Annotated in this window: 72 protein-coding genes, 2 tRNA genes and 1 pseudogene (1 of these 75 cut by a window edge); 48 read left to right on the top strand and 27 right to left on the bottom strand. The window is 61.0% G+C overall.

Annotated elements, in window-relative coordinates:
• Positions 1-211, bottom strand: partial view of a polysaccharide lyase family 7 protein gene (locus VA602_RS04035; protein WP_323452548.1) — the start only. Its footprint begins 464 nt before the window's first position; the window shows 211 of its 675 coding nt (coding positions 1-211); its start codon is at positions 209-211; the stop codon falls past the left edge of the window.
• A 238-nt stretch (positions 212-449) separates the two neighbouring features.
• Between VA602_RS04035 and VA602_RS04030 the strand changes: the two genes are divergently transcribed.
• Positions 450-644 (top strand): hypothetical protein, encoded by a 195-nt coding sequence (locus tag VA602_RS04030; RefSeq protein ID WP_054892098.1) that lies wholly within the window; start codon positions 450-452, stop codon positions 642-644.
• A 1-nt stretch (position 645) separates the two neighbouring features.
• Here VA602_RS04030 and VA602_RS04025 read toward each other — a convergent pair whose 3' ends face one another.
• From VA602_RS04025 to VA602_RS04015, 3 genes are all read right to left on the bottom strand, one after another.
• Positions 646-1,059: a DoxX family protein gene (locus tag VA602_RS04025; protein WP_054892097.1), complete on the bottom strand. Its 414-nt coding sequence runs from the start codon at positions 1,057-1,059 to the stop codon at positions 646-648.
• A gap of 104 nt (positions 1,060-1,163) precedes the next feature.
• Positions 1,164-1,248: transfer RNA gene (locus tag VA602_RS04020), tRNA-Leu, on the bottom strand.
• 106 nt (positions 1,249-1,354) lie between these two features.
• The gene (locus tag VA602_RS04015) at positions 1,355-1,567 is read right to left on the bottom strand and encodes a hypothetical protein (RefSeq protein ID WP_054892096.1); all 213 of its coding nucleotides are present in this window, start codon (positions 1,565-1,567) and stop codon (positions 1,355-1,357) included.
• Positions 1,568-1,703: 136 nt separating this feature from the next.
• On the opposite strand from VA602_RS04015, the gene VA602_RS04010 reads away from it, so the two are divergent.
• From VA602_RS04010 to VA602_RS04000, 3 genes are read left to right on the top strand one after another with little or no spacing between them, the layout of a single operon-like run.
• Complete coding sequence (locus tag VA602_RS04010) at positions 1,704-2,852, top strand: two-component system sensor histidine kinase NtrB (protein WP_323452547.1); 1,149 nt, start codon at positions 1,704-1,706, stop codon at positions 2,850-2,852.
• 22 nt (positions 2,853-2,874) lie between these two features.
• On the top strand, positions 2,875-4,320 hold the full coding sequence (locus tag VA602_RS04005) for an ATPase domain-containing protein (RefSeq protein ID WP_323452546.1): 1,446 nt from the start codon (positions 2,875-2,877) through the stop codon (positions 4,318-4,320).
• Between the two features lie 12 nt (positions 4,321-4,332).
• A complete protein-coding gene (locus VA602_RS04000; protein WP_323452545.1) occupies positions 4,333-4,692 on the top strand; it encodes a response regulator in 360 nt (119 codons plus the stop codon).
• A gap of 71 nt (positions 4,693-4,763) precedes the next feature.
• Here VA602_RS04000 and csrA read toward each other — a convergent pair whose 3' ends face one another.
• The 7 genes from csrA to VA602_RS03965 form a co-directional block, all read right to left on the bottom strand.
• Positions 4,764-4,961, bottom strand: coding sequence for a carbon storage regulator CsrA (csrA, locus tag VA602_RS03995; RefSeq protein ID WP_054892092.1), 198 nt, complete (start codon positions 4,959-4,961; stop codon positions 4,764-4,766).
• 264 nt (positions 4,962-5,225) lie between these two features.
• On the bottom strand, positions 5,226-6,239 hold the full coding sequence (locus tag VA602_RS03990) for a DNA topoisomerase IB (RefSeq protein WP_323452544.1): 1,014 nt from the start codon (positions 6,237-6,239) through the stop codon (positions 5,226-5,228).
• A 54-nt stretch (positions 6,240-6,293) separates the two neighbouring features.
• Entirely contained in the window at positions 6,294-7,385 is a 1,092-nt protein-coding gene (gene modC / locus VA602_RS03985) for a molybdenum ABC transporter ATP-binding protein (protein WP_323452543.1), read from the bottom strand.
• 1 nt (position 7,386) lies between these two features.
• A complete protein-coding gene (gene modB, locus VA602_RS03980) occupies positions 7,387-8,067 on the bottom strand; it encodes a molybdate ABC transporter permease subunit (protein ID WP_063545336.1) in 681 nt (226 codons plus the stop codon).
• A complete protein-coding gene (gene modA / locus VA602_RS03975) occupies positions 8,067-8,825 on the bottom strand; it encodes a molybdate ABC transporter substrate-binding protein (protein ID WP_323452542.1) in 759 nt (252 codons plus the stop codon). Before modA ends, modB begins: the two co-directional genes overlap by 1 nt.
• Before the next feature lie 170 nt (positions 8,826-8,995).
• Complete coding sequence (locus VA602_RS03970) at positions 8,996-9,166, bottom strand: hypothetical protein (RefSeq protein ID WP_172964765.1); 171 nt, start codon at positions 9,164-9,166, stop codon at positions 8,996-8,998.
• Positions 9,167-9,174: 8 nt separating this feature from the next.
• Positions 9,175-9,477 carry a DUF1883 domain-containing protein gene (locus VA602_RS03965; protein WP_153774856.1) on the bottom strand — a complete coding sequence of 101 codons (303 nt, stop codon included), beginning with the start codon at positions 9,475-9,477 and terminating at the stop codon, positions 9,175-9,177.
• 163 nt (positions 9,478-9,640) lie between these two features.
• Between VA602_RS03965 and VA602_RS03960 the strand changes: the two genes are divergently transcribed.
• From VA602_RS03960 to VA602_RS03905, 12 genes are all read left to right on the top strand, one after another.
• On the top strand, positions 9,641-10,000 hold the full coding sequence (locus VA602_RS03960; protein ID WP_197891257.1) for a hypothetical protein: 360 nt from the start codon (positions 9,641-9,643) through the stop codon (positions 9,998-10,000).
• A gap of 145 nt (positions 10,001-10,145) precedes the next feature.
• The gene (locus VA602_RS03955; protein WP_153774855.1) at positions 10,146-10,796 is read left to right on the top strand and encodes a c-type cytochrome; all 651 of its coding nucleotides are present in this window, start codon (positions 10,146-10,148) and stop codon (positions 10,794-10,796) included.
• Entirely contained in the window at positions 10,793-11,707 is a 915-nt protein-coding gene (locus VA602_RS03950) for a c-type cytochrome (RefSeq protein WP_323452541.1), read from the top strand. Before VA602_RS03955 ends, VA602_RS03950 begins: the two co-directional genes overlap by 4 nt.
• Before the next feature lie 95 nt (positions 11,708-11,802).
• Entirely contained in the window at positions 11,803-13,164 is a 1,362-nt protein-coding gene (locus tag VA602_RS03945) for a UDP-glucose dehydrogenase family protein (protein ID WP_323452540.1), read from the top strand.
• Between the two features lie 48 nt (positions 13,165-13,212).
• The gene (gene galU, locus VA602_RS03940; protein WP_063545331.1) at positions 13,213-14,052 is read left to right on the top strand and encodes a UTP--glucose-1-phosphate uridylyltransferase GalU; all 840 of its coding nucleotides are present in this window, start codon (positions 13,213-13,215) and stop codon (positions 14,050-14,052) included.
• A 102-nt stretch (positions 14,053-14,154) separates the two neighbouring features.
• Entirely contained in the window at positions 14,155-15,510 is a 1,356-nt protein-coding gene (gorA, locus tag VA602_RS03935) for a glutathione-disulfide reductase (protein ID WP_153774852.1), read from the top strand.
• A 215-nt stretch (positions 15,511-15,725) separates the two neighbouring features.
• On the top strand, positions 15,726-16,250 hold the full coding sequence (locus VA602_RS03930; RefSeq protein WP_323452539.1) for a fimbrial protein: 525 nt from the start codon (positions 15,726-15,728) through the stop codon (positions 16,248-16,250).
• A 58-nt stretch (positions 16,251-16,308) separates the two neighbouring features.
• Positions 16,309-17,052, top strand: a complete 744-nt coding sequence (locus VA602_RS03925; RefSeq protein WP_063545329.1) for a fimbrial biogenesis chaperone — start codon at positions 16,309-16,311, stop codon at positions 17,050-17,052.
• A 4-nt stretch (positions 17,053-17,056) separates the two neighbouring features.
• Positions 17,057-19,513: a fimbria/pilus outer membrane usher protein gene (locus VA602_RS03920; RefSeq protein ID WP_323452538.1), complete on the top strand. Its 2,457-nt coding sequence runs from the start codon at positions 17,057-17,059 to the stop codon at positions 19,511-19,513.
• A gap of 152 nt (positions 19,514-19,665) precedes the next feature.
• A complete protein-coding gene (gene ahpC / locus VA602_RS03915) occupies positions 19,666-20,229 on the top strand; it encodes an alkyl hydroperoxide reductase subunit C (RefSeq protein WP_004375926.1) in 564 nt (187 codons plus the stop codon).
• Positions 20,230-20,354: 125 nt separating this feature from the next.
• Positions 20,355-21,917 carry an alkyl hydroperoxide reductase subunit F gene (gene ahpF / locus VA602_RS03910; protein ID WP_054892077.1) on the top strand — a complete coding sequence of 521 codons (1,563 nt, stop codon included), beginning with the start codon at positions 20,355-20,357 and terminating at the stop codon, positions 21,915-21,917.
• 168 nt (positions 21,918-22,085) lie between these two features.
• On the top strand, positions 22,086-22,277 hold the full coding sequence (locus tag VA602_RS03905; protein ID WP_054892076.1) for a hypothetical protein: 192 nt from the start codon (positions 22,086-22,088) through the stop codon (positions 22,275-22,277).
• Position 22,278: 1 nt separating this feature from the next.
• Here the strand turns inward: VA602_RS03905 and VA602_RS03900 are convergent, their stop codons facing one another.
• From VA602_RS03900 to nhaR, 3 genes are all read right to left on the bottom strand, one after another.
• The gene (locus VA602_RS03900; protein WP_323452537.1) at positions 22,279-22,926 is read right to left on the bottom strand and encodes a YceH family protein; all 648 of its coding nucleotides are present in this window, start codon (positions 22,924-22,926) and stop codon (positions 22,279-22,281) included.
• A gap of 66 nt (positions 22,927-22,992) precedes the next feature.
• A complete protein-coding gene (sstT, locus tag VA602_RS03895; RefSeq protein ID WP_323452536.1) occupies positions 22,993-24,204 on the bottom strand; it encodes a serine/threonine transporter SstT in 1,212 nt (403 codons plus the stop codon).
• A 132-nt stretch (positions 24,205-24,336) separates the two neighbouring features.
• Complete coding sequence (gene nhaR / locus VA602_RS03890; RefSeq protein ID WP_323452535.1) at positions 24,337-25,230, bottom strand: transcriptional activator NhaR; 894 nt, start codon at positions 25,228-25,230, stop codon at positions 24,337-24,339.
• A gap of 137 nt (positions 25,231-25,367) precedes the next feature.
• Between nhaR and VA602_RS03885 the strand changes: the two genes are divergently transcribed.
• Positions 25,368-25,607, top strand: coding sequence for a hypothetical protein (locus VA602_RS03885; RefSeq protein ID WP_065862494.1), 240 nt, complete (start codon positions 25,368-25,370; stop codon positions 25,605-25,607).
• Between the two features lie 15 nt (positions 25,608-25,622).
• Positions 25,623-26,375: a TerC family protein gene (locus tag VA602_RS03880; protein WP_054892071.1), complete on the top strand. Its 753-nt coding sequence runs from the start codon at positions 25,623-25,625 to the stop codon at positions 26,373-26,375.
• Between the two features lie 62 nt (positions 26,376-26,437).
• On the opposite strand, the gene VA602_RS03875 is transcribed toward VA602_RS03880, so the two are convergent.
• On the bottom strand, positions 26,438-26,617 hold the full coding sequence (locus VA602_RS03875) for a hypothetical protein (RefSeq protein ID WP_323452534.1): 180 nt from the start codon (positions 26,615-26,617) through the stop codon (positions 26,438-26,440).
• Positions 26,618-26,776: 159 nt separating this feature from the next.
• Here VA602_RS03875 and VA602_RS03870 point away from each other — a divergent pair, with 159 nt between their 5' ends.
• On the top strand, positions 26,777-27,514 hold the full coding sequence (locus VA602_RS03870) for a peptidase C39 family protein (protein WP_323452588.1): 738 nt from the start codon (positions 26,777-26,779) through the stop codon (positions 27,512-27,514).
• 100 nt (positions 27,515-27,614) lie between these two features.
• On the opposite strand, the gene VA602_RS03865 is transcribed toward VA602_RS03870, so the two are convergent.
• Positions 27,615-28,898, bottom strand: a complete 1,284-nt coding sequence (locus tag VA602_RS03865; RefSeq protein ID WP_054892068.1) for an NAD(P)/FAD-dependent oxidoreductase — start codon at positions 28,896-28,898, stop codon at positions 27,615-27,617.
• A gap of 203 nt (positions 28,899-29,101) precedes the next feature.
• Between VA602_RS03865 and VA602_RS03860 the strand changes: the two genes are divergently transcribed.
• A tRNA-Val gene (locus VA602_RS03860) sits at positions 29,102-29,178 on the top strand.
• A 132-nt stretch (positions 29,179-29,310) separates the two neighbouring features.
• Here VA602_RS03860 and VA602_RS03855 read toward each other — a convergent pair.
• The 7 genes and pseudogenes from VA602_RS03855 to VA602_RS03825 all read right to left on the bottom strand — a co-directional run bounded on the left by VA602_RS03855 (position 29,311) and on the right by VA602_RS03825 (position 33,415).
• On the bottom strand, positions 29,311-30,447 hold the full coding sequence (locus tag VA602_RS03855) for a tyrosine-type recombinase/integrase (RefSeq protein ID WP_323452533.1): 1,137 nt from the start codon (positions 30,445-30,447) through the stop codon (positions 29,311-29,313).
• 1 nt (position 30,448) lies between these two features.
• Positions 30,449-30,679 (bottom strand): hypothetical protein, encoded by a 231-nt coding sequence (locus VA602_RS03850; RefSeq protein WP_323452532.1) that lies wholly within the window; start codon positions 30,677-30,679, stop codon positions 30,449-30,451.
• A 9-nt stretch (positions 30,680-30,688) separates the two neighbouring features.
• Positions 30,689-31,467: pseudogene (locus tag VA602_RS03845) on the bottom strand (hypothetical protein).
• Positions 31,464-31,607, bottom strand: coding sequence for a hypothetical protein (locus VA602_RS03840; protein WP_323452531.1), 144 nt, complete (start codon positions 31,605-31,607; stop codon positions 31,464-31,466). The pseudogene VA602_RS03845 and the gene VA602_RS03840 overlap by 4 nt, the downstream one beginning before the upstream one ends.
• Positions 31,604-31,999: a carbon storage regulator gene (locus VA602_RS03835; RefSeq protein ID WP_281868630.1), complete on the bottom strand. Its 396-nt coding sequence runs from the start codon at positions 31,997-31,999 to the stop codon at positions 31,604-31,606. Before VA602_RS03835 ends, VA602_RS03840 begins: the two co-directional genes overlap by 4 nt.
• A gap of 88 nt (positions 32,000-32,087) precedes the next feature.
• Positions 32,088-32,477, bottom strand: a complete 390-nt coding sequence (locus VA602_RS03830) for a response regulator transcription factor (protein WP_323452530.1) — start codon at positions 32,475-32,477, stop codon at positions 32,088-32,090.
• Positions 32,478-32,635: 158 nt separating this feature from the next.
• On the bottom strand, positions 32,636-33,415 hold the full coding sequence (locus tag VA602_RS03825) for an XRE family transcriptional regulator (RefSeq protein ID WP_323452529.1): 780 nt from the start codon (positions 33,413-33,415) through the stop codon (positions 32,636-32,638).
• A gap of 87 nt (positions 33,416-33,502) precedes the next feature.
• Between VA602_RS03825 and VA602_RS03820 the strand changes: the two genes are divergently transcribed.
• From VA602_RS03820 to VA602_RS03720, 21 genes are all read left to right on the top strand, one after another.
• Positions 33,503-33,808 carry a transcriptional regulator gene (locus tag VA602_RS03820; RefSeq protein ID WP_323452587.1) on the top strand — a complete coding sequence of 102 codons (306 nt, stop codon included), beginning with the start codon at positions 33,503-33,505 and terminating at the stop codon, positions 33,806-33,808.
• 450 nt (positions 33,809-34,258) lie between these two features.
• Positions 34,259-34,576, top strand: a complete 318-nt coding sequence (locus VA602_RS03815; RefSeq protein ID WP_323452528.1) for a hypothetical protein — start codon at positions 34,259-34,261, stop codon at positions 34,574-34,576.
• The gene (locus VA602_RS03810) at positions 34,573-34,842 is read left to right on the top strand and encodes a hypothetical protein (protein WP_323452527.1); all 270 of its coding nucleotides are present in this window, start codon (positions 34,573-34,575) and stop codon (positions 34,840-34,842) included. The genes VA602_RS03815 and VA602_RS03810 overlap by 4 nt, the downstream gene beginning before the upstream one ends.
• Positions 34,839-35,123 carry a hypothetical protein gene (locus VA602_RS03805; RefSeq protein ID WP_323452526.1) on the top strand — a complete coding sequence of 95 codons (285 nt, stop codon included), beginning with the start codon at positions 34,839-34,841 and terminating at the stop codon, positions 35,121-35,123. Before VA602_RS03810 ends, VA602_RS03805 begins: the two co-directional genes overlap by 4 nt.
• On the top strand, positions 35,120-35,416 hold the full coding sequence (locus VA602_RS03800; protein WP_323452525.1) for a hypothetical protein: 297 nt from the start codon (positions 35,120-35,122) through the stop codon (positions 35,414-35,416). The genes VA602_RS03805 and VA602_RS03800 overlap by 4 nt, the downstream gene beginning before the upstream one ends.
• Positions 35,413-36,156, top strand: coding sequence for a phage antirepressor (locus VA602_RS03795; protein WP_323452524.1), 744 nt, complete (start codon positions 35,413-35,415; stop codon positions 36,154-36,156). Before VA602_RS03800 ends, VA602_RS03795 begins: the two co-directional genes overlap by 4 nt.
• Entirely contained in the window at positions 36,153-36,716 is a 564-nt protein-coding gene (locus VA602_RS03790) for a hypothetical protein (RefSeq protein ID WP_323452523.1), read from the top strand. The genes VA602_RS03795 and VA602_RS03790 overlap by 4 nt, the downstream gene beginning before the upstream one ends.
• The gene (locus tag VA602_RS03785; protein ID WP_323452522.1) at positions 36,713-36,943 is read left to right on the top strand and encodes a hypothetical protein; all 231 of its coding nucleotides are present in this window, start codon (positions 36,713-36,715) and stop codon (positions 36,941-36,943) included. Before VA602_RS03790 ends, VA602_RS03785 begins: the two co-directional genes overlap by 4 nt.
• Positions 36,940-37,692: a helix-turn-helix domain-containing protein gene (locus tag VA602_RS03780; protein WP_323452521.1), complete on the top strand. Its 753-nt coding sequence runs from the start codon at positions 36,940-36,942 to the stop codon at positions 37,690-37,692. Before VA602_RS03785 ends, VA602_RS03780 begins: the two co-directional genes overlap by 4 nt.
• On the top strand, positions 37,679-38,497 hold the full coding sequence (locus tag VA602_RS03775) for an ATP-binding protein (RefSeq protein ID WP_323452520.1): 819 nt from the start codon (positions 37,679-37,681) through the stop codon (positions 38,495-38,497). The genes VA602_RS03780 and VA602_RS03775 overlap by 14 nt, the downstream gene beginning before the upstream one ends.
• A complete protein-coding gene (locus VA602_RS03770; protein ID WP_323452519.1) occupies positions 38,494-39,915 on the top strand; it encodes a replicative DNA helicase in 1,422 nt (473 codons plus the stop codon). The genes VA602_RS03775 and VA602_RS03770 overlap by 4 nt, the downstream gene beginning before the upstream one ends.
• On the top strand, positions 39,902-40,399 hold the full coding sequence (locus VA602_RS03765; RefSeq protein WP_323452518.1) for a hypothetical protein: 498 nt from the start codon (positions 39,902-39,904) through the stop codon (positions 40,397-40,399). The genes VA602_RS03770 and VA602_RS03765 overlap by 14 nt, the downstream gene beginning before the upstream one ends.
• Positions 40,396-40,683 carry a hypothetical protein gene (locus tag VA602_RS03760; protein WP_323452517.1) on the top strand — a complete coding sequence of 96 codons (288 nt, stop codon included), beginning with the start codon at positions 40,396-40,398 and terminating at the stop codon, positions 40,681-40,683. Before VA602_RS03765 ends, VA602_RS03760 begins: the two co-directional genes overlap by 4 nt.
• Complete coding sequence (locus tag VA602_RS03755; protein ID WP_323452516.1) at positions 40,680-41,066, top strand: antiterminator Q family protein; 387 nt, start codon at positions 40,680-40,682, stop codon at positions 41,064-41,066. The genes VA602_RS03760 and VA602_RS03755 overlap by 4 nt, the downstream gene beginning before the upstream one ends.
• A gap of 426 nt (positions 41,067-41,492) precedes the next feature.
• The gene (locus tag VA602_RS03750) at positions 41,493-41,657 is read left to right on the top strand and encodes a hypothetical protein (RefSeq protein ID WP_323452515.1); all 165 of its coding nucleotides are present in this window, start codon (positions 41,493-41,495) and stop codon (positions 41,655-41,657) included.
• Between the two features lie 46 nt (positions 41,658-41,703).
• The gene (locus tag VA602_RS03745) at positions 41,704-42,024 is read left to right on the top strand and encodes a hypothetical protein (RefSeq protein ID WP_323452514.1); all 321 of its coding nucleotides are present in this window, start codon (positions 41,704-41,706) and stop codon (positions 42,022-42,024) included.
• A 21-nt stretch (positions 42,025-42,045) separates the two neighbouring features.
• Positions 42,046-42,216, top strand: a complete 171-nt coding sequence (locus VA602_RS03740) for a hypothetical protein (RefSeq protein ID WP_323452513.1) — start codon at positions 42,046-42,048, stop codon at positions 42,214-42,216.
• 97 nt (positions 42,217-42,313) lie between these two features.
• Positions 42,314-42,637, top strand: a complete 324-nt coding sequence (locus tag VA602_RS03735; RefSeq protein ID WP_323452512.1) for a peptidase M48, Ste24p — start codon at positions 42,314-42,316, stop codon at positions 42,635-42,637.
• A 1-nt stretch (position 42,638) separates the two neighbouring features.
• Entirely contained in the window at positions 42,639-42,902 is a 264-nt protein-coding gene (locus tag VA602_RS03730) for a hypothetical protein (protein WP_323452511.1), read from the top strand.
• Positions 42,903-42,950: 48 nt separating this feature from the next.
• Complete coding sequence (locus VA602_RS03725) at positions 42,951-43,142, top strand: hypothetical protein (RefSeq protein WP_323452510.1); 192 nt, start codon at positions 42,951-42,953, stop codon at positions 43,140-43,142.
• Complete coding sequence (locus VA602_RS03720; protein WP_323452509.1) at positions 43,139-43,393, top strand: hypothetical protein; 255 nt, start codon at positions 43,139-43,141, stop codon at positions 43,391-43,393. The genes VA602_RS03725 and VA602_RS03720 overlap by 4 nt, the downstream gene beginning before the upstream one ends.
• 29 nt (positions 43,394-43,422) lie before the next feature.
• On the opposite strand, the gene VA602_RS03715 is transcribed toward VA602_RS03720, so the two are convergent.
• The 3 genes from VA602_RS03715 to VA602_RS03705 all read right to left on the bottom strand — a co-directional run bounded on the left by VA602_RS03715 (position 43,423) and on the right by VA602_RS03705 (position 44,518).
• Complete coding sequence (locus VA602_RS03715) at positions 43,423-43,623, bottom strand: thioredoxin domain-containing protein (RefSeq protein ID WP_323452508.1); 201 nt, start codon at positions 43,621-43,623, stop codon at positions 43,423-43,425.
• Positions 43,624-43,760: 137 nt separating this feature from the next.
• Complete coding sequence (locus tag VA602_RS03710) at positions 43,761-44,225, bottom strand: hypothetical protein (RefSeq protein ID WP_323452507.1); 465 nt, start codon at positions 44,223-44,225, stop codon at positions 43,761-43,763.
• Positions 44,226-44,278: 53 nt separating this feature from the next.
• A complete protein-coding gene (locus VA602_RS03705; RefSeq protein WP_323452506.1) occupies positions 44,279-44,518 on the bottom strand; it encodes a hypothetical protein in 240 nt (79 codons plus the stop codon).
• A gap of 73 nt (positions 44,519-44,591) precedes the next feature.
• Between VA602_RS03705 and VA602_RS03700 the strand changes: the two genes are divergently transcribed.
• The 7 genes from VA602_RS03700 to VA602_RS03670 all read left to right on the top strand — a co-directional run bounded on the left by VA602_RS03700 (position 44,592) and on the right by VA602_RS03670 (position 50,667).
• The gene (locus VA602_RS03700; protein WP_323452505.1) at positions 44,592-45,200 is read left to right on the top strand and encodes a putative metallopeptidase; all 609 of its coding nucleotides are present in this window, start codon (positions 44,592-44,594) and stop codon (positions 45,198-45,200) included.
• 31 nt (positions 45,201-45,231) lie between these two features.
• Positions 45,232-45,693 (top strand): DUF2280 domain-containing protein, encoded by a 462-nt coding sequence (locus VA602_RS03695; protein ID WP_323452504.1) that lies wholly within the window; start codon positions 45,232-45,234, stop codon positions 45,691-45,693.
• Positions 45,680-46,978, top strand: coding sequence for a terminase large subunit domain-containing protein (locus tag VA602_RS03690; protein WP_323452503.1), 1,299 nt, complete (start codon positions 45,680-45,682; stop codon positions 46,976-46,978). Before VA602_RS03695 ends, VA602_RS03690 begins: the two co-directional genes overlap by 14 nt.
• Before the next feature lie 2 nt (positions 46,979-46,980).
• The gene (locus tag VA602_RS03685; protein WP_323452502.1) at positions 46,981-48,387 is read left to right on the top strand and encodes a DUF4055 domain-containing protein; all 1,407 of its coding nucleotides are present in this window, start codon (positions 46,981-46,983) and stop codon (positions 48,385-48,387) included.
• Complete coding sequence (locus VA602_RS03680) at positions 48,387-49,484, top strand: hypothetical protein (RefSeq protein WP_323452501.1); 1,098 nt, start codon at positions 48,387-48,389, stop codon at positions 49,482-49,484. The genes VA602_RS03685 and VA602_RS03680 overlap by 1 nt, the downstream gene beginning before the upstream one ends.
• Before the next feature lie 37 nt (positions 49,485-49,521).
• Complete coding sequence (locus tag VA602_RS03675; RefSeq protein WP_323452500.1) at positions 49,522-49,800, top strand: hypothetical protein; 279 nt, start codon at positions 49,522-49,524, stop codon at positions 49,798-49,800.
• 120 nt (positions 49,801-49,920) lie between these two features.
• Positions 49,921-50,667, top strand: coding sequence for a DUF6651 domain-containing protein (locus VA602_RS03670; RefSeq protein ID WP_323452499.1), 747 nt, complete (start codon positions 49,921-49,923; stop codon positions 50,665-50,667).
• A 97-nt stretch (positions 50,668-50,764) separates the two neighbouring features.
• Here the strand turns inward: VA602_RS03670 and VA602_RS03665 are convergent.
• On the bottom strand, positions 50,765-51,127 hold a 363-nt coding region (locus VA602_RS03665), incomplete at its 5' end, for a transposase (protein ID WP_323452498.1).

The raw sequence follows: 51,127 nt of genomic DNA, 5'->3' as shown, positions 1-51,127 counted from the left end.
CTTCCTTCCACTCGCAGCGGGTGCGGTGGGTGCTCTTGCTCGAAGCGCCGCGGGTCGGAGCGCTCATGCGGATCGAGCCGTCGCTGAGGCGGGCGATTACCTGGGTGAGGGTGGCCAGGGCCTGGGCCCCGGTCAGTTCCAGCGCCACCGGATTGCTGGGTGACTTGGGTACGGGCGTGGTGATGATGAGGTTTTCCATGTTCACGGCCATTGCTGTTCTCCTTGCAAAAAAGTCAGGTCCTACACCTAGTGCGAACCTGGGCGAGCGGCGCAAGTTTCAGCGAATCCATGAGCAGGCAAAAAAAAGCCCGCCATGGCGGCGGGCAAGACGTTCTGAAGGGAGCAGCGCAAGATTACGGCTTGCGCAGTTAAGCGAGCGTTAACCCGGTTCAATGATTGACCGCGACTTCCGATAAGCCTATACAGGCCCCCCTACACGGAGCTGCGCGATGCACGAAGAAGACGATCTCCCCGAACCTGAGCACGATCACTTGCTCGATCACGAATTTCTCTACGAGGACTTCGACCCTGAGGCCGATGCCCAGGGCGCCGAGGATGAGATCGAGGAAGACGAGGCGCTACAGGATGATCTCGATGATGACGAGCAAGACCATCCCGCCTGGCATGACCACCCCGACGACTGAGTCAGCGCCGGTCCAGCGAGAAGCGTCCGGCGCCTGTCACAGCCAATAGCAGCAGCCCGCCGATGATGCTCATGTTCTTGAAGAACTGGGTCATGTTGGCTGCGCGCGCAGGCTCGACCATGTTCCAGAACGGGTGGCCGATCAGCGCCGTGCCGAGCACGAACAGGGCGAACAGCAAAGCCAGTGGTCGGGTGTAGAAACCGAGTATCAGGAGGATGGCTACGAAGAACTCCATGATCACTGCGACCGCCGCCGCGACCGTCGGGGCTGGGGCGCCCAGGGATCCGAGATAGCCCACGGTGCCTTCGAAGCCGGTGAGTTTGCTCCAGCCAGAGAGGACGAAGAGGATCATCAAGAGGATGCGCGCCAGAAGGATGATGGCATCGCGTTGACCGTCGAAGAGGGTGTAGCGCATGTCTATGCTCCGGTGGACAGTGTCAGAATCCACTCTAGCAGGTGCGCAAGCCTTTGCTGCACGAACGAAAAAGGCGCCTGTTCAGGCGCCTTTGACGAGGAATATGGTGCGAGTGGTGGGACTCGAACCCACAAGGCTTGCGCCGACAGATTTTAAGTCTGCTGTGTATACCAATTCCACCACACTCGCACACTTGACCGGGTCACCGGGACCGGCACGCTTCAATGCTGAAGGGCCATACAATCAAGCGCGCTTTATAACCCATCGTTATAGGTGAGTCAACCGCGCTGCCCGTTCAGGGGCGAATCAGCTGGGCGATTTCGCGCATGTCGTCAGCGCTGTGGCGAAGGTCTTGCACCTGTTCCCCCATGGCGGTGGCATCGTCCTGATGCACCGAGTGGCGCAGAAAACGGGTGTGGCCATCGAGTGCCTGGCACAGGTGGTCGATCTGCCGGGCGGTGTGGCGCAGGTCGTCCTGCAGGCCCAGCAGACGGAAATTGATGGCCATATAGGTTCCATGACAGGTGGAGGGCTGGGGTACTATAGGGTAATCCCCGGCTTGCTGTCATTGCGCCATATATCGGACACTGATGCCGTGCACTAAGCTCTTCTACAGTTCCTCTTGTCGTGCTCGTGGAGCCCGCATGGTTTCGACCGATCGTCCTGCCCCGCCGCTCATGACCGCCAATCGCTACGAACAGCTGGTGCAGGCGGTGGTGGATTACGCCATCTACATGCTCGATCCGACCGGTCACGTCGTGTCCTGGAATCCAGGGGCAGAGCGGATCAAGGGCTACCGTGCCGACGAGGTGATCGGTCGGCATTTCTCGTTGTTCTTCACGCCACAGGATTGCGCCGAAGGTCGCCCGGCACGCCTGCTGCGCCAGGCGCTGGAACAGGGCGTGGCGCAGGACGAAGGTTGGCGAGTGCGCAAGGACGGTACGCAGTTCTGGGCCCTGGCGGCGCTGGATGTGGTGCGCGATGAGCATGGCGAGATCATCGGCCTGGCCAAGGTGACGCGCGATATCACGGATCGGCGGGAGTCGGCGTTGCAGCTCGACGCGATGCGGGCGCAACTGTTCCAGGCGCAGAAGCTCGAGGCCCTGGGGCAACTGACCGGTGGCCTGGCCCATGACTTCAACAACCTGCTGACCATCATCCTCAGCTCGGCGCGACTGGCGCGCGCCAGTGGCGACCCGCAGCGGATAGAGCGCCTGCTCGAACACATCCTCGACGCCGGGCAGCGTGGCGCGCAATTGACAGGCCAGTTGCTCAGCTTCGCTCGCCACCGGCAACTGAACATCAGCACCATCTCCCCTGACGAGTTGGTTGCGTCCACTCGTAGCCTGGTGGAGCACGCCTTGCCTGACGGCATCGACCTCATCGCGCAGGTGGCGCCAGAGGTGCCGACGATCGAGGTGGATGCCGGGCAGTTGCAGATGGTCTTGCTCAACCTGCTGTTCAATGCCCGTGATGCCATCAGTGGCGAGGGGACGATCGGCCTGGACGTGACAGTCGTTGAACTGGCGGGTGAGGTAGAGGCGCTGCACGGGCGCTTCCTGCGTTTCGATGTGCAGGACAGCGGCCACGGGATCGATGCGCAGGTGCTGCCGCGAATCTTCGAACCTTTTTTCACCACCAAGGCTTTTGGTAAGGGAACCGGGCTGGGGTTGAGTCAGGTCTATGGTTTTGCCAAGCAGAGCAATGGTGCGATCTGCGTAGCAAGTTCGGTCGGTGAGGGCACGCGCATGAGCCTTTACCTGCCGGTTTCATCGAAAGTGCCCGAACCCTGAGACACGAGGTGGACAGTACGTCATGGTAGAAACACTCAAGCGACTGGCGACCGGTATCGAGGGCCTGGATGCGCTGCTCAAGGGCGGCCTGGTAGCCGGATCCTCGTACATCGTCCAGGGGCCGCCCGGGGCGGGCAAGACCATCCTCGCCAACCAGTTGGCCTGCGGCCATGTGCGTGACGGCGGGCGGGTACTGGTGGCGACACTGCTCAGCGAGTCCCATGAGCGCCTGTTCAAGTACCTCTCGACCCTGGAGTTCTTCGATCAGACGCTGGTGGGCGACCAGATTCAGTTCGTCAGTGCCTTCGATACGTTGCAGGACGAAGGGCTGGAAGCGGTGGTGCGTCTGTTGCGCCAGGAGATCGCCAGGCAGCAGGCCAGCTTATTGATCGTCGATGGCCTGCTCAATGCTCGGGCGCGGGCCGAAACCAGTCTCGATACCAAGAAATTCGTCGCTGAACTGCAAGGGCACGCGGCATTTGCCGGCTGCACGGTGTTGCTGTTGACCAGCGCTCGCCTCGATGAGGGCAGCCCGGAGCACACCATGGTCGATGGCGTCATCGAGTTGGGTGAACAGCTCGAGGGCAGCCGCGCAGTGCGTCATATACAGTTGCGCAAAACCCGAGGCAGCGGCGCACTGTCGGGGGTTCATGAATGCCTGATCAACGAGGCAGGGCTGCAGGTCTATCCGCGCCTGGAGGCGTTGTACAGCCACCCGAGCAACCTGGGTTCTGACACCTTGGTGCGTATCACCACGGGTGTGAAAGCGTTGGACGGGATGCTCGATGGTGGTCTGGCCGAAGGGTCGGTGAGCCTGCTCATGGGGCCGTCGGGAGCGGGCAAGTCATCCCTTGGGCTAGGCTTTCTTGCAGCGGCCACGCCTGAGGCGCCGGCGCTGCATTTTGGTTTCTACGAGCCGCCTGCTCGCCTGAGGTTGAAGGCTGCCTCGCTGGGCTACGACTTTGCCGAAATGGAACGCCAGGGGGCCTTGCAGCTCAGCTGGCAACCGACCACCGAGGGCTTGCTCGATCAGGTTGGCGCACGCTTGCTCGCGCAGGTGCAGGCGTTGGGGGCGAGGCGTGTGGTGATTGACAGCCTGGGCGCCTTCGCTCGACTCGCTTTCGATCAGGCGCGGCTCAACGGTTTCTTCCGAGCCCTGACCGGCGAGCTGCGCGCACGGGGTGTCAGTGTGATGCTGACCTGGGAGATGCGCGACCTGTTCGGCTCGGAAATCACGTCACCGGCACCGGACCTGTCGAGCATCGTCGACAACCTGTTCCTGATGCGTTTCGTCGAACTGGAGTCGCAGCTGCGGCGTGTGTTGTCGATTCTCAAGGTCCGTGACAGCCACTATGATCCGGCACTCCACGAGCTGGCTATCGGCGCCGATGGCATTACCCTGCGCAACGCATTCGCGGCGGCCAGCGGTGTGCTGTCGGGCACGGCCGTACCCCAGGGGGACCGCTGACGGTACCTGGCAATGAACAGCATCTTGATCGTCGATGACGAATACTTGATCGCCGACATCCTCGGATTCGCCCTGGAGGATGAGGGTTTTCTGGTAGAAAAGGCCAGCAATGGGCGCAAGGCGCTCGAGGCCCTGAGGGAGAAGCGGGTGGACCTGGTGATCACCGACTACATGATGCCGGCGCTCAATGGCGAGGAGCTGGTCAGGGCGATTCGCAATGAGCTGCAGCTGCCCGATCTGCCGGTCATTCTCATGAGCGGCGCGCAGGCCTACGAGGGGCACAGGCTGCCGGAACTGTTCAGCGCGGTGTTCGACAAACCGTTCGACATGGACCGCATGATCGCCAAGGTCCGCGAACTGTTGAGTCCCTGAGCCGCAGGCGGGATCCCGCGGGGACGTGCCGTGCGATCAAGCGCGTCCGTGCGGCTTGAGGCGAAGGGTGGTCAGTATTGGTCGTCGGCTTTCTCCGGAGCGGGGTTGCCGGCCTGGATGCGCTTGAAAATCTCTTCACGATGGACCTGGACATCCTTGGGCGCATCGATGCCGATCCTCACTTGCATCCCCTTGACGCCCAGAATGGTGACTTTGATGTCATCGTTGATGACGATGCTTTCGCCAACCTTGCGGGTGAGTATCAGCATGTAGTTCTCCTTGGTGATGTAGAAATCCGTGGGGCTATGTGCCGCAGCGGTGGGAGCCTGTCCCTCTTCCTTCTCATTAAAGACGCTTTCGGAAGATATTAATTCCTGAGCGAACAAAATCTGTTGGCGGTCTTCAGTTGCAGGTGCCGACATCAACCGGGTCAGATCAATCGGCGAAGGTGCTCGGTGGCAAGGATAGGGGGCCGGAGCGAATATGGGAAATTTCTCTGCTTTATGTTGTAAATAGCTCTGGTCAATGAAACTTCACAGCGCTTCGAGTGCCTGCAGAAAACGCAACAGGGCCACCTCTTCCTGCTCCAGGCCTTTGCGTGCCCGCACTCGCGGAAGTTCGGCAAGGCGGCCCAGGTGGAAGTGCTCGAGCAGCGCTGGATGGATGTAGCAGCGTCGGCACACCGCCGGCGTGTTGCCCAGGCGCGTTGCAACCTCGCGGACGATGGCCGCGACCTGGCGCCTGGCCTCGGCCTCAGGCTGCCAGGCCAGCGGACGCAGCAGGCTCAGGGCCAGGGCGCTGCCGCCCCAGGTGCGGTAGTCCTTGGCGGTGAAGTCGGCACCGGTCAGTTGTTGGAGGAACAGGTTGATGTCACTGGAGCCGATGCGATGGCGCTGGCCGTCCTCGTCCAGGTACTGGAAGAGTTCCTGGCCAGGCAGCTCCATGCAGCGCTTGAGCAATTGCGCCAGGCGCCGGTCGCGCACGGTGATGCTGTGCTCGACGCCGCGCTTGCCGCGAAACTGGAAGCGAATGGTGCTGCCCCTGACCTCGACATGTCGGTTGCGCAGGGTGGTCAGTCCGTAGGACTGGTTGTCGCGCAGGTATTGACGGTTGCCGATGCGGATCAGCGTGTTGTCGAGCAGGCTGACCACCAGTGCCATGACCTTTTCCCGGTCCATCCCGGGGCGTGCCAGGTGCTGGTCCAGGTGCTGGCGCAGCCCTGGCAACGCTTGCGCGAAGGCCAGCATGCGCCCGTACTTGTGCTCGTCGCGTAACGTGCGCCACTCGCTGTGGTAGCGGTACTGCTTGCGCCCACGGGCATCGCGACCGGTGGCTTGTAGGTGGCCTTGTGGGTCGAGGCAGATCCACACATCGGTATAGGCGGGCGGGATGACCAGCGCCGCGATACGCGCCAGCGTCTCCGTGTCGCGCACGCGCTCGCCATCAGGGCTGAGGTAGATGAAGCGCCCACGCCAAAGGCGTCGGCTCAGGCCGGGCTGGGTGTCGTCGACATAGTGCAGGGTGCGGGGCAGGGTGATCTCGGGCATGGCGCAGTCCATCGACCAGTTGTCATCTGTGGACAACGACAGTGCCTGAGTTGCTCAGGCCAACAGCGCCACCGACTTGATCTGCGCCCACAGCATCTGGCCCGGCTGCAGCCCGAGCTGGTCTGCCGAGTACCGGGTGATGCGCGCGAGCAAGGCGCTGCCGGCAGCGTCGAGGCTGACCAGCACGTGCGCCGGGTTTTCGGCCGGGCGACATTCACGCACGGTCACCGGCAAACGGTTGAGGATGCTCGAGGCGCCGTCGTGGGCGAGGGTCAGGCTGACATCGCGGGCGTGTACCTTGAGGCGCAGGGTGCTGCCGACATGCAGGTCGGGATGGGCGATGCGCAGCAGCGCACCGTCGCTGCCCGGCAAGCGCAGGTCGAACAGTCCATAGTCGGGTTGGTGGCCGATCACCACACCTTCGAGCACCACACCCGCTTCCTCGCTCTGCGCCAGCGAGAGGTCGAGGCGCGCGAGCGTCTGGCCGATCGGGCCGCTGGCCAGGACCTTGCCCTGCTCCAGCAGTACCAGATGATCGGCCAGGCGTGCGACCTCGTCCTGGGAGTGGCTGACGTACACCACAGGGATGTCGAGCTCGTCGTGCAGGCGTTCGAGGTAGGGCAGGATCTCGCGCTTGCGCGGGCCGTCCAGGGCGGCCAGGGGCTCATCCATCAACAGCAGTCGGGGGCTGCTGAGCAGGGCGCGGGCGATACCGACACGCTGCGCTTCGCCGCCGGAGAGGGTGATGGGCTTGCGTTCGAGCAAGTGTCCGATCCCCAGCAACTGGCAGGCCTGGTCCAGTCCGACCTTGCGTTCGCCGGCTGAGACCCGCCGCCAGCCGAATTCCAGATTGCCGCGCACCGAGAGGTGCGCAAACAGGCTGGCCTCCTGGAACACATAGCCCACCGGGCGTCGATGCGGGGCGAGGAAAGTGCCGTGGCGACTGTCTTCCCACACCTCGCCATTGATCTCGATGTAGGCTTCGCTGGCGCGTTCCAGGCCGGCCAGGCAGCGCAGGCAGGAAGTCTTGCCTGAGCCCGAATGGCCGAACAGGGCGCTGATCCCGCGGCCCGGCAGGTCGAGGTCGACATCCAGGGTGAAGTCGTCGCGCGCCAGTTTCAGGCGTGCGTGCATGCGTGAACTCATCTCAGCTCCAGCCAGCCTTGCCACGGCGGCCGGCATAGAGCATCAGCAGCACCAGGAAGGAGAACACCAGCATCGCACCGGCCAGCCAGTGCGCTTGCGAATAGGCCATGGCTTCGACGTGATCGAAGATCTGCACCGAAACCACGCGGGTCTTGTCGGGGATGTTGCCACCGATCATCAGTACCACACCGAACTCGCCGACGGTATGGGCAAAGCCGAGGATGCTGGCAGTGATGAAGCCCGGCCTGGCCAGCGGCAGCACCACGTGGATGAAGGTGTCCCACGGACTTGCCCGCAGCGTTGCGGCCACTTCCAGCGGGCGCTGGCCGATGGCGCTGAAGGCGTTCTGCAGGGGCTGGACCACGAACGGCATGGAGTACACCACCGAGCCGATCACCAGCCCGGTAAAGCTGAACACCACGGTGCCTAGCCCCAGCGCCTGTGTAGCCTGACCAAGCCAGCCGTGGGGGCCGAGCGCGATCAGCAGGTAGAAACCGATCACTGTCGGTGGCAGCACCAGGGGCAGTGCCACGACTGCCCCGACGGGCCCGCGCAGCCATGAGCGGGTGCGTGCCAGCCACCAGGCGATGGGCGTGCCCACCACCAGCAGGATCAGTGTGGTCAGGCTGGCCAGTTTGACGGTCAGCCAGATCGCCCCCAGGTCACTGGCGTCGAGTGGCATCAGATTTCATAGCCGTAGGACTTGATCACCGCAGTGGCTTTCGGACCCTTGAGGTACTCGACCAAGGCCTTGGCCGCCGGATTATCCTTGCCTTTGTTGAGAATCACCGCGTCCTGGCGAATCGGGTCGTGCAGGCTGGACGGGACGATCCACGCCGAACCGTTTTCGACCTTGCCATCCTTGTAGATCTGCGACAGGGCGACGAAGCCCAGTTCGGCGTTGCCGGTGGAGACGAACTGGAAGGCCTGAGTGATGTTCTGCCCTTCCACGATCTTGCCCTTGGTGGCTTCGGTCAGCTTGAGTTTGTCCAGCACCTGGGTCGCGGCCAGGCCGTAGGGCGCGGTCTTGGGGTTGGCGATGGACAGGTGCTTGAAGTCGTTCTTCTTCAACACCTCACCCTTGTCGTCGACATAACCGGGCTTGGCGGACCACAGGGCGAGGGTGCCGATGGCGTAGGTGAAGCGCGAGCCTTCGACGATTTCCTTTTCCTGCTCAAGCTTGGCAGGGGTGCTGTCGTCGGCGGCGAGGAACACTTCGAACGGCGCGCCGTTCTTGATCTGCGCGTAAAACTGTCCTGTGGCGCCAAAGGCTGCGACCAGCTTGTGTCCGGTGTCTTTCTCGAAGTCCTTGGCGATCGCCTGGATCGGCGCGGTAAAGTTGGCCGCCACGGCCACCTGAACTTCATCGGCCCAGGCGCTATTGAGGCAAATCAGGCTGGCCAGGGCGCTGGCGGCCAGGTGGGACAGGCGAATACGCATGAAACGGGCTCCTCGGAGGGTTATCGTTATATTGCGAAATATATAGCGATAAGCCGTTCGCCGGGAAGAGGTGAAATCATGGCAGGGTGCTATCGGGACGCCAGGCCTGTATCGGCGGTGCAGGCACCCAGGGCGGCGGCGGGCACGCCCTGAGCGCTGTGGCTGTTGGATTACAACGCCTTGCTGACCTGAATGTCGCTGATTTTCTCGGCGTCTTCGCCGTGGATCTTGCGCAACGCTTCCAGGGCTTGTTCCTGAGAGGCATCGGGCATCACGGCAAAGTCCCAGCGGCGCTGGCCGTCGAGCTTGTACTTGATCACGTATTTGAGGTTCTGGGTCATGGCAGGGCTTATCCGAGTTTCGACGACGAGCGACGGATGATCTTGATCTTGTGGGTGAAGGTCGGCTTGCGCGTCACCGAGATCGGGCGGGCGGTCACGGTATCGAGCGTGATGTTCCAGAAACCGGTGCTGGGGACGGTGATTTTCGCCGGGAAGCGGTCGAACAGGCCGCCGTGGTAAGTGTGGCGACCGCCGTTCTTGAAGCTGCGGAAGTTGGCGTCGTTCATCAGGCGGATGTTGCAGCGCTGGGAGCACTCGATAACGACGATGTCGTCCTCGTTGAGGTGCTCGCGCTGGTGGACGAATTTCATGTGGGGCTCCGCGAGGTTGGGATTCTGCAAATGCCCAAGATACCACGATGTCAGGGTACACTGGCGGGCTGCACGGCCGGGCCAGGGAGAAATCTGCCAAAGCAGGGAGCAAAACCGCCCGGACGTTGTCGAACGATTTCTTTGATTGGCAGAGGTGCAACGGATGAAGTGGGTGATGGCGGCGGCGACGCTGGTACTGGGTGGTTGCGTCAGCGTCTCGGAGCTGGAGCAGTCGCGAGAGACGCTGGATGTGATCTCCGGCAAGACGCCGCGTGAGTATGCCGATTGTGTCAAGCAGAAGCTGGGCGACACCCGTGATCCGCTGGTGGAAGAGGCGCGTGGCGATGGCCTGCGCCTGATCGTGCCGCAGAAACTCAGTGCCGGTGTCGGCCCGGCAGCGCTTGTCGATGTCGACAAGCGTGGCAGTGGCAGTGCCATCAAGCTGCATGAACGCTTGAACAACTTCCCTCTGCGTCTGGGTGATGTGCGCTCCGCAGCGACCCAGTGCATCTCCGGTTCTTGATCCAGCGCAAGCAATACGTCGTTAGACGCCCGCTCAATGCCTTATGAGTTGTAGGGACATTGTTCCGCTTTAGTTATCCGGACTAGTATCCATTTCCTTATGTCTTTTAAGACTAAGCTTATAACAAGGAAATGGAGTGTCCCTGATGAACCCGATGAGTCGCGTCATGATCGGCAGTCTGCTGATCCTGGCCTGGCCCGCGGCGCATGCCGTCGATGGCCAGAAAATCTTTACCCAGGGCGGGCAGAATCCCGCCGCCATGGCCTGTCTCGGTTGCCATGGCCCGGACGGCAAGGGTATCGCCGCCGCTGGTTTTCCCCGCCTGTCCGGCTTGTCTGCCGGATACCTGAGCAAGCAACTCGAGGACTTTCGCTCGGGCAGCCGTAAGCAGCCGGTCATGGAGCCGCTTGCCAAGGCGCTGAGCGACGAGGAGATCCGCTCGGTCAGCGCTTGGCTGGCCGAGCAGCCTTCCGATCCGGTTACGGGTTCGCGCCGTCAGCAAATGGCCAGCGATCCGACCGAACGCCTAGCCTTGTACGGCGACTGGAGCCGGCAGATTCCCGGTTGTGTGCAGTGCCATGGCCCAGGTGGTGCGGGGGTTGGCGAGCACTTTCCGCCACTGGCCGGGCAGCCGGCGGCTTACCTGGTTGCGCAGCTCAATGCCTGGCGCGACGGTAGCAGGCGTAACGACCCTAACCAACTGATGGTCGGTGTGGCCAAGGCCATGACCGATGCCGAGGTGACGGCAATCGCCGACTACTTCGCCCACGCCGCCCGCCAGGAGGTCGCACCATGAAAAAAGTCCTGATCGCAGCATTGTGGCTCGGCGCAGGCGTCGCCCAGGCGGCGCAGATCGCCATGCAAGACCAGTCGCAGCTCAAGGTGCCCGGCAGCCAGGCCACTCCGGTATTCGTGCCTCCTGCAGAAAGCGAGTTGCCGGACAACGCGTTCGGCCAGATGGTCCGGCAGGGGCATGCGCTGTTCGTTGATACTCGCCGCTTGATGCCTGAGGCTGTCGGCAATGGCATGAACTGCAGCAACTGCCATCTCGACCAAGGCCGCATGGCCCACTCCGCGCCGCTGTGGGGCGCCTACCCGATGTATCCCGCCTATCGCAAGAAAAACGACAAGGTCAACACTTACGCCGAACGTATCCAGGGCTGTTTCCAGTTCAGCATGAACGGCAAGCCCCCGGCGGCCGACAGCCCGCAGATGACCGCGCTCAGCGTCTATGCCTACTGGCTGGCGACCGGCACTCGCACAGGCGTGGAGACGCCCGGTCGCGGTTATCCTGAGGTGCCGCAACCCAAGGACGGCTACGACTTCAAGCGTGGCGAACAGGTGTACAACGAGCAATGCGCTATCTGCCACGGTGGCAAGGGCGAGGGGCAGAAAGTTGCAGGTGAATACGTCATGCCACCGTTGTGGGGGCGCGATGCCTATAACTGGGGGGCCGGGATGCACCGGATCAACACCGCCGCGTCCTTCATCAAGCACAACATGCCGCTGGGCAAGCCAGGCAGCCTGAGTGACCAGCAGGCATGGGATGTCGCGGCCTGGATCAACCGCCACGAACGCCCGCAGGATCCGCGCCTGGTAGAGGGCTCCATCGAGAAGACGCGGGTGAAGTTCCATGCCAACGATGGCGTCAACCTGTATGGGCAAAAGGTCGAGGGTGTATTGATCGGGCAGGGCACGGGCGGCTGAATACCGCGCACCTGTCATATTCCCGCCGTGTCGCTGTCACGGCCCTGCAATCGCCTGCAGGTTGCAATGTCGTATCTTCCTGAAGGAGTGCGGCCATGGAACTCTGTGTGATCGGGGCGGGGTATGTGGGGCTGGTCACGGCGGCCTGTTTCGCGCAAATGGGCAATCGCGTGGTCTGTCTGGAGCATGACCGTTCGCGCCTGGCCCGGTTGCGTCAGGGGCAGTGTCCGATCTACGAGCCCGGGCTCGCTGCGCTCGTGCAGGAGGGGCTGCACAGTGGCCTGTTGAGTTTCACCGAGCACTGGGATCACGCGTTGGCGCGGGTCGATGTGGCGTTCATCGCCGTGGGCACGCCCAGCCATGAAGACGGCTCGGCGGACCTGCAGCATGTGCTGGCGGTGGCCGACAGTCTCGGGCGGCACTTGCTGCGCCCATGCCTGGTGGTGAACAAGTCGACCGTGCCGGTGGGCACGGCCGAGCGGGTTGCCCGCCAGGTCAACAGCGGCTTGCGCGCACGCGGGGCCAGTTTCACGGTGTCGGTGGCGAGCAATCCGGAGTTTCTCAAGGAGGGCAGCGCCGTCGAGGACTTCATGCGCCCTCAGCGGATCATCATCGGCACCGACAGTGACGCCGCCACTCAATGCTTGCAGCGCCTGTATGCGCCCTTTGTACGTAACCGGGAGCGCGTGCTGGTCATGAGCCCGCGCGCCGCCGAATTCAGCAAGTATGCCGCCAATGCCTTCCTTGCCACCAAGATTTCCTTCGTCAACGAACTGGCCGGCCTGTGCGCCGAGCTGGACGTGGATATCGAACAGGTGCGTCGCGGGATCGGCAGCGACCGGCGCATCGGCAGCGATTTCATCTACGCAGGCTGCGGCTATGGCGGCTCATGCTTTCCAAAGGACGTGCGTGCGCTGATCCACACAGCCGAGCAGCATGGCTATCAGCCGTCGATCCTGCGCGCGGTCCAGGCGCGCAACGCGCAGCAGAAGACCTTGTTGTTCCAGGCACTGCAGGAGCATTTCGGGGGTAGCATGCGCGGGTGCAATGTGGCGTTGTGGGGCCTGGCGTTCAAGCCTGGCACCGACGACCTGCGCGAGGCACCCAGCCTGGTGCTGCTCGACGCCATGCTGGCGGCAGGGGCACGGGTGCGGGCCTGTGACCCGGCGGCGCTGGAGGGGGCCGCGGCGGCTTATCCGCAGGCGCTGGCAAGTGGTCAATTGCAGTTGGGGGATGATCCCTATGCCTGTGTGGAGGGCGCGGATGCACTGGTACTGGTGACCGAATGGAAGCAGTTCCGCCAGCCGGATTTTCGTCGGATCAGGGGCCTGATGCGTAAGCCGGTACTGTTCGACGGGCGTAATATTTACGATCCATCGGAACTATCTACACTGGGTTATCTCTATCATGGCATCGGTCGGCCACAGGCGGGGCATTGTAAGGTGACTGCCGCCTGATTAGACTGCGCCGAATACCACAGGCCCAGCCCTTGTTTAAGGATGTATATGATCAAAAAATGCTTGTTCCCGGCAGCCGGTTACGGCACCCGCTTCCTGCCCGCTACCAAAGCCATGCCCAAGGAAATGCTGCCGGTGGTGAACAAGCCACTGATCCAGTATGGCGTTGAAGAGGCCTTGGACGCCGGTCTGAACGAGATCTCCATTGTCACCGGGCGCGGCAAGCGCGCGCTGGAAGACCATTTCGACATCAGCTACGAGCTGGAAAACCAGATCAAGGGCACCGACAAGGAAAAATACCTGGTCGGTATCCGTCGCCTGCTCGACGAGTGCTCGTTCTCCTATACCCGCCAGACTGAAATGAAAGGCCTGGGCCACGCCATCCTCACCGGTCGCCCCCTGATCGGTGACGAGCCGTTCGCCGTGGTGCTGGCGGACGACCTGTGCGTCAACCCTGAAGGTGACGGTGTACTGACGCAGATGGTCAAGCTGTTCAATCAGTTCCGCTGCTCGATCGTTGCCATCCAGGAAGTCGATCCGCAGGAAACCAACAAGTACGGCGTGATTGCTGGCGACATGATCCGCGATGACATCTTCCGCGTGACCAACATGGTCGAGAAGCCCAAGCCTGAAGATGCGCCGTCGAACCTGGCAATCATTGGCCGCTACATCCTGACCCCGGACATCTTCGATATCATCGCCAACACCGAGCCGGGCAAAGGCGGGGAGATCCAGATCACCGACGCCCTGATGCAGCAGGCACAGAACGGTTGTGTCATTGCCTACAAGTTCAAGGGCAAGCGTTTCGACTGCGGCGGCGCCGAAGGCTATATCGACGCCACCAACTTCTGCTTCGAGAACTACTACAAGACCGGCAAGGCCTACTGAGTCCGAGCCAGCGCTGCAGCGTCACTTTTCTTGCTGTCTGACGCTTGCAGCGCGTCACGAAAAGAGCCACCCTCGGGTGGCTTTTTTTGTGGAGTCTGGAAAGTGGCCTACGATTTTGATCTGTTCGTGATTGGTGCCGGTTCCGGCGGTGTACGCGCGGCGCGCTTTGCCGCGGGGTTCGGGGCGAAGGTGGCGGTGGCCGAGAGTCGTTATCTGGGCGGCACCTGCGTCAACGTCGGCTGTGTGCCGAAGAAGTTGCTGGTGTACGGTGCACACGTCGCCGATGAGCTGGAGCAGGCGGCCGGCTACGGCTGGACCCTCGAAGAAGGTCACTTCGACTGGGGCACCCTGATCGCCAACAAGAACCGTGAGATCGAGCGTCTCAACGGCATCTACCGCAACCTGCTGGTCAACAGCGGCGTCACCTTGCTGCAAGGTCATGCGCGCATGACCGGTGCCCATGAGGTTGAGGTAGAAGGTCAGCGCTACAGCGCGGCGAACATCCTCATCGCCACGGGCGGCTGGCCACAGGTGCCTGACATCCCTGGCAAGGAACTGGCGATCACCTCGAACGAGGCGTTCTACCTCAAGGAGCTGCCACGCCGGGTGCTGGTGGTCGGTGGTGGCTACATTGCCGTCGAATTCGCCGGCATCTTCCAGGGCCTGGGCGCCGATACCACCTTGCTGTATCGCGGCGACCTGTTCCTGCGCGGCTTCGATGGTTCGGTACGTACCCACCTGAAGGAGGAACTGGAAAAGCGCGGTCTGGACCTGCAGTTCAACGCTGATATCCAGCGTATTGACCAACAGGCCGATGGCAGCCTCAAGGCGACGCTCAAGGACGGTCGGGAGTTGATCGCCGACTGTGTGTTCTACGCCACCGGTCGTCGTCCGATGCTCGACAATCTGGGGCTGGAGAACACCGGCGTGGAGCTCGACGAGCGCGGTTACATCCGGGTCGACGACCTGTACCGTACCACCGAGCCTTCGGTGTTCGCCTTGGGCGATGTAATCGGTCGTGTCCAGCTCACACCGGTCGCTCTGGCTGAAGGCATGGCGGTAGCCCGTCACCTGTTCAAGCCTGAGCAGTACCGTTCGGTGGACTATCAGAACATCCCCACGGCGGTGTTCAGCCAGCCGCCGATCGGCACCGTCGGCCTGACCGAAGAGCAGGCACTGGCTGCCGGCCACAAGATCCAGATCTTCGAGAGCCGCTTCCGCGCCATGAAGCTGACCCTCACCGACCTGCAGGAAAAGACCCTGATGAAGCTGGTGGTCGATGCCGAGACCGACAAGGTCCTGGGTTGCCATATGGTGGGGCCGGATGCAGGCGAGATCATCCAGGGGCTGGGTATCGCACTCAAGGCAGGCGCCACAAAGCAGCAGTTTGACGAGACTATCGGCGTGCATCCGACCGCCGCCGAGGAATTCGTCACGATGCGGACTGTAACTCGTTGATAGTTCGCAGCATTCTCCGGGCCTCGAAGCATGAGGCCTGGGGATTGTTCCCACAATCGCATAGTAGAGAATCCTACCGCTGTCATGGTTGTCGCTAGCCGCTGATCAACCAATCACCGACAGAGCCTCCCAAGGCTGATGCAGATACTGTTGCCGCGCCGCTCTACGGCGCCGGTTCGGCATGTGCCTGATCGTCTAGCTTGAGGAAGGATGATATGGACAGGTTCTACAAAAGTGTTTTTGCGCTCTGCGGGTTGTCGCTGATCGCTGGGGGGGCCCAGGCAGACCATGGCGAAATCAGCTTTCAGGGGCGGGTTCTGGCGCCGACGTGCATCATCAATGGGGGGGACGGCAATCTTCCGGTGACCCTGCCGGATGTCAACGCCGCGAAACTCGTGCGTCCAGGCGATGTGGAAGGGGAAACGCCCTTCGTATTGCAACTGACGGGTTGTACCCATGTCGGCCAGGTTTCAACCTACTTCGAGCCAGGTGCAAGCGTCAGTGATCAAGGGCGTCTGATCGTCGATGCCGGCGGCAGTGAAAACGTCGAGCTGCAATTGCTCAACAGCGCCAAGAGCGTCATGAATCTCGCTGCAGCCAAGGGTTCGCAGAACTCCCAGCAAGTCACCCTCGTGGACGGTAACGCGACGCTGCGCTACTACGCCCAGTACTACTCGACAGGCCGCACTACCCCAGGCCTGGTCAGTTCCAGAATCCGCTACTCGCTGGATTATCTCTGAGTCCTATGGAGCAGCCCTGTCCGGGGCTGCTCCGCTCCCAATTTTCGAGTGGAACATCATGAAGCTATCTCTCAGCGCCATGGGGTGGGGATCGTTGCTGGCCGCGTTTCTGTCGTGCACGCAGGCCAATGCCAGTGTGGTGATTGCCACCACGCGGGTCGTCTATCCCGCCGAGAGCTCCGAGGTCACTGTCAGGTTGAGCAACGAGGGACGGTATCCGTCGCTGGTGCAGGTCTGGGTCGACGAGGGAGGGCCGGAAGAGGCCGAGGATGAGTTACAGGGGCCATTCAGCGTGACACCTGGGTTGTTGCGCCTGGACCCGGGCAAGCGCCAGAGCCTGAGGGTGTTTCACGATAGTCGTGCCATGCCAACGGATCGAGAGAGCCTGTACTGGCTGAATGTACTCGATGTCCCGCCGAAAGGTGGTGGCGATAACAGCCTGCAGATTTCCCTCAGGACTCGTATCAAACTGTTCTATCGGCCGCAGGGATTGGCCGCAAAGCCCGCCGATGCTCATGCACGGCTTACCTGGCGCCTGGTCAGGGAATCCCAGGGCTGGGTACTGCACGCGGACAATCCCACGCCTTATCACGTCAATCTCGCCAAGCTTGAGGCTGTCCATCCGGGTTCGGCGTTGCCAGCATCGGTAGGCCATGTTGCTCCCCTCAGCAGCGCCCGTTTCGCGTTGAGCTCCGCGCCGTCTCGTCCCGATGCGGTTTCCCAGGTCCGCTATCAGTACCTGGATGACTACGGCGCCTCTCGAGAAGCTGTTGCAATCCTGCAGTTCCCTCAAGGCCGTTAAACCCATGAGTTTTCGCCGGTGGTGGGCCATTCTCGGTATGACAGGAGGGTATGTCGGGCTTGTACCTGGTGTGGAGTTCGATCCCGGCCTGTTGCGCCAGGGCAGCACGATCAATCTCGAGCGTTTCCAGGCCAGCGATTCGGTTCCCCAGGGCGACTTTGCCCTGGATATCATCCTCAACCAGCAGTGGATAGGGCGGCGCACCGTGTTTCTGCGCAATCGGGATGCATCCGGTCAGGCGGCGCCCTGTTATGACCGAATCCTGCTCGAAGAGTTGGGGCTTGATCTAGCGAGGCTGGCGGCTCAGCCGCGCAAGCAACTGATCATCCCCGACAGCTGCATGATGTTGCCTCAACTGCTGGTGGCCGCCAGCGAGGACCTGGATTTTGGGGCCTTGCAACTGCGCCTTGAAATTGACAGGTCTTTGCTGCGTCGCCAACCCCAGGACAATTTGCCATTCCATACCTGGGATGCAGGTGTCACAGCAGGGTTTGTCGACTACCGCCTGAATGTCCATGAGCAGCACGACCTGCTGGCAGGCAGTCGTAGCCAGCAGGGCTATCTCGGCCTGCGTGCCGGATTCAATACCGGGGATTGGTATTGGCGCCACGAAGGCAATGCGCAGATGAGCGACAAGCGCGCAGCCCGGTACCAGCCGGGTGCGACGTCGGTACGGCGCGATGTTCCCTTGTGGTCGGCCCAGCTTACTCTCGGCGATGGCTACGCTGCTGGGGATGTATTTGACAGCAGCGCCTTTCGCGGACTGCGATTATCCACTGACGAGCGCATGTTGCCCCGCGCACAGCGGGGGTTTGCGCCGGTCGTGAGGGGCGTGGCCAATACTACGTCGCTGTTGAGCATCCGCCAGCGAGGGATGCTGCTGCATGAGTCGACGGTGCCGCCGGGGCCATTCGAGATCGACGACCTTTATGCCAGTGGCCTCAACGACGATCTGGAGGTCACCCTGGAGGAGGCTGACGGCAGCGTACGACGCTTCACGTTGCCCTATCAGGCCGCGCCACTGGCCTTGCGAGAAGGGGCAAGCCGTTTCGACCTTAGTGCGGGGGTGTGGCGCGACGACCTTGGGCGTCCTGGCCCAGGGCATGTGCAAGGCAGTTGGCAGCAAGGGGTGGACAACACCTTCAGCGTACATGGAGGCGCCTGGCTGGCAGAGGACTATCTGGCCAGCGCCATGGGGGGGGCAATCAACAGCCGCTTTGGTGCTTTTGGATTGACCGCATACCAGGCGCAGGCATCGCTAGGCCAGGGTCGCTCCGCGCAGGGGCAGGCGCTGCGTTTCAGTTGGCGCCAGCGGGTGGAGGCAACGGCCACCGACCTGAGCGCCAGCCTTACCCATCGCAATAGCGCTGACTACTACAGCTTTGACGAGTTCGCCCGCACCAGCCAGCAAACGCAGCGTACAAATCAGCGTTCGCCTCAGCACTGGCGGGCAGCGATGACACTTCAGCAGCGCCTGCCCGGAAGCGGTCGTCTGAGCTTGAGGGCCAGCGCGGGTAAGCAGTGGGGATCTGGGGTGGGCAATCGTGAGTACAACGTGGGGTATTACAACAATCTGCGCTCGCTCTCCTACGGCATGACGCTTGGGCGCGAGTATCGAGGCAACGGACAGGCCGTGAGCGCTTTGACACTGACGGCCAGCTTGCCGTTGGGTCTGCAACGTCGTGGATCGCTGAGTTCCAGCATGAGCCGCGACTCCGAAGGCGGGGCCAGGACGAATGTGCGCTGGAGCGCGACTGCCGGCGAGGATGGGCAATGGGGGTATGGCCTGTCCAGTGTGTACCAGGAGGGAAGGCAAGGCGGCGCAGGGCTCGACGCCAACCTGGTGCATCGCAGCCCGACGGGAGAGCTGAGCGGGGTCGTGGCCCAGCGCCAGGGATCCCGTCAGCTGGCACTCGGCGCGCGTGGCTCGGTGGTCGCCCATCCGGGAGGTGTACTGTTGGCACAACCGTTGGGCGAAAGTTTCGCTATCGTCCATGCCCCCTTCGCTGAAGCGGCGCGTATTCAACAGCATCCGAGTGTGCGGCTGAATGCCCAGGGCTTTGCGGTGGTCCCCTCGTTGAGCCCCTACAGCGTGAATACCGTCGACCTGGACCCCAAGGGCATGTCACAGGATGTGGAGTTGCAGATCAGCGGTCAGTCGGTGGTGCCCCGAGCCGGTGCGGTGACACTGCTGCACTATCCGACGCGCAGCGGTCGCTTGCTGATGCTGGAGGCTCGCAACGAGCACGGGCATGCCTTGCCGTTCGGTGCCCAGGTATTCGATGTGCAAGGTGACGAGGTGGGGATGGTGGGGCAGGGCAGCCGCCTGCATTTTCGCTCGCATGACGCGCGAGGACGGGTAAGGGTCTCCTGGGGTGAGCAAGCAGATGCGAGCTGCTGGCTGGATTACGCAGAGGGCGCAGCCTCGACCTGTACTTCAGGACCGGCAGACGAGGCATAGGAATGAAAAAATCTATCGGTCGCGCAGCTTATAGCCAAAACCAATCACCAACATGAGGTTTACCAATGAGCCATTGTCGAGGTCATTGGATAGGATTACTCCATCGAAAGTTACCCACCCCAAGTTAACTAACCCTCGAAGGAGCGTTTCTCATGCCAATCATCAACAGCCAGGTCAAACCGTTCAACGCCACTGCCTACCACAAAGGCGAGTTCGTTCAGGTAAGCGAAGCCGACCTGAAAGGCAAATGGTCCGTCGTGTTCTTCTACCCGGCCGACTTCACTTTCGTCTGCCCGACCGAACTGGGTGACCTTGCTGACAACTACGCCGAGTTCCAGAAGCTGGGCGTCGAAATCTACGGCGTGTCCACCGACACCCACTTCACCCACAAAGCCTGGCACGACACTTCGGACACCATCGGCAAGATCCAGTACCCGCTGATCGGTGACCCTACCCACGTCATCTCGCGCAACTTCGACGTGCTGATCGAAGAAGCCGGTCTGGCTGATCGCGGCACCTTCGTGATCAACCCGGAAGGTCAGATCAAGATCGTCGAACTGAACGACGGTGGTGTAGGTCGTGACGCAGCCGAGCTGCTGCGCAAGGTCAAGGCTGCCCAGTACGTTGCCGCTCACCCAGGCGAAGTCTGCCCGGCCAAGTGGAAAGAAGGCGAAGCCACTCTGGCGCCGTCGCTGGACCTGGTCGGCAAGATCTGAGTCCATGCATCAGTCGAGGGCGGTGAGCAGCCGCCACAGCTGAAGTACTCACTGCCCCGTCAAACGCCCGGGCGACCTCGCCTGGGCGATTTTGTATCCGAGTTTTGAAAAAGGAATCGCCCCGTATGTTGGACGCCACGCTTAAATCGCAACTGAAAACCTACCTGGAGCGGGTCACCCAGCCGATCGAGATCGTTGCCTCCCTCGACGACGGCGCGAAGTCCCGTGAAATGCACGACCTGCTGGTTGAGATCGCCGGCCTGTCGAACCTCATTACCCTGCGCGAGGACGGCAGCGACGCCCGTCGCCCGTCATTCTCGCTCAACCGTCCCGGGGGCAATATCAGCCTGCGTTTCGCCGGCATCCCCATGGGCCATGAATTCACCTCTCTGGTACTGGCGTTGCTGCAGGTCGGCGGCCACCCTTCGAAGGCCAGCGCCGAAGTGATCGAGCAGATCCAGGCCCTGGAAGGCGAGTTCAGCTTCGAGACTTACTTCTCGCTGTCTTGCCAGAACTGCCCGGACGTGGTCCAGGCCCTGAACCTGATGGCAGTGCTCAACCCCAACATTCGTCACGTCGCCATTGATGGTGCGCTGTTCCAGGATGAAGTCGAATCGCGTAAGGTCATGGCGGTTCCGAGCATCTACCTGAACGGTGAAGTGTTCGGCCAGGGCCGTATGGGCCTGGAAGAGATTCTTGGCAAGATCGACACCAGTGCTGGCAGCCGCCAGGCTGAAAAGATCAACGCCAAGGACGCTTTCGACGTGCTGGTGGTCGGCGGTGGCCCGGCTGGCGCTGCGGCAGCCATCTACGCTGCGCGCAAAGGCATTCGTACCGGCGTTGCCGCCGAGCGCTTCGGCGGCCAGGTGCTCGACACCCTGGCGATCGAGAACTTCATCTCCGTGCAGGAGACCGAAGGGCCGAAGCTTGCCACTGCGCTGGAAGAGCACGTCAAGCAGTACGACGTCGACATCATGAATTTGCAGCGCGGTGAAGCGCTGATCCCGGCCGCCGATGGCGGTCTGCATGAAGTACGCCTGGCCAGCGGTGCGTCGCTCAAGGCCAAGACCGTGATCCTCGCCACCGGCGCCCGCTGGCGCGAAATGAATGTCCCCGGTGAGCAGGAATACCGCTCCCGTGGCGTGGCCTACTGCCCGCACTGCGACGGCCCGCTGTTCAAGGGCAAGCGCGTGGCGGTGATCGGCGGCGGCAACTCTGGCGTGGAAGCAGCCATCGACCTGGCCGGTATCGTCGCTCAGGTGACGCTGATCGAGTTCGACAGCCAGCTGCGTGCCGATGCGGTGCTGCAGCGCAAGCTGCACAGCCTGCCGAACGTCAAGGTGATCACCAGCGCCCTGACCAAGGAAGTGCTGGGTAACGGCGAGAAGGTCACCGGCCTGCGCTACGAAGACCGGACCAGCAACGAGATCCACGAACTGGCGCTCGAAGGTATCTTCGTGCAGATCGGCTTGCTGCCGAACACCGATTGGCTCAAGGGCACGGTCGAGTTGTCGCCGCGCGGCGAGATCATCGTCGACGCCAAAGGCCAGACCAGCATCCCGGGTGTGTTCGCGGCCGGTGACGTGACCACGGTGCCGTACAAGCAGATCGTCATCGCCGTGGGCGAGGGCGCCAAAGCTTCGCTGGCAGCCTTCGACCACCTGATCCGGACTTCGGCGCCGGCGTAAGTCAGCGCTGGTCTGATCGCGGGACAAGCCCGCTCCCACCGGTAAAGCGCAGTTCTCGAGAGCTGCGCTTTACCGGTGGGAGCGGGCTTTTTCGTGATATGGCCGACCAAACCAAGTATCACCCGAGGGTGTCTATGATTACTGCAGACGCTCCCAGGAGGTACAGTCATGACCCCGATCAGTCGAGAACCCTGGTGGTTGGTGCCACCCAAGCCCGGCCAGCAGGAGCAGGACCTGCACTGGGGCTATCTGGAAATCTATCCCGACGGCCGCACCGTGTTCGTCGACCAGCGCCCCAGCGACAGAGAGTTGGCCGAGCGCAAGAGCTGCCGTAACTTCCCCGAACCCGACCAGCCCTGACTCAGCCCTCAAGCTGAGCCAGCCGGGCTTCCAGTGCCGCGATCCGGGCTTCCAGCGCCTCGATCCGCTCGTCCGAAGCCGCACCTGACGCACTGCGTGAACCACCTTCCTGCTGGCGCGCGGCAAGAATCGCTTCGATCTCGGCCGGATCGCCCAGGGCGTGGGTGTAGCGGTCTTCACGCTGGCCTGCCTGACGTGGCAGGTGCAACGCCAGCCCACGTGAAACCAGGCGTTCCAGCTGATGCTGGACCTGATCGACGTCTTCGAATTCGTGCAGGCGATTGCTGCGGGTCAGTAATTCGTTGAGAGTCTGCGGCCCGCGCAGGAACATCAGGCCCATCAGTACCAACTGTGCCGGCACCAGTTCCAGCGCCTTGTCCAACCGCTGCTCCCAGCGGTCGGCGCGGCTGCCCATCTGCAGGCGGGCCATGTCCTGGCCTTCGAGTGCACGCAGGGCCTGGCCGACCTGGCCGGGGGAGAGGTTCATCACCGGCTCCCGGCTGGTCTTCTGGTTGCAGGCCAGGACCAGCGCATTGAGTGTCAGTGGGTAGCTTTCCGGGCTGGTGGCCTGCTTTTCGATCAGCGCGCCGAGGATACGGACCTCGATACTGTTGAGGCGGCCTTCGCCTGCGGTTTCGTGTTCTGACATGGCCCTGTCTCGTTACTAGGAAAGGCCATTAGCCTAGGCCTTGCGTCTGGCTTAAGCAATTGCGGCTCAGACAGCACGCCGCTCCATGGCCTCGCACGCAGCCGCAGTGAACAGTACGTCGGTCGATGAATTGAGCGCGGTTTCCGCCGAGTCCTGCAACACACCGATGATGAAGCCGACGGCAACCACCTGCATGGCAAGCTCGCTGGGAATGCCGAACAGGCTGCAAGCCAGAGGAATCAACAGGAGCGACCCGCCGGCCACGCCCGAGGCGCCGCAGGCACAGACCGCAGCCACCACGCTGAGCAGCACCGCGGTCGGGAGGTCGATGGTGATCCCCAGGGTATGCACCGCCGCCAGGGTCAGCACGGTAATGGTGATCGCTGCCCCGGCCATGTTGATGGTCGCACCCAGCGGGATCGACACCGAGTAGGTGTCTTCATGCAGGCCCAGGCGCTCCGACAATGCCAGGTTCACCGGAATGTTTGCCGCCGAGCTGCGAGTGAAGAACGCGGTGATACCGCTTTCGCGCAGGCACAGGAGGGTCAGCGGGTAAGGGTTGCGACGAATCTTCCAGAACACGATCAACGGGTTCATCACCAACGCCACGAACAGCATGCAGCCGATCAGCACCCCCAGCAGGTGCAGGTAACCGAGCAGGGCATCCAGGCCCGCCTCGGCCAGGGTCGAGCTGACCAGGCCGAAGATCCCCAGCGGGGCGAAGCGAATCACCACGCGAACCAGCTGCGTGATGCCGTTGGACAGGTCGTCGACCACACCGCGCGTTGCCTTGCCGGCCTTGCGCAGCACTATGCCCAGGCCGATCGCCCAGGTCAGGATGCCGATGAAGTTGGCATTGACCAGTGCGCTCACCGGATTGTCCACCGCGCTCAGTAGCAGGCCCTGCAGCACTTCGGTAATGCCGCCGGGGGCGCTCAGCGTCGCTTCATGTGCGCTCAACACCAGAGTCGAAGGGAAGGCCATGCTCGCCACCACGGCGACCACCGCGGCACCGAAAGTGCCCAGCAGGTAGAGCCAGAGAATAGGGCGGATATGGGTCTGCTGGCCTTGTTGGTGGTTGGCGATGGAGGCAATGACCAGCACGAACACCAGGATCGGTGCCACGGCCTTGAGGGCCGAGACGAACACCTTGCCGAGGAATGCAAGATCCCGGGCCAGGCTCGGGGCGATCAGCGCCAGGGCGATGCCGGCAGCCAGGCCAATGATGATCTGTGTCACCAGGCTGGTGCGGTTGAGAAGGCGAAAAACAGGGCTCATGTGCAGCGGGGTCTCGGGTTTGAACGAACCGCGGACTTTAGCACAGGCACTGTAGGACAGGGCTGACGGTATTGTTCCTCCGACGCACTGCAGCGATCGCGGTGCAATCTGCCAGAAAAAGCCAGCATGGCCTCACCAGTTGAACAGTTCCCTGCGTGCCCCCTCGGTAATCGCCACGATTCCCGGATGCTTGACCTTGCGCTCCACCGAAATCGCATAGAACGACTCATGCACCGCCTCGGTTTGCCCGATCAACTCCACGCCGTATTGCCGACACACCTCATCGGCGATCACGCTTGGTGCCACGAAGACGCCGCTGCCCGATTGTCCGAATGCCTGCATCAAGGCGCTGTCGTCGAATTCCCCGACGATACGCGGCTGCACCTGCTGCTCGGCCAGCCAGCGCAACAAGCGGCTGCGCACCACCGTTTCCTGGCCGGGGATCAGTAGCGGTGCGTCGTTGAGGCAACCGGGGAAGGGCTGCTTCAACCGAGTGGCAAGTGCCGCAGTAGCAAAAAAGCTCAGGCCGCACTCGCCGAGTTTCTGGCTATAGCCCTTGATGTCCAGATGGCTGGGCATGGGGCTGTCGGAGATCACCAGGTCAAGGCGCTGGATCGCCAGGTCCGCGAGCAGGCGCTCCAGCTTGTCTTCACGGCAATTGATGCGCAGTACTTCGTCAAGCTCCATGGTCGGTGCCAGCAAGCGATAGACGATGGACTTGGGCACCACGTCGGCGACCCCGACGCGGAACAGGATCTGCTCTTGGGGGCCGGCCCGCAGCAGCGTCTCGAGTTCGCTGCCGATCTGGAACATCTGCTCGGCATAGGCGAGGGTCTGGCGGCCGGTTTCGGTCAGCTCCAGTTGGCGACCGACGCGCTGGAACAGCTCCAGGTTGTAGGTCTGTTCGAACAGGCTGATCTGGCCGCTGATGGTCTGCGGCGTGAGATTCAATTGCTCGCTGGCGCGGGTGATGCTGCCAGTGCGGGCTACTACCCAGAAATAGTGAAGCTGCCGGTAGTTGAGCATGGAGACGCTACTCGATTCGAAAAAAACGAAGTATAACCGCTAAAAATACGAATTTTCCTGAACTGTTGTCCTCTCTAGAATTCGACCCCATCAGGCGCGGTGCGCGCGCCAGCCGAATATCGATAAGCGAGGACCCTATGCTACAACTGAAATCCATCGGCACCCCGTTGGTACTGGTGCTGGCGCTGTTGGCCACGGCGGGGTGCGACCAGGCCGAGAAGTCGGCCCAGCAGGTGCTGAACCAGGCTGCCGAATCGGCCAAGCAGGCGATCGACAAGACCAACGAGGCGGCCCAGCAAGCGCTGAACGACACTCTTGGTGGTGAAGGGCAAAAGCCCGAGAGCAAGCAAGACAAGAACGACACCCAGGACATCTGAGCGAAGGAACACTAAATGGAATACTTGCTGGAACTTGCCGCGAGCCCCGCCGCCTGGGTCGCCCTGGCTACCTTGGTGGCGATGGAGATCGTGCTGGGTATCGATAACCTGATCTTCATCTCCATTCTCACCAACAAGCTGCCCGAGGCCTACCGCTCCAAGGCGCGACGCATCGGTATCAGCATGGCGCTGATCATGCGCCTGGCATTGCTCTCTACGGTGGCCTGGATCGTCCAGTTGACGGAGCCGGTGATCGAGGTGTTCGACCACGCCTTCTCCTGGAAGGACATGATCCTGATCGCCGGTGGCCTGTTCCTGTTGTGGAAGGCGACCAAGGAGATTCACGAAAGCGTCGACCCGCATGGTGCGAAGGAAGAGTCCAAGGCCGGCTCCACCGTAACCCTGGGCTTTGCTGCGGCCATCGGCCAGATCCTGCTGCTGGACATCGTCTTCTCGGTAGACAGCATCATCACTGCCGTGGGCATGACCGAGCACCTGCCGATCATGATCATCGCCGTGGTCAGTGCCGTGATCGTGATGCTGGTGGCCGCCGACCCGCTGGCCAAGTTCATCAACGACAACCCTACCGTGGTGATGCTGGCACTGGGCTTCCTGATCATGATTGGCATGACGCTGATCGCCGAAGGTTTCGGCGCCCACGTACCGAAAGGCTATGTGTACGCAGCGATGGCCTTCTCCACGGTGATCGAGATTCTCAACATCATGGTTCGCCGGGCACGCCTGAAGCGCGAGGCGGCGCAAGGCTGACACCAGGCTGAGGTAAAAGAGAAGGGGCTACCAGGCAGCCCCTTGTTCTTTTGCGGATCAGGTCAATGTGCCCCGGCGTGCCGGCGGGTGCGATGCAGCGGGTGCGGCTTGGGCGTGGTGGCCGCTTGGGTGTGATGCGGTCGGGCATGGCGTCGTGCGATGCGCAGTACCCCCCAGAGCATGGCGGTGGCGACGCTCAACCACATCGCGACCAGCATGAAGATTGCCATTGTCAGGCTCATGTGCGTGCCTCCTTCTCTCGGGACAGCTGTGGGCTGTTCCCTCCAGACACTTACTTAGTCTAGCCGCAGGCGTGTGACGTTCCATTGACCGAAGGTCTATTGTTTGCGTCGTTTCGTTACAAGCTCGAAGCGGGCTATACCCGCGCCGCGCAGGCGCCTATGATCGGAGCCCAGTGCCGGGCGCTGTCTGCCGGGCGTCGAAACAAGCGAGTGTCCATGTCGCAGCATTTCTTCACCTCCCTGAGCCCGCGCCGCCTGCTAGCGGTCTGCCTGGTGGCCGCCAGCCTTGCCGGTTGCGCCGGTTCTCCACCGGCGGCGCTCGACAAACTGCCGCAGCGGGTCGAGATCAGCAGCGTGCCGTTCTATCGTGGCAATGCCAACTTGAGCGGCTCCATGGCCCTGGCCGCCGTGCTTTCGCAGCAGGGCGCGCCGATCACGCCTGGCCTGCTGGACAAATCACTGAACCTGCCGCAGGGCGCGGCGTCGCTGGAGACCGGCATTCCCCGGGTCGCCCGCGAGTACGGGATGGTGGTCTATCCGCTGGACAAGCGCCTGGATGCCTTGCTCACCCAGGTGGCCGCCGGTCATCCAGTACTGTTGCGTTATCACGACGGCTCGGCGCTCTGGGGCGAGCCACGCTATGCGGTGTTGATTGGCTACGACCGTTACAAGCAGCGGGTGTTGCTGCGCTCAGGGATGGCCCGGCGGCATCTGCTGGATTTCGACACCTTCGAGAGCGCCTGGGCCAAGGAGGGGAGTTGGGCTGTGCTGGTACAACCGCCGCAGCGCCTGCCGGCCCAGGTCGATCGCCAGCGCTGGCTGAAGGCCGCCGACGAGCTGGCGCGCGATGGCCAGGAGATTGCCGCGAAGCAGGCGCTGCGCAGCCTAGGGCAGTAGTTGCTGGCGGTACTGATTCCACTTCGCGGGTAAACCCGCTCCCACAGGTGCACGTTTGTGGGAGCGGGGTTACCCGCGAAAAGAACAATACGGTGCTACATCAGAACCCCAGGCGATCCCGCAGGCTGTAGTACCACGCACCAATGGCGCTGAACGGTACGCGCAGCATCTGACCCCCCGGGAACGGGTAGTGTGGCAGGCCGGCGAAGGCGTCGAACCGCTCGGCCTGGCCACGCAGGGCTTCGGCCAGTACCTTGCCCGCCAGGTGGGTGTAGGTCACGCCATGGCCCGAGCAACCCTGGGAGTAGTAGATGTTGTCGCCGATACGACCGACCTGCGGCAGGCGCGACAGGGTCAGCAGGAAGTTGCCGGTCCAGGCGTAGTCGATCTTCACGTCCTTGAGCTGAGGGAAGGCCTTGAGCATCTTCGGACGAATGATCGCCTCGATGTTCGCCGGATCGCGTGCACCGTAGACCACACCGCCGCCGAAGATCAGGCGTTTGTCGCTGGTCAGGCGGTAGTAGTCGAGCAGGTAGTTGCAGTCTTCGACGCAGTAGTCCTGTGGCAGTAGAGTGCGGGCCAGTTCATCGCCCAGTGGCTCGGTGGTGATCACCTGGGTGCCGCAGGGCATGGACTTGGCGGCCAGTTCCGGCACCAGGTTGCCCAGGTAGGCGTTGCCCGCGACGATGATGAATTTGGCGCGCACTTTGCCTTGTGGGGTATGTACCACAGGGTTGGCGCCACGCTCGATGCGTACGGCAGGCGTCTGCTCATAGATGACGCCGCCCAGCGACTCGACCGCAGCGGCCTCGCCCAAGGCAAGGTTCAGCGGATGGATATGGCCCCCACTCATGTCGAGCATGCCGCCTACATAGCTGTCGCAGGCCACCACTTCACGGATGCGCTTCTGGTCCATGAGCTCCAGCTGGGTGTGGCCGAAGCGTTCCCACAGGCGCTTTTGCGACTCCAGGTGGCCCATCTGCTTGCTGGTCAGGGCCGCGAATACGCCGCCGTCTTTCAGGTCGCACTGGATGTTGTACTTGGCCACGCGCTCACGGATGATGCGTCCGCCTTCGAAGGCCATCTCGCCCAGCAGTTGTGCCTGCTTGGGGCCGACGGTGCGTTCGATGACGTCAATGTCGCGGCTGTAGCTGTTGACGATCTGCCCGCCATTGCGGCCCGATGCACCGAAGCCGACCTTGGCGGCTTCGACGACGGCCACCTTGAAGCCGTTCTCCAGCAGGAACAGCGCGCTCGACAGGCCGGTGTAGCCGGCACCGATGATGCATACATCGGTCTCCACCTCGCCCTGCAGCGCCGGACGTGGCGGCACCGGGTTGGCCGAGGCGGCGTAGTAGGACTGGGGGTAGGGGGTGTTAGCCATGCTCGGAAAACCTCGTGTTTTATATTTTTAACGAATGTACCGATGCTATCAATAATAATAAACACCCGCTAGTCGTATGGTGAAAATCCTTTACAGGAGCGTTACTGCCACCCATGGGCGCAAACATTTTTAGAATCAGTAGGTTAGCTCGAAAAAAACTGTTGACAGGGATTTTCTAGCGCGTAGAATGCACCCTCATCGACAGGCACATAGCTCAGTTGGTTAGAGCACCACCTTGACATGGTGGGGGTCGTTGGTTCGAGTCCAATTGTGCCTACCAAACGAAAGCCCCGGTTTCCGGGCACTTGAAGGGCGATCCTAGCGGGTCGCCCTTTTTGTTTTTGCAAAACTTTTGCAAAACTTTTGCAAAACCACCCACCTCTATCTGGTCTGTGCGGGCGATTGCCGTTCGTCAGATGGCCAGATCAGCCTTCACTTCGACGTACCGAATTTCCTTCGGTGCGTGTCCGTCTTGATACCGTTCTGTCATTTCTGCAGTAGCGTGTCCCATCAGCAACTGGACGTATTCAGTTGAAAAATTCTGCTGCTCGTAAAGCCAGGCGCCCAGTGCTCGGATCTCGTGGAAGGTCGGTCGTTCTTCGAGTTCCAGGTGGTCGTAGGCTTTCGCCGCGTCCCTGGCCCTCCTGAAGCTCTTGGACAGGTAATCCGGGGTGACCGCGGTCCAATGCTCTTTCGCCTCGATCTGGTCCTGCCGGCGTGCCTTCGGGCGGTAATGGATCAGAAGTGGCGAAATGACTGGCGATCGAAAGCACTCGTTCACCGTCTCGCGCAGCGCCTTACCCATGATGATCTGCAGGTGTATCGGCGTGTCGTAGTTGTCGGTCTTGCCGGGGGATACCTTGATGGTGTTCTTCATCAAGTCGACCGCCGACTTCTTCCAGGTCACGATATCCTCGCGCCGCTGCAAGCTTGTAAGGCCCAGCCTGATGGCGAGCGTAAGCCAGCTTGGCGTGGTGTCAGCGTTGAGGATCTTCTGCACGCCTTCCAGGGTGTGGCGCTGGCGCTTCTTCTTCGCTTCCTTCTTGAGCAGCGTCATATCGGCCGCATTGCGCTCCACCATGCCTTTGGCGATCGCGAAGGTCAGCAGGCTGACCAGCAGGCTGCGGTGCTTCGTGTAAGCGTTGTTGCTGAACTGATCCAGGTACTCGGCAGCAGCAAGAACGTCGAACTGGCCCACCAGCAGGTGCCCGATATCTGCCCGATAGCGCTTGAGCTTGTAGCCGATCTCGTCCAGCGACGAGCGCGCATAGCCGCGCTCTGGCAGCCATTCGGCTTCGAAGCGATCTATCAGGCTGCCGATAGTCGGTAGGCGGTCGCCGGTGATGGTGGCCAGCATTTCGCCGTTGTCGGTCATGAGAAAAGCCAGCTTGGCGTTGGCAGCCTTCGCCAGGCGAACCGCCTCCTCATACGGCTTGTTGATGCTGGTCATCTTCCCGGTGATCGGGTTCTTATAACGCCAGTATTTCCCGTTCGGGTAAAGGTTTGGCGGAAGCTTCCTGTTCTTCGGGCTGCGCGGTCGTGGTGCCATTTCAAATATCCAGCATCTGAGCCAAGAGCGGGTCGCTCGATCCAATTACTGCGGCCTGCAGGTCGACGAAGTACATGCCGCCGCGGACTTCGCCACCCAGTTCTCCGTCATCAATCCATTTTTTCAGCTGCTGCAAGCTCGGTTTTCCGCCGGCGTATCGCAGCTTTCGGTACTCTCCCACCTCCATGAGCCTTGGCAGACTGGCGGTGATCTGAGCTATGACTTTAGCCATGGTTGAGCCTCAGTTGTCACTGTGATTCGACGCCTGATGCGCCAGGTTCCGGTTGTCGCGCTTATCTGCCGCGCTAGCCGCGGCCAAAGTTGCCAGCTCCATCACCAGGGCCTCGGTGCGTCCGTAGAACTTCCCTGCGTCCTCGTTCACGAAGCGCTCGAGTACAGTGGCCACCGCCGCCTGATTGGCCAGGCCGCGCAGATCCGGCGCGTCGGTCGATGGCGCGTGCACGAAAGCCTCCTGGCTGATCAGCAGCGTGCGCACCGGGCGAATGCCCTTGCACTTGGTTGCCCAGTTGGTAGCCGGCACGCACCAAGGGAGCATGTGCAGGCACCAGGAGCTGCCGGAGGTGTTCTGCGTGCTGGACCAGTATTCCGCCTTGGTAAAGGCCTGCGTTGGCCCGCCTTCACGTTGCATGGTCCAGTACCGGCCCCAGTCTTCCAGTTGCAGCAGGTTGGCCCGCATGACCTGCAGTTGCTCGATGCTCGGCAGGTGCCAGCCCCGCTGGCCAGGATGGTCATGCCCAGGACCTTACGGGCGATTGCGCTGCCGGATTCGGCCATGGCCAGGGTGTTGGCGTAATCGTCGTGGCGGCACTGGGTGCCCTTAACGGTGATCCTTGGGCCTGACTGGTCCTGCCACTGTGCCTGGCTCTCGAACCCGCGCCCGGAGTCGATGACCGCGTGCTCGGCTCCGGCGAAGAACAGGCGCCCGGCGTAGAAGCCACCGCCCAGAGGCTGGCCGATGGCGGGGAGGGCAGCCGGGTTGATTGCTCGGTGCTTGATCATGGCAGCATCCGAAAATGGTCGGCCAGCACCCGGCGACCGTCCAGGCCGCAAGCCGTGGACAGGTCGAGCACTTGGCCAAAGGTGGTTTGACGGTGCTGCAGGGCATCCCACAGCAGCAGGAGCAGGCCGGCCTGAGTCATGGCTGCTGGTCCTGCACCACCTGCTGCTCCAAGGCTTCCAGGCGCAGGGCGGTATCGATCTCCTGATCCAGTTCTTCGCCGGATAGCCAGTTATCGCCGCGCACCACCAGCAGGTCTTCGTCGGGATCTTCGATTCGCTCTCGGTCACGCAACCACCGGTACCGGCGAGCATCGGCCACCAGCTTGACGTGGTCGTCGATGTTGAACCCCGGCGCATCCTGGGCGGTGCCTTCGGCAACCCGGCGGTGATGGATCTCCTCGCGGTCAACGATCACACCACGCGGCGCCTCGATCCCCAGGCGGACCTGGCAGCCGTTAACCTGGGCCACGCTGACCCGGATGTTGCCGCCGATGATGACGGCCTTACCGATGTTGCGGCTGAGCATAAGCATGTGAATCTCCTTGCTTTGGGCAAGCCGAGGGCCTGCCGCGATTGATGGCATTCGCAAAAATCAGGTGGATCAGTTCAGGTAGGCAGCGTCACGCCACCGCCAGGCCGCACTCAGCGCGCCGGGTAGCAACACGGGTTTCGATCTTGCGCTCGCCGCCGTTGCCGCCGCGGCGTATGCGAAGCATCTGCTCTTCCGACACTGCCGCTTGGCCAACGAAAACGACGCACATGATCAGAGAGAGCTTCCTGGCTATCCCTCGGCAAAAGAGTTCGGTTGGTACGGCTGAACGGCTACTCACCCCGAGTTTGAAGAAGATGCGCTCGATCGACTTCTTCACGGTGGCCGGGGAGCAAGCAAGCTCCCGAGCGATCTCTTTATTTGCCAGTCCGCAGCAGATGCCTAGGGCCGCTTTGAGCTCCTGCGCAGCGAGTAGGCCGACGTCACCTTGGATACCTCTGAAGCTAACCATGTTGTTCATCGGGTACGTCCATGTCTGAAGGAATGCATAAAAATATAAGCATACTAATAATTATATGCAAGGGTTTCCCTCGTTTTTTTATCAACCGACTGATTTTTAGCGAATGGGGGTACAAAAATGCCCGGAAGACCGGGCGTTAGGCTTATGTTGATGCGAGGCTAAAAGAGGGTGACACCCCAGAAGACTCGGCCAACGATTCTGATTTTTTGATCCTCAAGTTCTGATGGTGTGTAGGTCTCATCCGGATACTCAGCGGTATTGAAGCTCCGAACTCGTATGCCTCCCCCAGGGAGGCGGTAGACAGTCTTGACTCTGATTTGGCCGTCATGGTCAATGGCGTAGATCTTGCCGTCTCGGATCAAGGTTTCGCGCATATCAACCAGCACAGAGCTACCATCTTGCAGCACTGGCGACATTGAGTTCCCTGTTACCGCGATAGCCACGACACTCTTGGCATCGACAGCATTCCGGCGAAGTACATCGTCACTGACCTGGAGGGAGGCAGTAATGCTGAACTCGAGCTTAGTTCGCCCGGGGCGCGCTGGGTCGTCCATCTCAATCAGGTACGGAATCACTTCTGAAGCAGTGCTTTCAGAAGGGCTTAGCCTACTGGCCGCCTGCACTGCCTCGATCCTCTCGCGTAGCGCTAAGTTGGCTTCGCCATCCTCGTGCGTCTCTCCATGGAAGATTTCGTCGAGGGTAGAGCGGATCAAGTTTGATCCGTCTTCAGGCTTGAGCATCTCCCCGTCTCCAAAAGCCAGCCACAGGCTATTCACCCCGCATGCCTGGGCTATCTGCATGATGTAGGCCGACCTCAGTGTCTTTCCGGATTCGAGTTGACTCACCGCGGTCTGAGCAATGCCCACGATCTCGGCCAGCTCTGATTGGGTAAGGCGCGCATGCTTGCGGGCCGCTTTGATTCGTTGGGATAGGTTCATCCGTCAATCCTAGAAGGCTCCTTATGTGCTTGCAAAGAAGCTTGCTTCTGTCCATGATATCAATTGACTTATTATTGGCTTGGAATCATGGCGAGCTCAATCAAAGAACTGATAAAGCATTTCGGCACACAAGCGCAGACCGCGACAGCTATGGGCGTATCTCAGGCAACCGTGTCGTACTGGCTGTCCGGAGCGCTGAGTATCAGTGCTGAAAAAGCGCTTCTTGCTGAGACTGCTACGGAAGGAGCTGTCTCAGCTGCTTCTCTCTGCCACCTGATTGCTCAGGTCGAAGCTCGCTACAAGGTAGGTGAATCATCCGCCAAAACCTCCCCTGTGGCACCTGGGCCTGTTGGCTCTGTATGCACATCCAGTATCACGAAGGAAGCTGTATGAATCCTCAGCTGGGTTTACCACCTTACGCAAACCGGTTGGCTCGTAGACCATCGAGCACAGGCACTAATGCCCAATTCACAACCGGAGCAGTGAGTAACTCGCACGAGTTGAGTGGCGGCGGCCGGCGGTTTTGTGGATTCTCATTGCAAGCAGGCCCTATTCCGGGCCTTCCAATGGCAAGCAGTCGCCGTTTGAATAACCCGAAACCTAATACGAGCGCAGGTTGCGCTTTCAGAGGAGCGTGATATGCGCGCGCAAACATCTATTCGCCAAGCCCGCCCAGGGTAGGCCATGACCCTCTCGGATGAGGGGGTTGCATATTTTTTGTTCCGTGGATGATGGGCTTACCCAAATTCAAGGCACAAAAAAACCCGCTGCCAGGCGGGCTTTTTAACCGACCTCTGCCAGGAGGTCTTCGATACACATCGCTATGCAAATAGGAGATGCGCTATGTCGCACCCGAAAAGTACCACCGCGCCATCAACGGCGCAACTGCCACCCCTCAATCAAATGGAGTTTGGCCAGCCCAACATGGGCGAACCTGAGCTGTTTAGCATCAATGCGGATATCCCGATGCTCGAAGGGCTCAGGTATGCAGCTGACATAAGTGAAGGGCTGCATCAGCTCACTGAGCGACTCGCCTTCTGTGTCAACTATGGGGAGGGCGTCTACCTCAATGAGCTGCGTGCGCTGAGCTTGTTGGCTGATGTGACCACGACCATTGCTCGTAGCGCGCAATACGCCATCCAGCGCGAGGAGCAGCCATGACTACCCAACCGATGACCATTTGCCACGAGTTCCACACCCAGGGCCTGCACTCGGTACTCGAGGCCGTTGGCGGCATCCCAGTTCATGAATCGCTAGACGCCGCCACTGATCGTCTGGAAGCGGTTGTGGCTGGGTTGATGGAGCTCATGACCGAGCCTGCGGTTACCCATCAAGCCACCTTGATTTTCTACGCAGCCGAATCCGCACTGGCGCTGGTGTATGCCGCGCACGCTGGCGTTGGTCCTGAGCAAGGAGGTGCGGTATGACCCCCCCAACGAGTGTCGCAGACGTAGCAGATTGCGCCGAGTTCCAGCTTCTGGTTGCCAAGGGCTATCTCGAGTGGACCGCCGCTATTGCTCGTGCCATCCACATTAGCCACGTACACGACTGTGGCCGTGGCGCTGAAGCGCTCACCGAACTGATCAAGTACCTCGACGACTCCAATTTCGGAGGCATTGACGCCGAGATCGAGAGGTTCCAGCAGATTCAAAAACACGCGCCACAAAAACCTACCCCTGAGAAACGTGGCGCGGGAGGTGCGGCATGACTTCCCTACTCATGACCTGCCACGCCCCGTTCAGACAGATCGGCGACAATCACATGTTCGCAGTCCAGCCTGGCGTGAGTTGCTCTGACGCCCTGAGCGCTTCGAGCGAGCTATTGCAGGGCGCGGAAGCGCTCTGCAATTACCTCATCGATGCCAACCTTGGCGCTGCCGAGGCCAACGCCTGCAAGGCGCTCATTCAACAGGCCAGGGCTTTGGTCAATGCGAGCGTTTTGTCTGTCGAGCGAGCTGAACACCCAGCACCCAAGCGGCTTAGAGCTGGAGGCGCGGCATGAACCTGCCTTCTACCGCCTTCACCACCATGGACACCACCGAACTGCTGGTGCTGGTCAATGAGGCCCGAGCTGCGTTCGGCGAAGCATCTGTCCGCCATAACGACTTCGTTGCACGCTGCAAGGATGAGCTTGAAGGGGAGAACTACGAAACTTTCGTAGTGCAAAATTTGAACAACACTCAGTCCGAAGGACTTCGTCTCACCGCCGACCAATGCAAGCTGGTCGCCATGCGTGAGTCGAAAGGTGTTCGCCGTCGCGTACTCGCCCGCCTGAATGAGTTGGAAGGGCAGCAGACGCGCCCAATGACCCAGGCCGAGATCACCGCCGCTAACGCGAACCACCTGGTTGCTGTTGAGCGCCAGCAGCGGGAGCAGCAGGCAGCGCTGGAGCGGATCGAGCGCCGCGTCGAGGATCTGAGCCAGACGACCGTGTGGGACCACTGCCCGCAAAACTGCCAATCGCTCACCCGCATCAAGGAAACGATGCTCAAGCGGCACGGGCTATCCGGCGCGGTCGTGGACTACGTGCTCAAGGTCTGGCCCAACCAGCCAAACCCGGCCGGCATGGTGCGCAATGGCCACGAGGAAGCTCTCGGCTCGCAGTACTTGGTCTGGTCGAAAAGCCACGTCACTGCCGCCTTCCACCGCTTTGTCTCCGAATCCACGATGGTCACCGCCACCCAGGCGACCCACCCATATTTTGAGGGCCGGTTCCGTCTGGTCCAGAAGGTGCCTCAATGAGCAAGGTAATCAACAAGGCCTATTTCGAGAGCTTCTCCAATGCGGCTCTGATGTTGCTGTCGTTCGAGGCCGTTATGGATGCAATCGAGGTGGTCAGCGATGGCGCCAAGATCTGCGAATTTGACGAAACCTACGTCGGTCTGGTTGGCGCCAGCCTGGCACTGAGTGTGCTGTTCGAACGACAGACCGGCAGTGATGCTTCGGTCGTGTATGACGAGCACCTCGCGCAGGAGCGTCGGCATCTGCTGGAGGGTGGTGAGCCGCCAACCTTCAGCATTCCGATCGTCAACACTCTGCGCGAGCCACTGCGGCCCGAGGTTTTCGACCATCTGACCACTCTGCAGGTCGCCAGCGCGTCGTTCAACTATGCCGACAAGGTGTTTGAGACGATCAGCAACCACTCGCCCCAGGCGCTTGAAATGGCCGAGGCGCGGGTGTCTTCCCTGGATGCGGTGACAGCGCTGCGCTCGCTCGTTCTGCGCCTTTCCGGTGGTTCGCTGACCGATCTTGCGCAGCACGTCGCCAAGATCACCGGCGCTGGATCGGAGACTCTCCAATGACCACGACCCCAAACCCTGCCCAGGCGCTCCAGCAGCACGCTGGCGCAGCGATCATCACCGGCCCCTGGCCAACCTATTCGGCGTTTCGAAATCTGCCAGAGCGCCAGCGCTGGACGCTTTACGGAAGCGCGAAGGCGTATCGCGAGGCGCTGGAGCTTCAAGGCTTCCAGATGGCGGAAACCTACGACGCCTTCGTGCGCCGGGTCACAGAGGAGCTTGATCTGTGAGCACCATCCTGATGACCGCCTGCTGGCCGCTCGAAATGAGCGCCGCGCAAAAGTCGGTCTTGATCTCCCTGGCCGACAATGCCAACGACGACGGCGTGTGCTGGCCTTCCATCGCCAGGATCTGCGAGCGCACTTGCCTGAAAGAGCGGGCTGTGCGCAACGCGATCCGCTGGCTGGAAAGTGTCAGCTTGCTGGTGGCAAAAGAGCGGGCTGGGCGGTCGACCTACTACGTCGTAACCCCGGCATCTTATGCCCCCGGCATTAAATGCCCCCCTGCACCAGATGCCGGGGACCCCGGCACCACGTGCCCCACACCCTGGCACCAGATGCCGGACACCCCGGCACCAGATGCCCCCAGAACCGTAATAGAACCCAAAGGTGAACCATCAAAGAACCGTAAGAGGGGAAGTGATGGGTTCACGGTTGAACAGATGCTCGAACTGGCACCCACTGATCTGACCGAGCAAACCGCCCGCGATTACTTCCAGTTCCGGAAGAAGAAAGGGCCGCTCAATACGACGATCTGGAACACCGTGCTGAACGAGCTGGAGAAATGCCGACAGGCCGGTATCGACTCGGACAAAGCTTTGGCGGAAGCCATGACAGCAGGTTGGCAGGGCTTCAAGACCGAATGGCTCGTGAACCGACTCAAGCAGGACGCATGGAGCGCCCCAGCAACCGGCTCGCGCAGCGCAGTGCTGCAAGTCCCGGCCCATCACCAGGAGATGTACCCTGATGACTTCATCTAAATTCAGCCCGGCGCCGGCCGAGCGTTCCGCTTGTGTTTCCGAATGCGCGACCCCAGGCCACGGGCAGTACGAGGCGAAGCATGTCGAGCAGTTCGATGGTGGCTGGAAACTCACTGAGTGCCCACGCTGCCGCTGGGAGGCTCTGAACCTGCAGTGCGAGGCAGGCGTTCGAGCCGCAGCGCAAGCTGACAAGGACGCTGACGAGCTGAACCGTGACCTGCTCGCTACCAGCATCACACCTCGGTTCCGAGGCTGCACCTTCGACAACTTCATCACCGATGCCGACGCTGCGAAGGCTCGCGCCCTGTCGATCTGCCGCCGCTACGCAGAGGAGTTCGCCGAGCATTACAGCGCCGGTCGGGCGCTGATGCTGTTGGGCGAGGTTGGCAACGGCAAGACGCATCTGGCCTGCGCCATCCTGCAGTACGTCGTCCGGGAGCTCGGCGCCACCGGCCTCATCGTGACTGCTGAGGCGATCATGCAGGCCGTGACCGACAGCTTCCGGAGCAACGCCGGACCTTCGAAGTCCGACCTGCTGGCCGATCTGGCCGCCGTCGACCTGCTGGTGATCGACGAGGTGGGTATGCACACGCCACGACCTGGAAAGGACTTCATGCCCAGCCTGTTGCACGAGGTGATCGATCGGCGCTACCAGTTGGTCAAGCCGACGATCCTGATCAGCAACCAAGAGCGCGAGAATCTGCCGGACTACATTGGCCCTCGGGCTATGGATCGTCTGCGGGAGAACAGCGGGCTGCTGGCTCCCTTCACCTGGGCTTCGGCGCGTCGCGGGGGTGCAGCATGATCAGCCAGGACTATTTGGATGCAATGCAGGATGGTCAAGGTGAATCGCGCCTGCACAGCCCCCAATCTGAGCATGCGCTGATTGGTTCAATGATCCACCAACCGGGCCTGATCGACGACGTGAAGCTGGAGGTTGGCGACTTTTTCCAGCCCGACTGCGCGGAGCTGTTCGAGCTTCTGCTGGCATTCAGGGCGAAGGGGAGGGCGATCGACGTTGTGACACTTTCCGACGCCAGGCCAACGCTCTCTGATGGGCGTAGCACGCTGGTGGTGGCGGCAGAGATCGCACGCAACACCCCAAGCGCCGCGAACTTCTCGGCCTACGCCAGGATCGTGAAGCAGCGCTCGGTGGCCCGACGTGTGATTGCTGCTGCGCACATCATGTCGGAGCGCCTGAAGGATGGCGACTCGCTGGATGAGGTGCTGGCGCAGGGGCAGCAGGCTTGGATCGCTCTTGAGGCTGAAGGGTTGGATTCGCGCAAGCGGTACCGCTTCATCGGCGAGGTGCTGCCTGAGGCGATCGACGGAATTGACCGCCGGTTTAACCGTGATGTGGTGCTGGGGTTCGACACTGGCCTGCCATCGCTCGACAAGTTCATCTCAGGCATCTGCCCTGGCCACATGGTGGTCATCGCTGGCGCCCCGGGCAGCGGCAAGACAACCCTAGGCCTTGGCATCGCTGAGCGTGTTGCGCTGGTGGCCAAGTCCACCTCGTTGGTGTTCAGCCTGGAGATGACGGATGTGGAGCTGACGAACCGGTCGCTGGCGTCGGTGGGTAGCGTTCAGCTCAAGCACATCACCGAGGGGCACTCGATGGGCGATAACGATTGGCCAGGCCTGACGGCTGCGGTCAATCGGCTCAACAGTGCACCCCTAATCTTCTGCGATGACGCTTCGCTGACCATGCGAGACATTCGCCAGATCTGCCGGACAGTCAAGCGTGAGCATGGGCTTGGCTCGGTGACGCTCGATTACATCGGCCTGATCAATGGTGAGAGCAAGTCGGCCAGTCGCTACGACCAGGTGACCGAGATCAGCAAGTCGATCAAACGGCTGGCCAAGGAGCTTGGCGTGCCGGTGATCGTGCTGGCGCAGCTGAACCGAGGCCCAACCAACCGCGCCAACAAGCGCCCCACCAAGAGCGACCTGCGCGACTCAGGACAGATCGAGGCCGACGCCGACGTGGTGGTGTTGGTTCACCGGGATGGCGAATCCGAGGAAGGCCAGTCCGGGGTCACCGAGCTGATCGTGGACAAGAACCGCCATGGCGAGACCGGCTTCTGCCGTGTTCAGCACCAGGGTGCATACCACCGGTTTGCCGAGCTGGTCGGGTATCAGCCCAGCAACGAAGAAGTCGAGATGGGCCGGCCGTTTGCCCAAGGTCACCGCGCCAAAGGAGCTAAGCATGAAACTTTCTGATCTGTGGCCGCGCTCTGGCGCTGGCAAACCTGCAATCCCGGTCGTCTCGGTGAAGGTGGCCAAGCGTGCTGGCGCCGAGAAGTCTGTTGCCACTGGCGACACCCCGGCGCCCAGCAACACCCTGCGCGGCCCTGTGGATCTGCCCGCCACCCTGAGCGAGTGCGAGGCGCTGCACGAGCAGCTGGTGACTGACTCGATCCGGCTGGAGCTGGCGCTGGCTCAGGCACTGGATGGTGCCAACCAGGGAACTCCCTACGACCGCGGCTGGTACAACCGCGCCAAGGCCGCGCTCAAGCACATGAACCACGACAGGGCGCGACTGCTCAAGCGTTGCGGTGAGATGCGCAGGGATGCCAAGGCTCAGTCCCAGTTGCAAATGGACCGGGTGCTCCTGGACGTGATCAAGGAGTCGATGCCCGCCGACCAGTTCCTGGGCTTCGTTCGAATTGCTGAGGCCCGCGTGGCCGATGGAGTAGCTCGATGAGCAATGTAACTGCGGCACCGCCGCGTAAGTGTTTGACTGCCGTGGAGTGCAAGTTCCTCAAGGTGGGCAATCGCATGCTGCTGGAGCAGACCAATGGCCGAATCGCCTCGGCAGCCCTGATGGATATCGTGGCCGACTGGCACGCCGCTCGTGCCAACTTGGGTTTCGAGCAGTTCGCCAAGGGTTGGATCTCCGAGGGCAACGCCAAGAACAAACACGCTGACAAGCTACTGCGCGAGCTGTTCGGCCTGGACACCGATCCGACGCCCCGGAGGGCTGCATGAAGAAAAGAACCTACGTGGACAAGCCACTGGGCGATACCGAGTATCTGCTGGAACAGTGGGGGTGGTGGCGAATGGATGGAATGGGCGTACCTGGATACGTCTCGCAGATGGCCGCTGTGATGAGCCTTCGTAACCCCATGTCCACCACCAAGAGCTACACGATCAAGGATGAGGTGGCAGAGTTGGTAGACAGTGCCTTGGCGAAGTTGATCAAGCGCAATCAGCAGATGGGCGATTTCGTGTGGTTCTACTTCGGCGCCAAGTGGCCAGCCAACCGAATCGGGCGAGAGAATGGGATGTCCGAGCGCAAGGCCTGGGAGCTGATCAAGGCCGGGGTAGCCTGGTTGGATGGAGCGCTGTACGGAGATTTGGACGCAGCATGAAAAAAAGCTTTCCGTACGGATAAACACCTGTTTTCATAGCAGCGTGTCCAGCTTGCAATGGCACGACACGTAAGCCCCGCCAGAGTAATCTGCCGGGGCTTCGTCGGCTTTGGCTTAGGAGAATCAAATGTCCAGAGCACAACGCCGACACGATACGAGCAGGATCAAAGCACGCTTCTACCAAAAACAGCGTTCCCAAGAATGCTGGTCGACAGATCCCCGACATGCAGGATTGTTCGCCAACCACGGCAAGGTCTGTTCTTGCTGGATGTGCGGCAACCCGCGCCGCTTTGGTGATCTAACCGTGCAAGAAAAGCGGGCGAACTTGCATCAGATCGAGTAACAACAAGAGAGCCCGACCAAAGCGTCGGGCTTTGTTGTTTCCTGCTATTATTTTGCCTTAATCTCGCACTCAAGGAGAGGCAAATGACTGAGATCAGGAAAGAGAGGAACAAGCACGCGAAAGGCGCGAATTGTTGGACGGTGTTTCACGGCATGGTTGTAGTCAAAGAAGGCTTGACCGAAGCGGAGGCTGATGCGCTGATCAAGGCTCGGAAGGAAACGACGATCCCGCTAGGATTCATCAAGTAATTACCTTCTGTCTGCTAGGCAGGTTAAACAGAGCCCGGCCATAGCGTTGGGCTTTTTGTTGCCCGCTCATCTGTTCGAATGCACCCCGGTCAATCAAGCAGTTTCCAACGAGTACGGCCCAGATAATCTGGACCTCATTGATGAGGTGCGTATGTCTAACGACTCGAGCTTTCAAAACCAGCCGCAAGGCTCAGACCCTTCCAGACCCGATCCTGAAATTGATGATCCAACCCTGGATCCTGATGACCCCAAGAAATACGATCCGCTTAGTAAGCCAGGCATGGATCGGCCTGAGGATTGGGAGGATCCGGATAGGGTTCCCCCTGAAGCTGATGAACAAACGCCGCTGTCTGATGACCGGCGTTGAGCTGATGGCCCAGGAGGCAATATGAACACTCACCCAGAATCGAGTCGTGACCCCAGAGTGAACGAGGGTTCTCAGATTCCGGACGATCATGCCAAGGCCGATGATCCAGATACCGATCCGGTGCTCGACGATGATAAGGAAGATCAACGTTCACCTGGTGTTCCGGCTAGCGACCCTGAATCGGGGGCGTAGCGCCGTAGTACGCCAGTAATTTTTCGAAGCCCGTCGATCGCGGGCTTTCTTTTTTTGCAAAAGGGCCTCAAAAGGCCTTCTCACCAAGGACATCCCCATGGCCGAACCAACAAGCACTGCCGCCAGCGTAGTGTTGGGCAAGTATGGGGTGGTGATGGCTGCCTTCATCGGCTCGATTCTTTCGCTCGGCTTCCTGAAGGACCTGACCCGATTCCAGGCCGCGACCGCTGTCGCTACCGGATTTGGCTTCTCGGTCTACCTGACCCAGCCCGTCACTGCCTGGCTGGCTCCCAAGCTCGATCTTGCTGTCACCGATGACCTGTTGTGCGGCGTAGCCTTCGTGCTGGGTCTGACAGCGATGAACATCATCCCGGCAATCAAGGCTGCCATGGGGTCGTTCGTCGCGGCGCGAGGTGCCTGATATGAACAACATCCTGGTTTCGGCGATGACTGCCCTGGACGTGTTCCTGTGCGTTCTGGTGGTGGTCGCTGCCTGTGACTACCTGCGCAAGGTGCGCCCGGTTGATCAGCCGCTGCTGAGCGTTGCGTTCTACCTCGTAGCCATTGGCGGGTTCGGTGCATTCGTAACCGTCCTGCAAGGCCATTGGGTCAACCCTTTCGGCGTGATGCTTCATGCCGGGGTCGTTGCCTATGCCTGGGCTCGTCGTGGTCACGTCTTCGGCTGAGGCGCGCCACAAACTTAGAATGCGCCGTTTCGTGGCGCGGGAGTAGCAATGAGCAACGTCACCCGCATTCGCCATGAGCTTCCGGTAAGCAAGGATATCGCCCGCACAGTCGCAGAGCTCGACGCTGCCCTGGTGAAAGCGATTGATGCCGCCAAGGATGCCGGGCTTCCGCAGGGGCTACTGGTTGGCCTGCTGCACGGCCATGCCCACGCACAAACTCATCAGATGGTGATCGAATGACCGTCAAGATTCTTGAGTTCAAGCGGGAAGATTGGCGCGATGCTGCCAAGACCTTGCGCAAGATTGCCGATGATCTGGGTGCCGGCGAGCATCCTGAGTGCACCGTAGGCGTGTTGACCATCATAGGCCCGAATGGCGAAGTGACCGTGTTCGGGCTCGGACCCAAGTGCGACGATCTGCAATGTCTTGGCGCGATGCGCCTGGGAGAGCAGAAGTTGATTGATGTGCTGTTGGGTGGCGGGGAAGGGTAGAGGCGCCGCATCCTGCTGCGGCGCCTGGTTTAATCCTCCTGTTCGTTCAGTTTCAGGCACTTGGCATTGGCTCTTTCTTCGTCGTTGTAAGGATCGCCGAACCTTTGGCCGGTCACTGCGTTGGCGATGCGCCATTCGAATCCAGGGATAGGATCTGGCGTGTTGCGTCCATTGCGATTGCCTTGTACGTGAAAAATGACTGGAATCTTCTGGACAATGTACTTCGGCATTTGAGGCGCTCCGTGCTTTGAGGTGTGAGCATCACCAATAACGGCAACCGGCCACCATTTCAAGTATCAGGATTCCCGCATGACAACCAAGAAACCCGATTGGGAGGCGATCGAATGATCCTCGGGTCGGATCGTGCTCAGGCCTGGCTCAGAACGGACATTGCGGCTGTCGTCGCGATGTTCCAGCCCTTGCTGATGACCTGATTTGCCAGGTCTTTGGCGGCATCTAAGGCGCCCGATTTGGCGGCTTCTTTCAGGGACTCTCCAAGGCTGCCAGTTGAGAGAGAGGTCGGTGTCACCTTAAGTGCTTCAAGCGCTTTGGGGGTGAGTACACACTGGGTGAAGATTGTCTGAAAGTTGTTGTCTTGGCCGGCAGCGCACCAGATGTAGCCTGCGTCAATCAACCAAGTCATCGTTGAACCAAAGAAAGCCTCTCGGGATACGTATTGTGACAACCAGTCCTCATGTTCCTGCTCGCTTGCTTTGAAAACAGCCTCAATGTCTTCCGAGCGGATCATTGTCCGCTGAGGAAAGCGGTCGAAGAGATGAGCGAAGATCAAGCCGCATGCCTGATCGAAGCGCTCGATGTTGGTTGTTGGCATACGAACTCCTGTCGGTGAGAAATGGCTGCGCCGTAGGTGAATGCAGCGCGACTTTAGACGCCAGCCCTGCGCATACCATCTGCGACAATTTTTAGGTGGTTGATCAGAAGCTCAACCTGCTCAGAGGTGGTTGCGATTGGATACTCACCATGTGTAGCTCGTAAGACGTCGTGGTGGTCGACCCAAAACAGCGAGTTTTCTATGTAGCCCAAATACTCAGGGTTTGGCATTGATTGCATGGTCGGTATATCCACCACGTCTACGCCGATATCAATAGTAATTGTGTGCTTCATTGCATCTCCTTGATGCTGAGTTAATCCTCACCAATACCGGCAACCGGTCACTATTTCAAGATGCAGGTGATGCATGAGCAAACCAATGCCCCCGGAGGATCTGCTCGAATCGCTCTGGCCCAAGCTTCGCCCGGCTCCCGAGGTATGGGAGTGGATACTGCAAGAGGTCCTGGCGACAACCGGCAGCATCCATAACCCAGAGCATGCCCACCTGATTGACGCCAACATCGGCGTGCTGTGGGCATCGTCTGGATTCGCCAAGCAGGGCCGGGTTGTGCTGGGTCAGGCCGAGCAACTGATGATCCGAGCAGGCGGTTGGCAAAAGGCACGGCAGGAACAGCAGATGCGGGACTGGTTCGGCGAAGAGCCGGAGTTCCTCATCACGCTTGCTGGTGACTACTGCGCTCAGTGCAGCGAGGCCGAGTTCTGTGCCCTGGTCGAACACGAGCTTTACCACATCGCCCAGGCGACGGATGAGTATGGCGCACCCAAGTTCACCCAGGACGGTATGCCCAAGCTTTTCCTCCGTGGACACGATGTGGAGGAGTTCGTCGGCGTGGTGAAGCGCTACGGTGCAAGCGAAGACGTACAGCAGCTAATCGACGCTGCAAGCCGGCCGCCTGAGGTGGCCAAGATCAACATTTCGAGGGCCTGCGGAACCTGCCTGCTCAAGTCGGCCTGAATCCTGACAGGTCCTGACGGATGATATTCACATGGCATCACTACGAAGCGAGGTCAAAGCCTTCATTGTTCAGGCTCTGGCCTGCTTCGATACACCCAGCCAGGTGGTGGAGGCCGTCAAGAAAGAATTCGGGGTAGATGTCAGTCGTCAGGTGTGCGAAGGGCATGACCCAACCAAGTACGCCGGGCGCGGTCTGGCCAAGCGTTGGGTGGACATGTTTCACGCATGCCGTGAGCGGTTCACCACCGAGACAGCCGATATTCCAATCGCACACCGCGCCTATCGTCTACGCGCGCTGGGCAGGATGGCCGAGAAGGCCGAGTCGATGAAGAACATGGCCCTGACTGCCCAGCTACTGGAGCAGGCGGCCAAAGAGGTCGGCGACGTCTACGTGAACCGCCAGACCAAGAACGAGAATCCCCACGACAACGTGCCGCCCACCCGGGTGCAGGTAGACGTGGTGGATGCGAGGAAGCCTGATGCCATCGCTTAATGTTCCTCAGGCCAGCTTCCTCCGCATGGAGAACAAGTTCCGCGGCTTCGTTGCCGGGTTCGGCTCGGGCAAGACCTGGGTCGGCTGCGCGGCGCTTTGCAAACACGTGTGGGAGTGGCCCCGGATCGACTCCGGCTACTTCGCCCCCACGTACCCGCAGATTCGCGACATCTTCTTCCCTACCATCGAGGAGGTCGCCTTCGACTGGGGCCTCAAGGTCAAGACGAAGGAAAGCGACAAGGAGGTCGAGTTCTACAGCGGCGGCCAGTACCGCAGCACCACCATCTGCCGCTCGATGGAGAAGCCGCAGACCATCGTTGGCTTCAAGATCGGGCACGCGCTGGTCGACGAGCTCGACGTCCTGCCCGCGCTGAAGGCCGAGCACGCTTGGCGCAAGATTATTGCCCGGATGCGTTACAACGTGGCTGGGTTGAAGAACGGCGTAGACGTGACCACGACCCCCGAGGGGTTCAAGTTCGTCTTTCAACAGTTCGTGAAGCAGCTGCGCGAGAAGCCAGCCCTGCAGGGCATGTACGGCCTGGTGCAGGCCAGCACCTTCGACAACGAACTGAACCTTCCGCCGGATTACATCCCATCGCTGATGGAGTCGTACCCGGACCAACTGATCCTGGCCTACCTGAATGGCCAGTTCGTCAACCTGAACGCCGGCTCTATCTACCACGCCTACGACCGGAAGCTGAATTCCTGCTTCGACACCGTGGACCCTGGCGAGCCGCTGTTCATCGGCATGGACTTCAACGTCGGCAAGATGGCGGCGATCACGCACGTCAAGCGCCCAGACGGAAAGCCCAGGGCGGTGGATGAGCTGATCGACGGCTTTGATACTCCGGACATGATCCGGCGCATCAAGGAGCGCTACTGGCGGCACAACGGCCGGGACTACGAGAAGACCTGCGAAATCAGGATTTACCCCGACGCCTCTGGCGGCTCGCGCAAGTCAGTGAATGCCAGCGAGACGGACATCGCCATTCTGCGCCAGGCCGGTTTCAGCGTCATCGCACCCGACGCCAACCCGCCGGTCAAGGACCGGATCAACGCCATGAACGCGATGTTCTGCAACGCGAATGGCGAGCGCCGCTACCTGATCAACCCGCTGCGCTGCCCGACCTATGCAGATGGCCTGGAGCAGCAGGTATGGGCTGCCAACGGCGAGCCCGACAAGAAGTCTGGCGTGGACCACGCGAACGACGCTGGCGGCTACTTCATCCACCACGACTACCCAATTGAGCGGCCGGTCTTCACGACCCAATCCCTGAGAATGTGAACATGAGCGATAACCCGAGCATCACGCTGCCCGCTGTCGACGCGATGCGCGCCTACTGGGCCGTGATCTCGCCGCTCATGGGCGGAACCATGGCAATGCGTGCCGCAGGCAAGGCCCTGCTGCCGCAGTATCCAGCCGAGGACGACGAGTCCTACAAAGAGCGCCTGCGTCTCTCGACGCTTCTTCCGGCCTATTCCGAGACGGTCGGCAACATGACTTCTCGTGTGTTCGCTGAACCCCTTCAGGTAGGCGACGATGTTCCGGCGCAAATCGTCGAGATGGCTAGAGATATCGACCATGCTGGCAACGATCTCAATTCCTGGGCTGTCGGCTTCTTCACCGAGGGGCTGAGCCATGGCCTGTGCCATGCCTTCGTTGATCACCCGCCCGCTGGCGAACTGAAGACCCAGGCCGACGAGCAGGCCGCAGGTGTGCGCCCCTACGTCGTAATGGTCAGGCCTGAGCAGGTGCTGGGCTGGCGCTCCAAGGGTGGCGTGCTGACCATGATTCGCTATATCGAGTTGGTCGAGGAGGAAGATGGAGAGTTCGGTGCCAAGTGCGTCGAGCAGATCCGTGTGCTGGAGCCGGGCTCCTGGCGCACCTATCGCAGGGCGGCCAAGGCAGTAGGCGGCAAGCAGTCTAGTTTCGGCGGAACCTGGGAGCCGCACGATGAGGGAACCAACAGCCTGACCGCGATCCCATGGGTTACGTTCTACACCGGCCGCACTGGCTTCATGACGGCCAAGCCGCCACTGATAGAACTGGCGCACCTGAACGTGAAGCACTGGCAGAGCCAGAGCGACCAGGACAACATCCTCCACGTTATCCGCGTGCCCATCCTGGTGCGCATCGGCATCCAGACGCAGTACGACAATCAGGGGAAGGTGGTTCCGCCAGAGTTCAAGGTGGGCACCGGTCAACTGACCGACCTGCCCAAGGATGGCGACCTAAAGTACGTCGAGCACACCGGCCAGGCAGTTGAGTCTGGCCGGACCGCGCTGCAAGACCTGATCGGTGAGATGCGCATGGCCGGGGCCAAGCTGCTGACCCCGGATAAGTCGGCCACCAAGACTGCTACCCAGGCGGAGGAGGAGGCGGCACAAGAACTGTCCCCGCTGGCTCGTATGGCGCACCACTTCGCCGACTGCCTGTCGCTATTGCTCCAGTTCATGGCCGACTACCGCGCTCTGGGCGATGGCGGCACCGTTGAGATTCGCGGAAACTTCGACGTCGACTACATGCCTGAGGTGTCTCTGCCGACGCTGGTGTCCATGGCTAATGCCGGGATGATCAGCAAGGAGACGCTGTTCGCGGAGATGCAGCGCCGTGGAGTGATCAGCGACGAGTACGACTGGGAAGAGGAGTTGGCGAAGATAGAGGCCCAAGGGCCTGCCCTTGGTACGCTGTGATGAAGACGACCAACGAGAAGCTGCTGAGCGAGCTGATCGGGCATGAGGTCGACCTGTCCAGGCTGAGCAACAGCCAGGTGCTGACAATCATCAAGGTCCTGAACAGCAGGGATGCGGATCTCCGGGCCGCCCTGATTGAGGCGATCGAGAATCTGGGGGCGGATCTCTCGGCGGCAGCCGTGGATATCGCCCTGGCGGCGGTACTGAGGATCAACCGGCAGACCTTTGTTGAGATCCGCCTTGCAATGGACAAGATGACCGACGGACTGGTCAGCTACGAGCTGGCGTTCCAGCAGAGCACGCTTCGCGCCGTTCTCCCGGCTCTGGTGCGAGAGGCATACCCGGTCGTCTCCCCGGCGTTCAGCGCTGTGAAGGCGATAGCCCTTGCTCGACCGTTCCAAGGTCGCTTGCTGAGAGAGTGGGTGGTCGGCATCGAGTCCAGTCGCGCCGCCGCAGTTCGCGATGCAGTGCGCTCTGGTGTGGTTGAAGGGCGCACAACTGCCGAGATCGTTCGCACGATCATGGGCAGCCGGTTTCAGCAATACGCCGACGGCGCACTCCAGAAGGCCAGGCGCGACGTTGAGTCGGTAGTGCGGTCTGCGGTGTCACACACGGCTGAAACGGCCAGCGACGCAGCGTATGAGGCGAACAGCGACATCATCAGTCACGTTGAGTGGCTCAGCACGCTGGACAACCACACATCAAGCGACTGCCGGATACGTGACCGCCTGCCGTACACGCTGGGCACCTACAAGCCCATCGGCCACACGATCCCGTGGCTGGCCGGGCCCGGGCGCATCCACTTCTGCTGCCGATCCTCCAAGGTGCCGGTGCTCAAGAGCGCCAAGGCCCTGGGCTTCAGTGATGGAGCAACGCGGGCGAGCATGGACGGCCAGGTGCCAGAGTCGACCACCTACGCCGAATGGCTGAGCAAGCAGTCAGCAGCGCGCCAGGACGAGATCCTCGGGTCGGAGCGCGGCCGGCTGATTCGTGAGGGTGGGCTGAAATTGGGCGATTTTTACAACGACAAGGGGAGGTTCCTGACCCTTGATGAGCTGCGCGAAAGGCTGAAGCTTGCGGTGGATCGTAAACCCTGATGTATTGGTGCGACCGAAACCAGTGCAAGGACACACAATGAGCCATCAACAGAACGCTGATTTCCTGAAACGCTTTATTCAGGGAGAGATCACGCAACTGCAGGGTAGGGACATCATTGTTCAGGGTGATGCTCTTAATCCTCATGTGGACGATTTCGAGGCAGTTGTCGACATCGGGAAATACCAGTATGTGGGATACACATACTGGAGCGAGGAGGGAAACAATACCTCCCTATACAGCGCTCTCGTAATGTTTGCCTATGGGCGGGAAAGCCTTCTGGCTAAGCAAGAAGCTGAGCAAGAAACGCACAATTGAAGGAACTGAACACAAGGCCCCGGCATCTGTCGGGGCTTTTTTTTGCCTGCGGTTCGGATGGACGGGGCGCAACTGGGGCCGGATGGCTCACCAACTGGCCGGATGGCCCAGAGAGACGAGATGAAACTCAAAACCGTTGAAGTTGATGGCAAGCAGTACGCAGTGCTCGAGGATGGCAAGCCCGTATACACCGATGACGACGGCAAGGACGTCGCTTTCGATGCCGTGGGTACTCGCAACACTATCACCCGGCTGAACGCCGAGGCGAAGTCGCACCGCGAGCGCGCGGACAGTTTCGAGAAGACTGCGAAGGCGTTCGAAGGCATCGAAGATGCTGCAGCCGCCAAGAAAGCCCTGGAGGTTGTCGCCAACCTCGATGCCAAGAAGCTGGTGGATGCCGGCGAGATCGAGAAGGTGAAGGGCGAAATCAGCAAGGCCTTCCAAACCCAGCTGGATGAAGCCAACGGCAAGGCGCAGACCTTCGAGCAGCAGCTGTATGCCGAGAAGATTGGCGGCAGCTTCGCACGCTCCCAGTTCATCGCCGAGAAGATGGCTGTTCCCGCTGATATGGTTCAGGCCACCTTCGGCAGCAACTTCAAGATCGAGGAAGGCAAGGTCGTCGCCTACGACGCCCAGGGCCAGAAGGTCTTCAGTCGCTCTCGCCCGGGCGAACTGGCCGACTTCAACGAAGCGCTCGAAACCCTCGTCTCGCAGTACCCCCATCGCGACCACATCCTGAAGAGCTCCGGCGCCAATGGCGGCGGCGCGCCGAACGGCGGTGGCCAGCAAAAAACCACGAAAGGCAACTTCGGTGGCTCCAAGGCTGAACGCCTGGAAGCCATCAAGGGCCTGACCGCAAGCGAATAAGGAGGCCCAATCAGACTGTGTGAAAACACACTGACAAGCCTTAGACCAGACGCCCCGACTTGTTCGGGGCGTTTGTTTTTGTGCTGAAAAAGGCTCTTCAGCCCATCAGTTGCATCATTTTCTTGGCACCCAGGACGCTGATCGCTCGCTTGAGGTTGTAAGCGGTCACGGCCAGCGACATCTCAGCTCTTGTCCCTTCGAGTTGTCGCAGCAGGAAGCGCCCGTTCCCAAATAACCATTGTTTGAGATTGCCAAACGGGTGCTCCACGATGGATCTGCGCCGTTCCATCATCTCTGGATGCAGTTGCATCCGCTGCGCCATACGCTCAAAGGCTTCCTCTTGAGCGTGACGTGAGACATAGCGGCGCTTGGCCGTCGTGCATTGGGCTTTCAGCGCGCACCCGGCACAATCACTGATCGCCGCCTGGTAGATCCGGTCGCCCTTGTGGCGCTGCTTCAG

It is taken from the genome of Pseudomonas machongensis, from assembly GCF_034961125.1.
Taxonomy (GTDB): domain Bacteria; phylum Pseudomonadota; class Gammaproteobacteria; order Pseudomonadales; family Pseudomonadaceae; genus Aquipseudomonas; species Aquipseudomonas machongensis.
Note: the sequence above shows the minus strand (reverse complement) of the source record. Positions and strands in the feature narration are given on the sequence as shown.

Coding starts and splice junctions, on each gene's coding strand:
- VA602_RS03760 (WP_323452517.1), top strand. CDS start 40,396: ATGAGCAATGTAACTGCGGCACCGCCGCGTAAGTGTTTGACTGCCGTG.
- VA602_RS04025 (WP_054892097.1), bottom strand. CDS start 1,059: ATGCGCTACACCCTCTTCGACGGTCAACGCGATGCCATCATCCTTCTG.
- VA602_RS03865 (WP_054892068.1), bottom strand. CDS start 28,898: ATGGCTAACACCCCCTACCCCCAGTCCTACTACGCCGCCTCGGCCAAC.
- VA602_RS03855 (WP_323452533.1), bottom strand. CDS start 30,447: ATGGCACCACGACCGCGCAGCCCGAAGAACAGGAAGCTTCCGCCAAAC.
- sstT (WP_323452536.1), bottom strand. CDS start 24,204: ATGAGCCCTGTTTTTCGCCTTCTCAACCGCACCAGCCTGGTGACACAG.
- VA602_RS03815 (WP_323452528.1), top strand. CDS start 34,259: ATGTCGCACCCGAAAAGTACCACCGCGCCATCAACGGCGCAACTGCCA.
- VA602_RS03725 (WP_323452510.1), top strand. CDS start 42,951: ATGAGCAACGTCACCCGCATTCGCCATGAGCTTCCGGTAAGCAAGGAT.
- VA602_RS03850 (WP_323452532.1), bottom strand. CDS start 30,679: ATGGCTAAAGTCATAGCTCAGATCACCGCCAGTCTGCCAAGGCTCATG.
- VA602_RS03710 (WP_323452507.1), bottom strand. CDS start 44,225: ATGCCAACAACCAACATCGAGCGCTTCGATCAGGCATGCGGCTTGATC.
- VA602_RS03800 (WP_323452525.1), top strand. CDS start 35,120: ATGACTTCCCTACTCATGACCTGCCACGCCCCGTTCAGACAGATCGGC.
- VA602_RS03970 (WP_172964765.1), bottom strand. CDS start 9,166: ATGACCCAGAACCTCAAATACGTGATCAAGTACAAGCTCGACGGCCAG.
- VA602_RS03685 (WP_323452502.1), top strand. CDS start 46,981: ATGAGCGATAACCCGAGCATCACGCTGCCCGCTGTCGACGCGATGCGC.
- VA602_RS03905 (WP_054892076.1), top strand. CDS start 22,086: ATGACCCCGATCAGTCGAGAACCCTGGTGGTTGGTGCCACCCAAGCCC.
- VA602_RS03920 (WP_323452538.1), top strand. CDS start 17,057: ATGAGTTTTCGCCGGTGGTGGGCCATTCTCGGTATGACAGGAGGGTAT.
- VA602_RS03675 (WP_323452500.1), top strand. CDS start 49,522: ATGAGCCATCAACAGAACGCTGATTTCCTGAAACGCTTTATTCAGGGA.
- VA602_RS03900 (WP_323452537.1), bottom strand. CDS start 22,926: ATGTCAGAACACGAAACCGCAGGCGAAGGCCGCCTCAACAGTATCGAG.
- VA602_RS03825 (WP_323452529.1), bottom strand. CDS start 33,415: ATGAACCTATCCCAACGAATCAAAGCGGCCCGCAAGCATGCGCGCCTT.
- VA602_RS03715 (WP_323452508.1), bottom strand. CDS start 43,623: ATGCCGAAGTACATTGTCCAGAAGATTCCAGTCATTTTTCACGTACAA.
- VA602_RS03810 (WP_323452527.1), top strand. CDS start 34,573: ATGACTACCCAACCGATGACCATTTGCCACGAGTTCCACACCCAGGGC.
- VA602_RS03670 (WP_323452499.1), top strand. CDS start 49,921: ATGAAACTCAAAACCGTTGAAGTTGATGGCAAGCAGTACGCAGTGCTC.
- VA602_RS03835 (WP_281868630.1), bottom strand. CDS start 31,999: ATGCTTATGCTCAGCCGCAACATCGGTAAGGCCGTCATCATCGGCGGC.
- modB (WP_063545336.1), bottom strand. CDS start 8,067: ATGCCACTCGACGCCAGTGACCTGGGGGCGATCTGGCTGACCGTCAAA.
- VA602_RS04015 (WP_054892096.1), bottom strand. CDS start 1,567: ATGGCCATCAATTTCCGTCTGCTGGGCCTGCAGGACGACCTGCGCCAC.
- VA602_RS03700 (WP_323452505.1), top strand. CDS start 44,592: ATGAGCAAACCAATGCCCCCGGAGGATCTGCTCGAATCGCTCTGGCCC.
- VA602_RS03735 (WP_323452512.1), top strand. CDS start 42,314: ATGGCCGAACCAACAAGCACTGCCGCCAGCGTAGTGTTGGGCAAGTAT.
- VA602_RS03680 (WP_323452501.1), top strand. CDS start 48,387: ATGAAGACGACCAACGAGAAGCTGCTGAGCGAGCTGATCGGGCATGAG.
- VA602_RS03785 (WP_323452522.1), top strand. CDS start 36,713: ATGACCACGACCCCAAACCCTGCCCAGGCGCTCCAGCAGCACGCTGGC.
- galU (WP_063545331.1), top strand. CDS start 13,213: ATGATCAAAAAATGCTTGTTCCCGGCAGCCGGTTACGGCACCCGCTTC.
- VA602_RS03765 (WP_323452518.1), top strand. CDS start 39,902: ATGAAACTTTCTGATCTGTGGCCGCGCTCTGGCGCTGGCAAACCTGCA.
- ahpF (WP_054892077.1), top strand. CDS start 20,355: ATGTTGGACGCCACGCTTAAATCGCAACTGAAAACCTACCTGGAGCGG.
- VA602_RS03805 (WP_323452526.1), top strand. CDS start 34,839: ATGACCCCCCCAACGAGTGTCGCAGACGTAGCAGATTGCGCCGAGTTC.
- VA602_RS04030 (WP_054892098.1), top strand. CDS start 450: ATGCACGAAGAAGACGATCTCCCCGAACCTGAGCACGATCACTTGCTC.
- modA (WP_323452542.1), bottom strand. CDS start 8,825: ATGCGTATTCGCCTGTCCCACCTGGCCGCCAGCGCCCTGGCCAGCCTG.
- VA602_RS03925 (WP_063545329.1), top strand. CDS start 16,309: ATGAAGCTATCTCTCAGCGCCATGGGGTGGGGATCGTTGCTGGCCGCG.
- VA602_RS03730 (WP_323452511.1), top strand. CDS start 42,639: ATGAACAACATCCTGGTTTCGGCGATGACTGCCCTGGACGTGTTCCTG.
- VA602_RS03875 (WP_323452534.1), bottom strand. CDS start 26,617: ATGAGCCTGACAATGGCAATCTTCATGCTGGTCGCGATGTGGTTGAGC.
- VA602_RS03740 (WP_323452513.1), top strand. CDS start 42,046: ATGAACACTCACCCAGAATCGAGTCGTGACCCCAGAGTGAACGAGGGT.
- VA602_RS03840 (WP_323452531.1), bottom strand. CDS start 31,607: ATGACTCAGGCCGGCCTGCTCCTGCTGCTGTGGGATGCCCTGCAGCAC.
- VA602_RS04000 (WP_323452545.1), top strand. CDS start 4,333: ATGAACAGCATCTTGATCGTCGATGACGAATACTTGATCGCCGACATC.
- VA602_RS03720 (WP_323452509.1), top strand. CDS start 43,139: ATGACCGTCAAGATTCTTGAGTTCAAGCGGGAAGATTGGCGCGATGCT.
- VA602_RS03795 (WP_323452524.1), top strand. CDS start 35,413: ATGAACCTGCCTTCTACCGCCTTCACCACCATGGACACCACCGAACTG.
- VA602_RS04005 (WP_323452546.1), top strand. CDS start 2,875: ATGGTAGAAACACTCAAGCGACTGGCGACCGGTATCGAGGGCCTGGAT.
- modC (WP_323452543.1), bottom strand. CDS start 7,385: ATGAGTTCACGCATGCACGCACGCCTGAAACTGGCGCGCGACGACTTC.
- VA602_RS03775 (WP_323452520.1), top strand. CDS start 37,679: ATGACTTCATCTAAATTCAGCCCGGCGCCGGCCGAGCGTTCCGCTTGT.
- VA602_RS03960 (WP_197891257.1), top strand. CDS start 9,641: ATGAAGTGGGTGATGGCGGCGGCGACGCTGGTACTGGGTGGTTGCGTC.
- VA602_RS03770 (WP_323452519.1), top strand. CDS start 38,494: ATGATCAGCCAGGACTATTTGGATGCAATGCAGGATGGTCAAGGTGAA.
- VA602_RS04010 (WP_323452547.1), top strand. CDS start 1,704: ATGGTTTCGACCGATCGTCCTGCCCCGCCGCTCATGACCGCCAATCGC.
- VA602_RS03790 (WP_323452523.1), top strand. CDS start 36,153: ATGAGCAAGGTAATCAACAAGGCCTATTTCGAGAGCTTCTCCAATGCG.
- VA602_RS03945 (WP_323452540.1), top strand. CDS start 11,803: ATGGAACTCTGTGTGATCGGGGCGGGGTATGTGGGGCTGGTCACGGCG.
- VA602_RS03885 (WP_065862494.1), top strand. CDS start 25,368: ATGCTACAACTGAAATCCATCGGCACCCCGTTGGTACTGGTGCTGGCG.
- VA602_RS03755 (WP_323452516.1), top strand. CDS start 40,680: ATGAAGAAAAGAACCTACGTGGACAAGCCACTGGGCGATACCGAGTAT.
- VA602_RS03950 (WP_323452541.1), top strand. CDS start 10,793: ATGAAAAAAGTCCTGATCGCAGCATTGTGGCTCGGCGCAGGCGTCGCC.
- VA602_RS03955 (WP_153774855.1), top strand. CDS start 10,146: ATGAACCCGATGAGTCGCGTCATGATCGGCAGTCTGCTGATCCTGGCC.
- ahpC (WP_004375926.1), top strand. CDS start 19,666: ATGCCAATCATCAACAGCCAGGTCAAACCGTTCAACGCCACTGCCTAC.
- VA602_RS03690 (WP_323452503.1), top strand. CDS start 45,680: ATGCCATCGCTTAATGTTCCTCAGGCCAGCTTCCTCCGCATGGAGAAC.
- csrA (WP_054892092.1), bottom strand. CDS start 4,961: ATGCTGATACTCACCCGCAAGGTTGGCGAAAGCATCGTCATCAACGAT.
- VA602_RS03870 (WP_323452588.1), top strand. CDS start 26,777: ATGATCGGAGCCCAGTGCCGGGCGCTGTCTGCCGGGCGTCGAAACAAG.
- VA602_RS03880 (WP_054892071.1), top strand. CDS start 25,623: ATGGAATACTTGCTGGAACTTGCCGCGAGCCCCGCCGCCTGGGTCGCC.
- nhaR (WP_323452535.1), bottom strand. CDS start 25,230: ATGCTCAACTACCGGCAGCTTCACTATTTCTGGGTAGTAGCCCGCACT.
- VA602_RS03930 (WP_323452539.1), top strand. CDS start 15,726: ATGGACAGGTTCTACAAAAGTGTTTTTGCGCTCTGCGGGTTGTCGCTG.
- VA602_RS03750 (WP_323452515.1), top strand. CDS start 41,493: ATGACTGAGATCAGGAAAGAGAGGAACAAGCACGCGAAAGGCGCGAAT.
- VA602_RS03695 (WP_323452504.1), top strand. CDS start 45,232: ATGGCATCACTACGAAGCGAGGTCAAAGCCTTCATTGTTCAGGCTCTG.
- VA602_RS03830 (WP_323452530.1), bottom strand. CDS start 32,477: ATGAACAACATGGTTAGCTTCAGAGGTATCCAAGGTGACGTCGGCCTA.
- VA602_RS03705 (WP_323452506.1), bottom strand. CDS start 44,518: ATGAAGCACACAATTACTATTGATATCGGCGTAGACGTGGTGGATATA.
- VA602_RS03820 (WP_323452587.1), top strand. CDS start 33,503: ATGGCGAGCTCAATCAAAGAACTGATAAAGCATTTCGGCACACAAGCG.
- VA602_RS03965 (WP_153774856.1), bottom strand. CDS start 9,477: ATGAAATTCGTCCACCAGCGCGAGCACCTCAACGAGGACGACATCGTC.
- VA602_RS03990 (WP_323452544.1), bottom strand. CDS start 6,239: ATGCCCGAGATCACCCTGCCCCGCACCCTGCACTATGTCGACGACACC.